Annotated in this window: 53 protein-coding genes and 2 tRNA genes (1 of these 55 cut by a window edge); 29 read left to right on the plus strand and 26 right to left on the minus strand. The window is 63.6% G+C overall.

The window, feature by feature from the left end; translation table 11 throughout:
• The 4 genes from AAGS40_RS10440 to AAGS40_RS10455 all read right to left on the minus strand — a co-directional run.
• Window positions 1–305, minus strand: the beginning of a protein-coding gene (locus AAGS40_RS10440) for a beta-ketoacyl-ACP synthase III (RefSeq protein ID WP_345811185.1). The gene continues 685 nt to the left of window position 1, outside the view; the window shows 305 of its 990 coding nt (coding positions 1–305); its start codon is at window positions 303–305; its stop codon lies beyond the left edge, outside the window.
• Window positions 305–1,411 (minus strand): phosphate acyltransferase PlsX, encoded by a 1,107-nt coding sequence (gene plsX, locus AAGS40_RS10445; RefSeq protein WP_345811186.1) that lies wholly within the window; start codon window positions 1,409–1,411, stop codon window positions 305–307. The genes AAGS40_RS10440 and plsX overlap by 1 nt, the downstream gene beginning before the upstream one ends.
• A gap of 171 nt (window positions 1,412–1,582) precedes the next feature.
• Window positions 1,583–1,762, minus strand: coding sequence for a 50S ribosomal protein L32 (gene rpmF / locus AAGS40_RS10450; protein WP_006025797.1), 180 nt, complete (start codon window positions 1,760–1,762; stop codon window positions 1,583–1,585).
• 101 nt (window positions 1,763–1,863) lie between these two features.
• Window positions 1,864–2,508: a DUF177 domain-containing protein gene (locus tag AAGS40_RS10455; protein WP_345811187.1), complete on the minus strand. Its 645-nt coding sequence runs from the start codon at window positions 2,506–2,508 to the stop codon at window positions 1,864–1,866.
• A 287-nt stretch (window positions 2,509–2,795) separates the two neighbouring features.
• Here AAGS40_RS10455 and AAGS40_RS10460 point away from each other — a divergent pair, with 287 nt between their 5' ends.
• Window positions 2,796–3,413 carry a Maf-like protein gene (locus tag AAGS40_RS10460; RefSeq protein WP_345811188.1) on the plus strand — a complete coding sequence of 206 codons (618 nt, stop codon included), beginning with the start codon at window positions 2,796–2,798 and terminating at the stop codon, window positions 3,411–3,413.
• On the plus strand, window positions 3,410–4,129 hold the full coding sequence (locus AAGS40_RS10465) for an SAM-dependent methyltransferase (RefSeq protein WP_345811189.1): 720 nt from the start codon (window positions 3,410–3,412) through the stop codon (window positions 4,127–4,129). Before AAGS40_RS10460 ends, AAGS40_RS10465 begins: the two co-directional genes overlap by 4 nt.
• A gap of 86 nt (window positions 4,130–4,215) precedes the next feature.
• On the opposite strand, the gene AAGS40_RS10470 is transcribed toward AAGS40_RS10465, so the two are convergent.
• Genes AAGS40_RS10470 through AAGS40_RS10485 form a run of 4 tightly spaced genes read right to left on the minus strand, consistent with a single transcriptional unit; the run spans window position 4,216 to window position 7,331 of the window.
• A complete protein-coding gene (locus AAGS40_RS10470; RefSeq protein WP_345811190.1) occupies window positions 4,216–5,220 on the minus strand; it encodes a S49 family peptidase in 1,005 nt (334 codons plus the stop codon).
• Between the two features lie 29 nt (window positions 5,221–5,249).
• Window positions 5,250–5,657 carry a Rieske 2Fe-2S domain-containing protein gene (locus tag AAGS40_RS10475; RefSeq protein ID WP_345811192.1) on the minus strand — a complete coding sequence of 136 codons (408 nt, stop codon included), beginning with the start codon at window positions 5,655–5,657 and terminating at the stop codon, window positions 5,250–5,252.
• The gene (locus tag AAGS40_RS10480; RefSeq protein ID WP_345811193.1) at window positions 5,654–6,313 is read right to left on the minus strand and encodes an HAD-IA family hydrolase; all 660 of its coding nucleotides are present in this window, start codon (window positions 6,311–6,313) and stop codon (window positions 5,654–5,656) included. Before AAGS40_RS10480 ends, AAGS40_RS10475 begins: the two co-directional genes overlap by 4 nt.
• Complete coding sequence (locus AAGS40_RS10485) at window positions 6,306–7,331, minus strand: RluA family pseudouridine synthase (protein WP_345811194.1); 1,026 nt, start codon at window positions 7,329–7,331, stop codon at window positions 6,306–6,308. The genes AAGS40_RS10480 and AAGS40_RS10485 overlap by 8 nt, the downstream gene beginning before the upstream one ends.
• 729 nt (window positions 7,332–8,060) lie before the next feature.
• On the opposite strand from AAGS40_RS10485, the gene AAGS40_RS10490 reads away from it, so the two are divergent.
• The 6 genes from AAGS40_RS10490 to AAGS40_RS10515 all read left to right on the plus strand — a co-directional run bounded on the left by AAGS40_RS10490 (window position 8,061) and on the right by AAGS40_RS10515 (window position 15,684).
• A complete protein-coding gene (locus AAGS40_RS10490) occupies window positions 8,061–11,507 on the plus strand; it encodes an Rne/Rng family ribonuclease (RefSeq protein ID WP_345811195.1) in 3,447 nt (1,148 codons plus the stop codon).
• Between the two features lie 209 nt (window positions 11,508–11,716).
• On the plus strand, window positions 11,717–12,826 hold the full coding sequence (gene moaA, locus AAGS40_RS10495) for a GTP 3',8-cyclase MoaA (RefSeq protein WP_345811196.1): 1,110 nt from the start codon (window positions 11,717–11,719) through the stop codon (window positions 12,824–12,826).
• Window positions 12,827–12,837: 11 nt separating this feature from the next.
• Window positions 12,838–13,452 (plus strand): molybdenum cofactor guanylyltransferase MobA, encoded by a 615-nt coding sequence (mobA, locus tag AAGS40_RS10500; RefSeq protein ID WP_345811197.1) that lies wholly within the window; start codon window positions 12,838–12,840, stop codon window positions 13,450–13,452.
• A gap of 83 nt (window positions 13,453–13,535) precedes the next feature.
• The gene (gene glp, locus AAGS40_RS10505; RefSeq protein WP_345814359.1) at window positions 13,536–14,843 is read left to right on the plus strand and encodes a gephyrin-like molybdotransferase Glp; all 1,308 of its coding nucleotides are present in this window, start codon (window positions 13,536–13,538) and stop codon (window positions 14,841–14,843) included.
• 77 nt (window positions 14,844–14,920) lie between these two features.
• Complete coding sequence (locus AAGS40_RS10510; protein WP_280995874.1) at window positions 14,921–15,196, plus strand: hypothetical protein; 276 nt, start codon at window positions 14,921–14,923, stop codon at window positions 15,194–15,196.
• Complete coding sequence (locus AAGS40_RS10515; protein ID WP_345811198.1) at window positions 15,196–15,684, plus strand: GNAT family N-acetyltransferase; 489 nt, start codon at window positions 15,196–15,198, stop codon at window positions 15,682–15,684. The genes AAGS40_RS10510 and AAGS40_RS10515 overlap by 1 nt, the downstream gene beginning before the upstream one ends.
• Window positions 15,685–15,805: 121 nt before the next feature.
• Here AAGS40_RS10515 and rmuC read toward each other — a convergent pair whose 3' ends face one another.
• From rmuC to pncB, 5 genes are all read right to left on the minus strand, one after another.
• On the minus strand, window positions 15,806–17,254 hold the full coding sequence (gene rmuC / locus AAGS40_RS10520; RefSeq protein WP_345811199.1) for a DNA recombination protein RmuC: 1,449 nt from the start codon (window positions 17,252–17,254) through the stop codon (window positions 15,806–15,808).
• Window positions 17,251–18,240, minus strand: coding sequence for a D-glycerate dehydrogenase (locus tag AAGS40_RS10525; RefSeq protein WP_345811200.1), 990 nt, complete (start codon window positions 18,238–18,240; stop codon window positions 17,251–17,253). Before AAGS40_RS10525 ends, rmuC begins: the two co-directional genes overlap by 4 nt.
• A 55-nt stretch (window positions 18,241–18,295) precedes the next feature.
• Window positions 18,296–19,726 carry a sodium:proton antiporter gene (locus AAGS40_RS10530; protein WP_345811201.1) on the minus strand — a complete coding sequence of 477 codons (1,431 nt, stop codon included), beginning with the start codon at window positions 19,724–19,726 and terminating at the stop codon, window positions 18,296–18,298.
• Window positions 19,727–19,815: 89 nt separating this feature from the next.
• Window positions 19,816–20,478: a lactate utilization protein C gene (locus tag AAGS40_RS10535; RefSeq protein WP_345811202.1), complete on the minus strand. Its 663-nt coding sequence runs from the start codon at window positions 20,476–20,478 to the stop codon at window positions 19,816–19,818.
• Window positions 20,479–20,616: 138 nt separating this feature from the next.
• Window positions 20,617–21,816, minus strand: coding sequence for a nicotinate phosphoribosyltransferase (gene pncB / locus AAGS40_RS10540; protein WP_345811203.1), 1,200 nt, complete (start codon window positions 21,814–21,816; stop codon window positions 20,617–20,619).
• 274 nt (window positions 21,817–22,090) lie between these two features.
• Here pncB and fdxA point away from each other — a divergent pair, with 274 nt between their 5' ends.
• From fdxA to AAGS40_RS10580, 8 genes are all read left to right on the plus strand, one after another.
• Window positions 22,091–22,414 (plus strand): ferredoxin FdxA, encoded by a 324-nt coding sequence (gene fdxA / locus AAGS40_RS10545; protein ID WP_230511223.1) that lies wholly within the window; start codon window positions 22,091–22,093, stop codon window positions 22,412–22,414.
• A 135-nt stretch (window positions 22,415–22,549) separates the two neighbouring features.
• Window positions 22,550–22,625: transfer RNA gene (locus tag AAGS40_RS10550), tRNA-Asn, on the plus strand.
• Window positions 22,626–22,687: 62 nt separating this feature from the next.
• Window positions 22,688–22,763 (plus strand) — tRNA-Asn (locus tag AAGS40_RS10555).
• A 268-nt stretch (window positions 22,764–23,031) separates the two neighbouring features.
• The gene (locus AAGS40_RS10560; protein ID WP_345811204.1) at window positions 23,032–23,508 is read left to right on the plus strand and encodes a CreA family protein; all 477 of its coding nucleotides are present in this window, start codon (window positions 23,032–23,034) and stop codon (window positions 23,506–23,508) included.
• A 101-nt stretch (window positions 23,509–23,609) separates the two neighbouring features.
• Window positions 23,610–24,437 (plus strand): AraC family transcriptional regulator, encoded by an 828-nt coding sequence (locus AAGS40_RS10565; RefSeq protein WP_345811205.1) that lies wholly within the window; start codon window positions 23,610–23,612, stop codon window positions 24,435–24,437.
• 313 nt (window positions 24,438–24,750) lie between these two features.
• Window positions 24,751–25,455, plus strand: a complete 705-nt coding sequence (locus AAGS40_RS10570) for an AzlC family ABC transporter permease (protein WP_345814361.1) — start codon at window positions 24,751–24,753, stop codon at window positions 25,453–25,455.
• Window positions 25,452–25,775 (plus strand): AzlD domain-containing protein, encoded by a 324-nt coding sequence (locus tag AAGS40_RS10575; protein ID WP_345811206.1) that lies wholly within the window; start codon window positions 25,452–25,454, stop codon window positions 25,773–25,775. Before AAGS40_RS10570 ends, AAGS40_RS10575 begins: the two co-directional genes overlap by 4 nt.
• Before the next feature lie 385 nt (window positions 25,776–26,160).
• On the plus strand, window positions 26,161–26,928 hold the full coding sequence (locus AAGS40_RS10580) for a DUF4088 family protein (protein ID WP_345811207.1): 768 nt from the start codon (window positions 26,161–26,163) through the stop codon (window positions 26,926–26,928).
• A 46-nt stretch (window positions 26,929–26,974) separates the two neighbouring features.
• On the opposite strand, the gene AAGS40_RS10585 is transcribed toward AAGS40_RS10580, so the two are convergent.
• The 3 genes from AAGS40_RS10585 to AAGS40_RS10595 form a co-directional block, all read right to left on the minus strand.
• Window positions 26,975–29,110: an ATP-dependent helicase gene (locus tag AAGS40_RS10585; protein WP_345811208.1), complete on the minus strand. Its 2,136-nt coding sequence runs from the start codon at window positions 29,108–29,110 to the stop codon at window positions 26,975–26,977.
• A gap of 268 nt (window positions 29,111–29,378) precedes the next feature.
• Window positions 29,379–29,645, minus strand: a complete 267-nt coding sequence (locus AAGS40_RS10590; RefSeq protein ID WP_345811209.1) for a hypothetical protein — start codon at window positions 29,643–29,645, stop codon at window positions 29,379–29,381.
• A gap of 165 nt (window positions 29,646–29,810) precedes the next feature.
• Window positions 29,811–30,251: a hypothetical protein gene (locus AAGS40_RS10595; protein WP_345811210.1), complete on the minus strand. Its 441-nt coding sequence runs from the start codon at window positions 30,249–30,251 to the stop codon at window positions 29,811–29,813.
• Between the two features lie 300 nt (window positions 30,252–30,551).
• Here AAGS40_RS10595 and AAGS40_RS10600 point away from each other — a divergent pair, with 300 nt between their 5' ends.
• The 5 genes from AAGS40_RS10600 to fumC all read left to right on the plus strand — a co-directional run bounded on the left by AAGS40_RS10600 (window position 30,552) and on the right by fumC (window position 36,447).
• The gene (locus tag AAGS40_RS10600; RefSeq protein ID WP_345811211.1) at window positions 30,552–30,770 is read left to right on the plus strand and encodes an RNA-binding S4 domain-containing protein; all 219 of its coding nucleotides are present in this window, start codon (window positions 30,552–30,554) and stop codon (window positions 30,768–30,770) included.
• Window positions 30,770–32,134, plus strand: a complete 1,365-nt coding sequence (locus tag AAGS40_RS10605) for an MATE family efflux transporter (protein WP_345811212.1) — start codon at window positions 30,770–30,772, stop codon at window positions 32,132–32,134. Before AAGS40_RS10600 ends, AAGS40_RS10605 begins: the two co-directional genes overlap by 1 nt.
• Before the next feature lie 119 nt (window positions 32,135–32,253).
• A complete protein-coding gene (locus AAGS40_RS10610) occupies window positions 32,254–33,213 on the plus strand; it encodes a bile acid:sodium symporter family protein (protein ID WP_345811213.1) in 960 nt (319 codons plus the stop codon).
• Window positions 33,214–33,411: 198 nt separating this feature from the next.
• Window positions 33,412–35,031, plus strand: a complete 1,620-nt coding sequence (locus AAGS40_RS10615; protein WP_345814364.1) for a phospholipase D family protein — start codon at window positions 33,412–33,414, stop codon at window positions 35,029–35,031.
• A gap of 15 nt (window positions 35,032–35,046) precedes the next feature.
• A complete protein-coding gene (fumC, locus tag AAGS40_RS10620) occupies window positions 35,047–36,447 on the plus strand; it encodes a class II fumarate hydratase (protein ID WP_345811214.1) in 1,401 nt (466 codons plus the stop codon).
• A gap of 69 nt (window positions 36,448–36,516) precedes the next feature.
• Here the strand turns inward: fumC and AAGS40_RS10625 are convergent, their stop codons facing one another.
• The 4 genes from AAGS40_RS10625 to AAGS40_RS10640 form a co-directional block, all read right to left on the minus strand.
• A complete protein-coding gene (locus tag AAGS40_RS10625; RefSeq protein WP_345811215.1) occupies window positions 36,517–37,023 on the minus strand; it encodes an acyl-CoA thioesterase in 507 nt (168 codons plus the stop codon).
• Between the two features lie 177 nt (window positions 37,024–37,200).
• A complete protein-coding gene (locus AAGS40_RS10630; RefSeq protein ID WP_345811216.1) occupies window positions 37,201–38,337 on the minus strand; it encodes a helix-turn-helix domain-containing protein in 1,137 nt (378 codons plus the stop codon).
• On the minus strand, window positions 38,337–39,563 hold the full coding sequence (locus AAGS40_RS10635; protein ID WP_345811217.1) for an MFS transporter: 1,227 nt from the start codon (window positions 39,561–39,563) through the stop codon (window positions 38,337–38,339). Before AAGS40_RS10635 ends, AAGS40_RS10630 begins: the two co-directional genes overlap by 1 nt.
• Window positions 39,564–39,799: 236 nt before the next feature.
• Complete coding sequence (locus AAGS40_RS10640) at window positions 39,800–39,940, minus strand: hypothetical protein (RefSeq protein WP_345811218.1); 141 nt, start codon at window positions 39,938–39,940, stop codon at window positions 39,800–39,802.
• A gap of 309 nt (window positions 39,941–40,249) precedes the next feature.
• Between AAGS40_RS10640 and AAGS40_RS10645 the strand changes: the two genes are divergently transcribed.
• Together AAGS40_RS10645 and AAGS40_RS10650 are read left to right on the plus strand one after the other, a co-directional pair.
• Entirely contained in the window at window positions 40,250–40,960 is a 711-nt protein-coding gene (locus AAGS40_RS10645) for a helix-turn-helix transcriptional regulator (RefSeq protein WP_345811220.1), read from the plus strand.
• 192 nt (window positions 40,961–41,152) lie between these two features.
• Window positions 41,153–43,621 (plus strand): DUF6600 domain-containing protein, encoded by a 2,469-nt coding sequence (locus tag AAGS40_RS10650; RefSeq protein WP_345811221.1) that lies wholly within the window; start codon window positions 41,153–41,155, stop codon window positions 43,619–43,621.
• Between the two features lie 119 nt (window positions 43,622–43,740).
• On the opposite strand, the gene AAGS40_RS10655 is transcribed toward AAGS40_RS10650, so the two are convergent.
• Both AAGS40_RS10655 and AAGS40_RS10660 read right to left on the minus strand, forming a co-directional pair.
• The gene (locus AAGS40_RS10655; RefSeq protein ID WP_345811222.1) at window positions 43,741–44,712 is read right to left on the minus strand and encodes a thymidylate synthase; all 972 of its coding nucleotides are present in this window, start codon (window positions 44,710–44,712) and stop codon (window positions 43,741–43,743) included.
• A 314-nt stretch (window positions 44,713–45,026) separates the two neighbouring features.
• Entirely contained in the window at window positions 45,027–46,421 is a 1,395-nt protein-coding gene (locus AAGS40_RS10660; protein WP_345811223.1) for a sigma-54 dependent transcriptional regulator, read from the minus strand.
• Between the two features lie 850 nt (window positions 46,422–47,271).
• On the opposite strand from AAGS40_RS10660, the gene AAGS40_RS10665 reads away from it, so the two are divergent.
• Window positions 47,272–47,772: a dihydrofolate reductase gene (locus AAGS40_RS10665; protein ID WP_345811224.1), complete on the plus strand. Its 501-nt coding sequence runs from the start codon at window positions 47,272–47,274 to the stop codon at window positions 47,770–47,772.
• 98 nt (window positions 47,773–47,870) lie between these two features.
• On the opposite strand, the gene pmbA is transcribed toward AAGS40_RS10665, so the two are convergent.
• Entirely contained in the window at window positions 47,871–49,241 is a 1,371-nt protein-coding gene (pmbA, locus tag AAGS40_RS10670; protein WP_345811225.1) for a metalloprotease PmbA, read from the minus strand.
• 341 nt (window positions 49,242–49,582) lie between these two features.
• Between pmbA and yjgA the strand changes: the two genes are divergently transcribed.
• Together yjgA and mog are read left to right on the plus strand one after the other, a co-directional pair.
• The gene (gene yjgA, locus AAGS40_RS10675; RefSeq protein ID WP_345811226.1) at window positions 49,583–50,194 is read left to right on the plus strand and encodes a ribosome biogenesis factor YjgA; all 612 of its coding nucleotides are present in this window, start codon (window positions 49,583–49,585) and stop codon (window positions 50,192–50,194) included.
• Window positions 50,175–50,828 (plus strand): molybdopterin adenylyltransferase, encoded by a 654-nt coding sequence (gene mog, locus AAGS40_RS10680; protein ID WP_345811227.1) that lies wholly within the window; start codon window positions 50,175–50,177, stop codon window positions 50,826–50,828. Before yjgA ends, mog begins: the two co-directional genes overlap by 20 nt.
• 38 nt (window positions 50,829–50,866) lie before the next feature.
• Here the strand turns inward: mog and orn are convergent, their stop codons facing one another.
• The gene (gene orn / locus AAGS40_RS10685; RefSeq protein ID WP_345814366.1) at window positions 50,867–51,475 is read right to left on the minus strand and encodes an oligoribonuclease; all 609 of its coding nucleotides are present in this window, start codon (window positions 51,473–51,475) and stop codon (window positions 50,867–50,869) included.
• 156 nt (window positions 51,476–51,631) lie between these two features.
• Between orn and AAGS40_RS10690 the strand changes: the two genes are divergently transcribed.
• Genes AAGS40_RS10690 through AAGS40_RS10700 form a run of 3 tightly spaced genes read left to right on the plus strand, consistent with a single transcriptional unit; the run spans window position 51,632 to window position 54,198 of the window.
• On the plus strand, window positions 51,632–52,891 hold the full coding sequence (locus AAGS40_RS10690) for a M48 family metallopeptidase (RefSeq protein ID WP_345811228.1): 1,260 nt from the start codon (window positions 51,632–51,634) through the stop codon (window positions 52,889–52,891).
• Window positions 52,888–53,847, plus strand: a complete 960-nt coding sequence (rsgA, locus tag AAGS40_RS10695; RefSeq protein ID WP_345811229.1) for a ribosome small subunit-dependent GTPase A — start codon at window positions 52,888–52,890, stop codon at window positions 53,845–53,847. The genes AAGS40_RS10690 and rsgA overlap by 4 nt, the downstream gene beginning before the upstream one ends.
• A gap of 30 nt (window positions 53,848–53,877) precedes the next feature.
• Window positions 53,878–54,198, plus strand: coding sequence for a DUF2007 domain-containing protein (locus tag AAGS40_RS10700; protein ID WP_345811230.1), 321 nt, complete (start codon window positions 53,878–53,880; stop codon window positions 54,196–54,198).
• A 104-nt stretch (window positions 54,199–54,302) separates the two neighbouring features.
• On the opposite strand, the gene AAGS40_RS10705 is transcribed toward AAGS40_RS10700, so the two are convergent.
• Together AAGS40_RS10705 and AAGS40_RS10710 are read right to left on the minus strand one after the other, a co-directional pair.
• Entirely contained in the window at window positions 54,303–55,241 is a 939-nt protein-coding gene (locus AAGS40_RS10705) for a CobD/CbiB family protein (RefSeq protein ID WP_345811231.1), read from the minus strand.
• Window positions 55,242–55,352: 111 nt separating this feature from the next.
• A complete protein-coding gene (locus AAGS40_RS10710) occupies window positions 55,353–56,069 on the minus strand; it encodes a CoA pyrophosphatase (RefSeq protein ID WP_345811232.1) in 717 nt (238 codons plus the stop codon).
• Window positions 56,070–56,130: the final 61 nt, after the last annotated feature.

Here is a 56,130-nt window from a genome sequence, read left to right on the forward strand (position 1 = left end):
CACGCGGTACTCGGAAACACAAAGTCCGGCGTGGAGGTTGCAACGATAATCAGGTCGATGGATTGCGGATCGATGTCGGCCGCTTCGATCGCGCGCTGCGACGCGATGAGCGCCAGATCGCTGGTCGCGACGTCAGGTTCGGCGAAATGGCGGGCATGAATGCCCGTTCGGGCCACGATCCATTCGTCGCTCGTCTCGACGCCTTGCCTGGCGAGACGCTCGGCCAGATCCTGATTGGTGACGCGTTGGGATGGCAGATAACTGCCGGTGCCCAGCACGCGGGAATAAATTGTCGATTGAGCCATTATGCCTTCGAGGATTGCGCAGCGTAGGGCTCGGCTGGCTGGCCTGCGATCGGGCTTGCGTGACCCGCACCGCTCGCGTCGCGCGCCGCCTGTTCGAGAGAACCGGCGTTCTCTTCCATTGCACGCGCAAGGCGCTCCAGCACGCCGTTTTTGACGGCATCATACCCGCGTTTGATAGCCCACTCAAACGCGTAGGCGTCCGCCGAACCGTGGCTTTTAATCACGAGCCCACGCAGGCCGAGGAGCGCAGCGCCATTGTATTGCCGGTGATCGACGCGCCGCTTGAAACGCATCAACACCGGCAACGCGAGCACCGCCATCACTTTGGTGAGCCACGAACGGCCGAACTCTTCCTTGATGATATTGGAGAGCATCTGCGCAAGGCCTTCCGACGTCTTCAGCGCGACGTTGCCGACAAAACCGTCGCAGACGATGACGTCGACCGTGCCTTTGAAGATATCGTTGCCTTCGACGTTGCCATGAAAGTTTAGTGTACTCGCGCGAAGTAATTCACCGGCGCGTTTAATCGTGTCATTGCCCTTGATGACTTCTTCGCCAATATTGAGCAAGCCGATGGTGGGCCGCTCACGACCCTCGAGCGCCGACACGAGCGCGTGCCCCATCTCCGCGAACTGCAGCAAATGCTGCGGCTCGCAATCGACGTTGGCGCCCAGGTCGAGCATCATCGTATAGCCATTGGGATTGGGCAATGCGGACGCGATAGCCGGACGTTCAATGCCCGACAGCGTTTTCAGCACATAGCGCGAGACGGCCATGAGCGCGCCGGTGTTGCCGGCGGAAATGCAGGCTTGCGCCTCGCCTTCCTTGACGCGGTTCAGCGCCACGCGCATGGACGAGTCTTTTTTCTTGCGCAGCGCTACTTCGACCGGATCGTCCATGGCGACGATCTCGGAAGCGGGTATGACGGTCAGCGCCGGCAGGTCCTGAACCTTCAACTTCTTCAATTGCGCACGAATGGCACTTTCAATGCCGACGAGCAGCAATTGCGCATCAGGATGCGAACGGACGAAGTTGACGGCGGCGGGAACGGTCACGGACGGGCCGTGGTCGCCCCCCATGCAATCTATCGTGAGCTTTACTGTCATGGAGTGCGACAAATTTCAGACGCCCTGCATGGGCTCGTAGCAAGCGCCGAAGCGCCAACTGCGATCGACACAAAAAAGCGGCAGTTGAATGCCGCCTTCTTGCCTAGCCAGGAAAATGTCAAGCGAGCCGATCGCCACGCGAAACGCCAGACGGCGCAACGCAATGAACGATTAGTCGTTCTTCGTCTTGACGACTTTCTTGCCGCGATAGTAGCCGTTCGGGCTAACGTGGTGACGCAGGTGCACTTCGCCGGTGCTCGGCTCGACGGCCAGCGGCGCTGTCGTCAGGAAATCGTGCGAACGGTGCATGCCGCGCTTGGACGGCGACTTCTTGTTTTGTTGAACTGCCATGACTTACTCCAAAAAATTTTCCGAATTCTAACACAGCCCGATCCGGTCTTTGCGACTGGCCAGATGGCCAATGCGCCCGTATCGCGCTCCCATGCAACTGTTCAGTGCTTCTTGTCGCCCGGCTCACCGCGCTTCAGACTTTCGAGCGCCGCGAATGGATTCGGCCGCTCGGGCTCGGCGCCCTCGTCAGCTTCGTCCAACCCGGCTTCGTCGCCCTCGCCTTCTGTTCCGGCCACACCAGAGACCAGACTCTCGTGCACTTCGGGACATTCCTCGTGCTTGGGCACGAGCGGCAAGGAAAGCAGCAACTCTTCTTCGATCAAGTCGACGAGATCGAAATTTCTGGAACCTACGATCACTTCGACTTCATCCTCGTCGAGCGGAAACTCTTCGGCTTCCGCCTCAGTGTTGACGATCCGATAAGTTGCATCGACGTTGAAGGCCTGCAGGTACGGCGTCAAGCATCGCTGACATTCGAGCCATGCGGAACCGTGAATCGCAAGCCTCAGATAAGGCTGCGGCCCCTCGGTGCCGTCGTCCTGCAATTCCGGCTGCGTCGTCCCTTCGGCTTGCCAGGTGAACGCGGTATCGCGGTCTGGCGCTTCCTCCGGGACTTCGTTTAACATGCGCGGCAGTTGCGAGACGCGCACGACACCCGCGGCCTGACGCCCACTCCGCGCAAATTCGAACAGGTCGATATCGTGCGGGTCGGACAGACCAGCAGGTTTGCCAGGATGTTCAGTCATGTGCGCTCCTGCGTCGGCATAGTTTTCGCCGGATGATCCACTGGTTAAACCGGTTTGCAAAGGACAGCCGCGCAACTTCTGTACGACTGCCTTGAGGACCCCTGTGGCCGCGGACCTTAGACCTGATGGCCTCTCAGTGCAGCCGCAAAAGCCGCCCGCGCGATAGCATACCGATGAAAAGCCCGAAATCATATCCGTTTTGTCTTTTCGAGTCAAACACTTAAGCCCGTACCCGTGCGAATTTCACGCAGCCCCGTACGCCCCGCCTCCCTAGCCGTTGTGTGACCATGCCCGATTCCCTCAATCACCCGCCGCGCCTGATTCTGGCGTCGAGTTCGCCATACCGCCGCGAGTTGCTCGCGCGCTTGCGCATTCCTTTCGATGTCGTCGTGCCCGCCATCGACGAAACGCCGCTCGCCGGAGAAACGCCCGACATCACCGCGATGCGCCTCGCCGAAGCCAAGGCCCGCAAAGTGGCGGACATGCTGCCCCCCGACGAAACGGCGCTGGTGATTGGCTCCGATCAGGTCGCGACTTACGACGGCCTGCAGATCGGCAAACCCGGTACGCACGACAAGGCCCTGGCGCAATTGCAGGCGATGCGCGGCCGCGAAGTGCTGTTTCATAGCGCGCTGTCACTATTCGATAGCCGCTGCGGCACAGCGCAAACGGCGGATGTCGTCACGCGCGTCAAATTCCGGAATTTGCCCGATCCGGCGCTGGAAGCCTATCTGCGTGCCGAAACACCTTACGACGTAACCGGCAGCGCCAAGTCGGAAGGCCTCGGCATTGCGCTACTCGACGCTATCCATTCCGACGATCCCACCGCGCTCGTCGGCCTGCCGTTGATCGCACTGTCGCAGATGCTGCTGGCAGTGGGCTATCCCTTGCTGGAGACACAATGAGCGGCACACTCTATCTGATCCCGAACACGCTCGGCGAAGGCGATGCCGACGCCCTCGACGCCGTCCTCCCCGCACCGGTCCGCTCGAAGGCGGCGTCGCTGACGTACTACATCGGCGAGAACGCAAAGACGACGCGCGCTTTCCTTAAAAAGGTCGGCACCGAGCGCCCTATCCAGGAAATCGAGATCCGCGAACTGAACGTGAATACGCCGAACAGTGAAATCGACAAGCTGCTCGCACCGCTTCTGGCCGGTACGGACGCGGGTCTCGTATCCGAAGCGGGCTGCCCGGCGGTCGCAGACCCCGGCGCTTTGCTCGTTCGGCGCGCGCATGAGCGCGGCGTGAAGGTTGTACCGTTCGTGGGGCCCAGCTCGATCCTGCTGGCCTTGATGGCGTCCGGGTTGAACGGCCAGAGTTTCGCGTTTCACGGCTATTTACCGGTCGACGCGAACGAGCGCGCCAAGCGCCTTCGCGACCTGGAACAGCAATCGCGAAAAGCGAAACAGACGCAGATTTTTATCGAGACGCCTTATCGCAACCGGGCTTTGCTCGACACCTTGCTTGCGACTTGCGCCCCGTCGACGCTTGTGTGTGTGGCAGTCGATTTGACACTGGGCACGGAGACGATCGCGAGCAGGTCAGTGGCCGACTGGAAGAAGAACCCGGCGCTCGATCTCCATAAACGACCGGCTATCTTTCTGATTCTGGCCATTTGAGTGGTCGACAAACGCCTGGCCGAAGCCGAGCGCCAAAGAAAAAGGACCGCACTGCAACGCAGCGCGGCCCTTTGCAATGCCACCAGTTAGTGGACGCTCAGTTTCCCGCCGAGTGCCATTGCCCGCACGGCGCCGACGCCGACCGCCGCCCCAAACTTGCGTGCGACGCGATCCGTGATGCTTTCTTTAACCGTGTAATCCACGATGTCCGGCGCCTTGAAGAGGTCGCGAGCTACGTAGTCGGCGTCGCCGAAACCATCGGCGAGACCGAGTTCGACACTCTTCTGACCGGTCCAGAAAAGGCCCGAGAACATGTCAGGCGTTTCGTGCAGGCGCTTGCCGCGCCCCTGGCGCACTGCGTCGATGAACTGAGCGTGGATCTGGTCGAGCATGTCCTGCGCGTGTTCGTCCATCTTCGGCGTTTCGGGCGAGAACGGATCGAAAAAGCCCTTGTTCTCGCCCGATGTGTGCAGACGACGCTGGATGCCCAGCTTATCCATCAAGCCAGTAAATCCGAAGCTGTCCATCAGCACGCCGATCGAGCCGACAATGCTCGCCTTGTCCACGTAGATCTTGTCGGCAGCGGAAACAGCGTAGTAACCACCCGACGCGCACATGTCGCCCACGACCGCGTAGAGCGGAATCGACGGATATTTGGCCCGCAACCGCCGGATCTCGCTATAGATGATTCCAGCCTGAACAGGGCTGCCGCCCGGACTGTTACAGCGCAGAATGACCCCGGCCGTGTCCGCATCCTCGAATGCACTTTGCAAAGCCGTATCGATATCTTCAGCGTTCGCGTTCGTATCTGCTGCGATTTCGCCGTCAAGCGTGACCATAGCGGTGTGCCGGCCCGTGGCTGCGACCTTGTCGCTAGTGAAGAAAAACGCGGCCCCGATAACGACAACAAGCAGGATAAGGAAGACGAAGCGGAAAAAGATCTTCCAGCGCCGCGCCGCACGTTGCTCGGAGATCGCGGCGAGTGCAATGCGCTCGAGCGCCGCTCGCTCCCAGCCCGGCTCGTCGGCAGGCGTGCGCGGACGGCCTGTCAGGGAAGGTTCCTTCGGCTCAGGCGTCAAATGGTCGGACATGCGGTGAAATTAAAAGAGAAGTAGAAAAATCAGACGGCCGGCCGTAACTGGTCATCAGGCAGCCAGAACACTGCGCGACCTTCCGGCGTGTCGCGCTCCTCTACCTGGACAGGACGCAACTTGCCGCCACGACAAGGACCGCCGACACATTTGCCGGTATCGGGCGCATAGATTGCCCCGTGGGTCGCGCACATCAAGTATAAACCGGACGATTCGAAGAACTGCCCTTCGGCCCAGTCAAGCTCCATGGGCACGTGCGCGCAGCGGTTCAGGTAGCCGTACGCACGACCGTCGTACCGCACGAAAAACACCACCACGTCGTCGCCACCCAGCCTGGCGGCGTGGCGAACACCCGCACCGCCATCCACCAGTTCCGCCGACGCGCAGACGCGCACGCCCGCGGCGGACAGGTCTGCCGTTTCATCGGCCGCGCTCATGCGTTCTCTCTCAGCCAGCCGGCCAGCGCGCTCACGCTGTTAGCCACGAATCTGGGCGACAACGCGGCGAGCGAATTCGCAGGGTGCGCGCCGTACGTGACGCCGATGCCCGCAACGCCCGCGTTGATCGCCATCTGCAGATCATGTGTGGTGTCGCCGACCATCACCGTGCGCGCGTTATCCTGCCCCAATTCACGCGTGAGTTCGTGAAGCATGGCGGGATGCGGCTTGGAGAAGGTCTCGTCCGCGCATCGCGTGCCGTCGAACAGGCTGGTCAGGCGCACCTGGTCGAGCGCACGGTTCAGGCCGACGCGGCTTTTGCCAGTGGCCACCGCCAGCAGATAACCTTGGTCGCGCAGGTCCTGAAGCATCTCGCGCACGCCGGCGAACAGTTCCGTGGTCTGGTCCTTGACGAGATAATGGAAACGATAACGCTCGGCGAGGCGCGGATAATCGGACGGGTCGAGCGTAGGCGCGGCAATCTGGAGCGCGTCGCGCAGACCGAGGCCGATAACGTAACTCGCGGCCTCGTCGGCGGGCACCGGCAGGCCGAGATCGCGACAGGCCGCCTGAATGCTGCGCGTGATGTGCGCGGTCGAATCCATCAGCGTGCCGTCCCAGTCGAAGACAATCAGGTCAAATTGCTCTCTAGCCATGCGTGGACGTCTCCGGGTGTGACCCATTTCGTAGTTCGTTGAGCTGCGCGACGAAGCTGCGGCACTCGGCCGGCAGCGGCGCTTCGAACTGCAGCGTCGCGCCGGTTGCCGGGTGCGCCAGCTTGAGCCGGTACGCGTGCAAAAACATGCGTTTGAGGCCCGGCTTTGCATTCGCGCGCGCCAGTTCCTTGTTCAGCGCGAAGTCGCCGTATTTGGCGTCGCCGACAATCGGCAATTCCAGATGCTGCAAATGGACCCGGATCTGATGCGTGCGACCGGTCTTCAGTTCCGCCTCGAGCAGCGCATAGCCGGGCCACCTGTCGATCAGATTGAAGATCGTGTGCGACGCGAGACCGTCCGCCTGCACGCGCACGCGGCGCTCGCCGTCGGCGGTGAGGTACTTGTGCAGCGGCTCCTTGACCGCGCGGCGGCGGCCCCAATCGCTCGCCCATTCACCGTGGACGCAAGCATAGTAGCGCTTATCCATCTTGTTCTCGCGAATCTGCTCGTGCAGGTCGACGAGCGCCGAGCGTTTTTTCGCAAGCATCAGAATGCCGGACGTTTCGCGGTCCAGCCGGTGAACGAGCTCAAGAAATTTCGCCTGGGGACGCGCCTCGCGCATCTGCTCGATCACGCCGAATGCTACGCCGCTGCCGCCGTGCACCGCCACGCCGGCAGGTTTGTCGATCACGAGCAGATGCTCGTCTTCGAAAATGATCCTGAAATTTGCGCTGGGAATGGCCGTCTGGGCAATCTGCTCGTTTGGCTGCGCGACGCGGATGGGCGGCACGCGCACGAGATCGCCAAGTTCGAGCCGGTATTGCGCATCGATCCGGCCCTTGTTCACCCGCACCTCACCGCTGCGCAGGATGCGATAGATATGGCTCTTTGGCACCCCTTTACACACGCGCAACAGGAAGTTGTCGATGCGCTGTCCGGCCGCGCTGTCGTCGATCTCGATCAATGACACCTGGTCGCTTGCGACCGATTTCTGGGATATTTTGCCTAACTCTTTCATTCTGAATATAATTTGCCCAGCAGTCTGCGGCGGCCGGCGCAGTGACCGGAATTCGGGCGGACTGCGCGGGTGCAAGCGTAAATCGTTATTTTACTTGCGCCGGGGTCTGGTTGCTCGCCCTGAAAATGAGATGCAACAAGTTGCACGCACGAGGTCAGTGCCCGGCAGGGACGGCGCCCACAGGCGCGTTCGGTCAAGGTCGGCTTCGACGGTAACGGATTTTTGGTAAAAAAGAATTTAACTTTCAGCTTCGGTATCGGGCGGCGTTACGCCCTGTTGTTCGAAGCTGCTGGTTGCGAAAATACGGCGTGCGCCCGAGGCGTCTTGTAGAAAGTACAAGACATGGCGACGTCAAAATGACGCGAGACACCCCCAGCTGGAAAAGACGCGCCGCCTGCGCGAACTTCCCGTTGCGGCATGACCGCTGCCCTCGACCCTCCGGTCACGCGCCCAGTTGGCGCACCGGCGAGAGTGGACGAAGGCTTGTGAGGTCTGCCGGCAGAACCCGCGGCGTGTCGGGTCGTAATTTGAAGCCGTGTTCGCATGTGCCCTGCGGCACCGTGCCCCTTTGTTGATGGGCCGGGCCCTCCCCAGGCAATTCTCCCGCCATTTTTCCCGCTCCAGCGTGCTCGTGAAAACACAATAAGGCGCGGCATGCCGCTGCCCTTTTGCTCCTGCGACTGACAATCGCTCGGCGAAAGGTAGGCCAAGCCGCTCTGGAGCCGTTCAATGAAACGAATGTTGTTCAACGCGACGCAGCAGGAAGAGCTGCGCGTTGCCATCGTCGATGGGCAAAAACTCATCGATATCGACATCGAAACCGCCGGGCGCGAACAGCGCAAAGGCAATATTTACAAGGGCATCATTACCCGCATCGAGCCGTCGCTCGAAGCGTGTTTCGTCAATTACGGCGAAGACCGCCACGGCTTCCTGCCGTTCAAGGAAGTCGCCCGCCAGTATTTCCGTGACGGCGTCGACATGCGCTCCGCACGCATCCAGGACGCCCTCAAGGAAGGCCAGGAACTGATCGTTCAGGTCGAAAAGGAAGAGCGCGGCAACAAGGGCGCGGCGCTCACCACCTTCATTTCGCTCGCCGGCCGGTATCTCGTTCTGATGCCGAACAATCCGCGCGGCGGCGGCGTGTCGCGCAGGATCGAAGGCGACGACCGCCAGGAACTGCGCGAAACCATGGCGCAGCTGCAACTGCCGGAAGGCATGAGCATCATCGCGCGTACGGCCGGTATCGGCCGCTCCGCCGAAGAACTGCAGTGGGACCTGAACTACCTGATGCAGCTGTGGCGCGCGATCGAAGCCGCGTCGCAAAGCGGCTCGTCCGGTCAGCCCATGCTGATCTATCTCGAATCGAGCCTCGTCATCCGCGCGATTCGCGACTATTTCCAGCCGGACATCGGCGAAATCCTGATCGACACCACCGAAATCCATGACCAGGCACGCGCCTTCATGGATATCGTGATGCCGGACAATGTCAGCAAGGTGAAGCGGTATCACGACGACGTACCGCTCTTCTCGCGTTTCCAGATCGAACACCAGATCGAAACCGCATACTCGCGCACGGTGCCGCTGCCCTCGGGCGGCGCCATCGTGATCGACCACACGGAAGCGCTGGTCGCAATCGACGTGAACTCGGCGCGCGCCACCAAGGGCGCCGACATCGAGGAAACGGCCGCGCGCACCAACCTCGAAGCCGCCGATGAAGTCGCCCGCCAGTTGCGCTTGCGCGACCTGGGCGGCCTGATCGTGATCGACTTCATCGACATGGAATCGGCCAAGAGTCAGCGCGAAGTCGAGCAACGCCTGAAAGACGCGCTCAAGCACGACCGCGCGCGCGTCCAGATGGGCAAGATCTCGCGCTTCGGCCTGATGGAGCTGTCGCGTCAGCGTCTGCGTCCGGCGCTGTCGGAAGGCAGCCACGTGACATGCCCGCGTTGTAACGGCACGGGTCATATCCGCGACACCGAATCGTCCGCGTTGCAAGTGCTGCGGATCATTCAGGAAGAAGCGATGAAGGAAAACACCGCGGCGATCCATTGCCAGGTGCCGGTCGAAGTGACCGCCTTCCTTCTGAACGAAAAGCGTTCGGAAATCAACAAGATCGAATCGCGTTTCAAGGTCAACGTCGTGCTGGTGCCGAACAAGCACCTGGACACGCCGCATTACAAGCTGGAGCGTCTGCGTCATGACGACGCCCGCCTCGACGACCCGCGCGCGTCCTGGAAAATGGCCGAAGAAGCGGCCCGCGAACTGGAATCGGAAACCGGTTACAGCAAGCGCACCGAAGAAGTGAAACCGAAACAGGAAGCAGCGGTCAAGGGCATCACGCCGGAAAAGCCGGCGCCCAGCGCACCGGTTCGTCCGGTGGCAACGCCCGCTCCGGTGGCGGTCACGCCTGCAAGCGGCGGATTCATCGGCTGGCTGAAAAATCTGTTCGGCATGCAGCCGGCCGCCCCTGCACCGGTCGTGCCGGCCGCGCCCGAGAAGCAGGTACGTCCGCAGCGTGCCGAGCGCACGGAGCGCGGTGAGCGCACCGGCGAGCGTGGCGGTGAGCGTGGCGGTGATCGCAACCGCAACCGCCGTAACGGCGCGGGCGGACGCGATGCCGCCGGTCGCGCGGAAGGCACGGGCGCCGGCCGTCAGGCTCAGGGTCAGGGCCAGCAGCCGTCCCAGCGTCGCGAGGAACGCGAGCCGCGTGAGGGCCGCGAGGGTCGTGAAGCACGTGAAGGTCGCGAACCGCGCGAGGCACGTGAGCCGCGTCAGAACCGTGAGCAGCGCGAACCGCGTGAGGCCCGCGAAGGGCGCGAACCGCGTGAGGCCCGCGAAGGGCGCGAACCGCGTGAGGCTCGTGAGCCACGCGAGGGTCGTGACACCCGTGGCGAGCGTACCGAAGCGGTCGAAGGTGCACCGCGCGCCGAGCGTGGCGAGCGCCCGGAACGCGGCGAGCGCCGTGAACGCGGCGAGCGTGGCGAGCGCCGCAAGCAGCCGGCCGACGCAACGGATGCGCTGACGCAAGGCGACGCACAAGCCGCGGACGAACTGGCGCAAAACCAGACCGCACTCGGCGAGAACGAGGTACCCGGCGATCAGGAAGCCGTGGCGCGTGAAGGCGAAGAGCGTCGTCGTCGCCGTCGCGGCCGTCGTGGCGGTCGTCGCGAGCGTGAAGAAGACGTGAACGGCAATCTGGCCGCGGATGTCGCAGAAGCCGAAGGCGACAGCGTGAATGTGACGGACGACGTCCCGGTTCGCACGGTCCATCAGCCGGTCGAGCGCCAGCCGGAAACCACTGAAGCGACTGAAGCGCTTGACGTGAAGCCGGTCGAAGTGGTGGTCGCCGCTGTCGCAACCGAGACCGCCGTGGTCACCGAACTGCACGCCGCAACTGAAACGCCGGCACTGGCCGTCGAAAAGGCCGCGAAGGCTGAGGCGATCGTGCCGGTCGAGCACACGGAGCAGGCACACGCGGCTCCGGCTGGCGTCGAACCCGTCGAGCAGGCACCGGTTGCGCAAGTCCCGGCCACGCCGTTCGATGCGGCACAGGCCGCGCCGGCGGCAAGCGAGACGGTTTCGCTGGTCGAGCCGGTCGCCCGGGTTGACGAAGCTGCGCAAGCTGCGGTGCATGCACCGGTGGAAACGCCGGTCGCGCCTGCTGCCCCGGTCGCCGACGCGCCGGCTGCCCCGGCACCCGCACCGGTCGAAGCCCCGGCTCCGTCCGCTGCGGTGGAAGTAACGGCTGCCGAGACCGCACCGCAAGCTGAGATCGTCGAACCGGAACCGGTCGTCACCACTGCCGCGCCTGAAGTGGAGCCGGCAATCGAGTCGGCGGCTCCGCTGGCAGCGACGCGTGTAGCGACGCCTGCCGCGACGCCTGCAGCAGCGCCCGCCGAAGGGGCTGCCGCTGCACCGGCAGCCAGCGAACCGGCACCGGCCGCAATCGCCTCGCAAACGTCGCGTCATGGCGGCGTATCGGCGGAGGCACTGAAGCCAGTGCTGGAACAGGCGGGTCTTGTCTGGGTCAACACGGACGCTGACAAGCTCCGCGCCGCGCAGGAAGCGGCAGCACAGACGGTCAAGCCGGCTCGTGTGGTTCGCGAACGCAAGCCGCTGCCGCCAGTCGACGCCGCACCGATGCAACAGGTCGAAACCGGCAAGCACCCTCAGTAAGCGGGGTGGCACCATCAGAAAGCCCGCCCTTACCGGCGGGCTTTTTGTCTTTATGGCGAAGGAACAAAAACTGCGCCGAAGCGGGCGCGGCATCCGCTTCCCTTGTACGCCGGCATTGCCGGGGTTGCATCTGCTGTAACAGGCATTTCCGATAGAATGAATGACTGGCTTGCTCGCCAAGCTTTACCGAAGGCCTACGAAGCGCCCCCATGTCCCGACGCATCATTCCTGTTGCCGATCTCACCGCGGTGCCGGTCATCGCCGGCCCAATGCAGGCGCCTAATGGCGCGCTGCACGATACGCTTGCGCGTCCGCTGCGCGATTTGCGTATTTCGGTCACGGATCGGTGCAATTTTCGCTGCGTCTATTGCATGCCGCGCGCAGTGTTCGACAAGGACTACGCGTTCCTGCCGCACAGCGCGCTCCTCAGTTTCGAGGAAATCGAGCGACTCGCGCGACTCTTCGTCGCACATGGCGTCGAAAAGATTCGCCTGACGGGCGGCGAACCGCTGCTGCGCAAGAATCTCGAATTCCTGATCGAGCGGCTGGCGCAATTGACAACGCCTGACGGACGCCCGCTCGACCTCACGCTGACCACGAATGGCTCGCTGCTCCAGCGCAAGGCGCGCAGCCTGAGGGACGCTGGCCTGTCGCGCGTCACCGTCAGTCTCGATGCGCTTGATGACACCCTCTTTCGTCGCATGAATGACGCCGACTTTGCGGTCGCGGACGTGCTCGCGGGCATCGAGGCGGCGCACGCAGTGGGTCTTGCGCCCGTCAAGGTGAACATGGTCGTCAAACATGGGACGAACGACAGCGAAATCCTGCCGATGGCGCGTCACTTCAAAGGCTCGGGCGCAGTTTTGCGCTTTATCGAATACATGGACGTGGGCACCTCGAACGGCTGGAACATGACCGAAGTGCTGCCGTCGGCCGACGTCGTGTCGCGCATCGCCGAAGACTTTCCGCTCGTGCCCCTTGAGCCGCATAGCGCCGCCGAAACCGCGCAGCGCTGGGGTTATGTGGACGGCAGCGGTGAGATCGGCGTGATTTCGAGCGTCACGCGTGCGTTTTGCAATACCTGCACGCGCGCGCGTCTTTCCACCGAGGGCAAGCTGTATTTATGCCTGTTCGCGTCGTCCGGACATGATCTGCGCGCGCTCGTGCGCAGCGGCGCGAGCGATGCCGACATTGCCACCGCCGTCGCCGAAATCTGGCAAGCGCGCACCGACCGCTACTCGCAACTGCGTGGCAGCCATACCGCCGAGTCGCTCGCACTCGAAGGGCGCCGCGTCGAAATGTCGTACATCGGCGGCTAAGCGGCACGCGCATGACGCCGACTCGCGAACACATCACAGGTTTGCTGCTCGCAGGCGGCCGCGGCACGCGCATGGGCGGCGTCGACAAGGGTTTGCAGACACTGCGCGGCAGGCCGCTCGCGTCGCATATGCTCGAACGACTCGCGCCGCAAACCGGCGCGCTGCTCGTGAGCGCCAACCGTCACGTGGACATTTACACGCGTCTCGGCGCGCCTTTCGGCGCCCGCGTGGTGGCCGACACGCTGCCTGATTTCCCCGGTCCGCTGGCCGGGCTGCTCGCCGGCCTGAACAACGCTGAAACCGACTACCTGCTCAGTACGCCATGTGACACGCCGCGCTTCCCGTCTGATCTGGCTGCGCGCCTCGCCGAGGCGCTTGAATTGAACGCGGCGGACATTGCCACCGCGGCAACCGTCGACACCGACGGCCAGATTTCACCGCATCCGGTTTTTGCGCTCCTTCGCACCTCGCTCGCGGACGACCTGGCGACCTTTCTGCACGCCGGCGAGCGCAAAGTGCGCGCGTGGTACGCACGCCACAAGACGGTGGAAGTGATCTTTACCGACCAGCGCGCGTTTTACAATGCCAACTCGTTACAAGAACTCGCCGACCTCGAGCGTGACTGAGGTCCCGGCGCAAATCCCGCTCCGGCCACGTGGCAACTTCGGCAACGGCTGCCCGCGCCGCCGGCCGCGACGTCCCGCTCTTCATGACCACGCTTAACGAATTTTCCCGCTGCGTCTCGCAGTACGACCCACACGCGCTACCCGTTTCGGCCGCTCAGGCGATTGTTCGCCAGTGGGCTGCGCCGGTCACGGCCGTCGAGCGCGTCGCGCTACGCGATGCGCTCGACCGCGTGCTTGCCGCCGACATCGTTTCGCCGATCAACGTCCCTTCGCACGACAATTCGGCCATGGACGGCTACGCGTTCAAACGCGAAGTGCTGACAGAATCGGGCAACGCGTCCACGGTGGAGTTGAGCATAGTCGGCAAGGCGCTGGCCGGGCATCCGTACACCGGGCAGGTCGACGCTACGCAATGTGTGCGCGTCATGACCGGTGCGTGCATGCCTTTGCATTGCGACACCGTCGTGCCGCAGGAACTGGCCGAGCGCCACGCCGATTCCACGACCATCCGCTTTGCCGCCAACGCCGTCGCGCCCGGCGCGAACCGCCGGCTGGCGGGCGAAGATCTCGCCTGCGGACAGGTCGCGCTGCGTGCCGGCCGAATCGTGCGCGCGTCGGACCTTGGCTTGCTGGCGTCGCTCGGCATCGGCGAGGTCAGTGTGCGACGCCGCTTGCGCGTCGCCTTCTTTTCCACCGGCGATGAGCTGCGCTCACTCGGCGAGCCGCTCGAACCCGGCTGCGTGTACGACAGCAATCGCTACACGCTGTTTGCAATGCTGCGGCGGCTGAACGTCGACGCGCTCGACCTCGGCGTGGTGCGCGACGAGCCCGCCGCGCTCGAAGCGGCATTGCGCAGCGCCGCAGCCAGCGCCGACGTGGTGCTGACTTCGGGCGGCGTATCGGTCGGCGAGGCGGATTTCACCAAACAGTTGTTGCAGACGTTCGGCGACGTCGCCTTCTGGAGTCTCGCGATGCGCCCCGGCCGGCCGCTGGCGTTTGGCCGCGTATGGTCCGGCGAGCGGCCGGGTCTCGGCTCGCCCGCACTGTTTTTCGGCTTGCCGGGCAATCCGGTCGCCGTGATGGTGACGTTCTATCAACTGGTGCGCGAAGCGCTGCTGCTGATGTCCGGTGCGACATCTCAGCCGCTGCCGTTGATTCATGCGGCAAGCCGCCAGGCCATCCGCAAACGCGCCGGCCGCACGGAGTTCCAGCGCGGCGTAGCCACCCAGGACGCGCAAGGGCAGTGGCATGTTGCGCCGACCGGCTCGCAAAGCTCAGGCGTGCTGAGTTCGATGAGCGAAGCCAATTGCTTTATCGTGCTCGGGCATGACCAAGGCGAAATCGACGAAGGAGAACGCGTCGATATCATGCTGTTCGACAGCATCATCTGAAACCGGCGCAGCCCGCGCCTTTGCTGCCGGTGACTACCGCTTTACCCATTACTACTACGACTCACGGGTTTGACTACATGAAAAAACAGATTTCGTTCATTGCACCGGGACAGACGGCCAAAGCACTGATCCTCGTGTATCTGACGTTCTCGGTGCCAATCGTGTTGCTGGGTGTGCTGGTCGCCTTCATTCGCTATGGTTCGGTCGAATTGAGCACGGTGTTCAGCGCGCTGCTGCTGAATGCAATTCTGGGCTTCATCCTGTTGTGGATCGCGTGTCACGCATACAACTGGGTTGCTTCGCGATTCGGCGGCATTGAAATCCAGTTGTCCGACGCGCCGGAGGAAGCCTGATGTCCGCCGTGATCCGCGCCGCCACGCCCGCTGACGTCGGCGCCATCTTTGCGCTGATTTACGAGCTTGCAGAGTTCGAAAAGCTCACGCATGTTTTCGTCGCCACGCAAGAAGGTCTCGGCGACGCATTGTTCGGCGCGCGTCCTTCGATTGAAGCCCTCGTCGCGCAGAACAACGGACTCATCGTCGGGTACGCGTTGTTCTTTCACAATTATTCGAGCTTTGTCGGCAAGCGCGGCTTATACCTCGAAGACGTGTACGTTCAACCGGCACAACGCGGCAGCGGTCTAGGCACCGCGCTGTTGCAGCGTCTTGCGGCGCTCGCGGTGGAACGGCAATGCGGCCGCTTCGAATGGACCGTGCTGGACTGGAACAGGACGGCCATCAGCTTCTACGAGAAGATGGGCGCGACCGTGTTGCCGGACTGGCGCGTGGTGCGTTTGTCGGGAGAACCCCTCGAACGGCTGGCAGCCACTGCGAAGCACTGAGCACTGAGCACTGAAACGCTGAAACGCTGAAACGCGAGGGCACTGAAGCACGCAGGCGCTCAACCCACACGCCAACTCTACGGGCGCCGCTTCGAGTCACGCGCTGCACGTCATTCCACGATCAAGTCTCGTCGGGCTCCACGCCCGCAAGCGCGTCGCCGAGCAATCCGCTCGCTTCGTCACCCGGCAAAGCTTCGACGTCGCGCAGTCTGCGGTTCATTACGCGTGTGCGTGTTTCCGCGGCTTCAATCGAACGGGTCACGGTTTCGAGCTGTGCCTTGGTCTTCGCGAGCACGTCGCCGAACTTGCCGAACTCGGTTTTGACCGCGCCGAGCACCTGCCACACTTCGCTCGAACGCTTCTCGATAGCGAGCGTGCGGAAACCCATTTGCAGACTATTGAGCAAGGCCGTCAACGTGGTGGGACCGGCAATCGTCACGCGATAGTCGCGCTGCAGCAGATCCGTCAAACCGGGACGCCGCAGCACTTCGGCATATAGACCTTCGGTGGGCAAAAACAGCAGCGCGAAGTCGGTGGTATGCGGCGGCGACACATACTTCTCGGCAATAGTGCGCGCCTCGGCGCGAATACGCGCTTCGAGCGCGCGCGACGCCTCTTCCACCGCAACCGGATCGGCGCGTTCCTGCGCGTCGATCAACCGCTCGTAATCTTCACGCGGAAATTTCGCGTCGACGGGAAGCCAAACGGGCGTGGCGGCGCTCCCCTGCTCGGCTCGCCCCGGCAGTCTGATCGCGAACTCGACGCGCTCGGCGCTCTTCGGCACCGTCGCCACGTTCTTCGCGTACTGATCCGCAGTCAGTATCTGTTCGAGCAGCGCTTCGAGTTGCACTTCGCCCCACGTGCCGCGCGTCTTCACGTTGGTCAAAACCTTTTTCAGATCGCCGACACCCGCCGCCAATGTCTGCATTTCGCCGAGTCCCCGGTGCACCTGTTCGAGCCGGTCGGACACGAGCTTGAACGACTCGCCAAGCCGCTGTTCGAGCGTGGCATGCAGCTTCTCGTCGACCGTACGACGCATTTCCTCGAGTTTGGTCGAGTTATTCGCCTCGATGTCCTTCAGACGTTGCTCGATGGTTGCGCGCACTTCGGCAAAGCGGCGATCGTTCGCCTCCGTAAGCTGACCGAGTTGCAGCGTGAGCGTGTCGCCGAAATGCCTGAGCGAGCGGCCCTGTTCATCGCGCGCCTGCAGCGCCTGCGCGTGCAGGCTATCGCGTACCGCGTCGAGTTGCTGCGCGAAAGCGTCGATCTTGCCGTTCTGCACCGTGGTCATGCTGGTGAACTGCGCGGCGAGCGTCTGCTGAAAATGCGCAAAACCGCCGCTCTGCTCGCTGCGCGACACGCGCGCCGTCTCCGCAATGTCATTGCGCAGTTGCCGCTCGAGCCGCTCGTGAGCATGCAATTGCGCATCCGTCGCCGAGTCGAGACGTTCCGCGAGTAGTTCGAATGGCTCGTGCTCTTCAGCGCGACTATGGCCGCGCATCAGCAGCGCCAGCGTAATAGCCAGAGCAACCGCCAGCACCGCGACGGCCGCCGCCAGAATCATCGTCATGTACGTGCCTTGCCGATGACGTCCGGATTGATCGGGTTCGGCGGCCGTCCCGCGCGCAGACCCTCGCCCAGACCCGCGATCAGGTTGTCCGCGGCGAGATTGGCCATTGCGCGACGCGTGGCTTCGGTCGCGCTGGCAATGTGCGGCGTCAGCACGACATTCGGCACGGTCAGGAAATCGCGGTTGAAATCCGGCTCGCCTTCGAACACGTCCAGCCCGGCCGCGGCAATCTGCTTCGAGCGAAGCGCCTCGATCAGCGCGGTATCGTCGACAATGCCGCCGCGCGCTATGTTGGTCAGGGTGGCCGTAGGCTTCATCAGTGCAAGTTCGGCCGCGCCGATCGTGTGATGGTTCTCTTTCGTGTACGGCAACACCAGCACGACGTGATCGGCGCGGCGCAACAGGTCCTGCTTCGACACATACTCCGCGTTCAGCTCGGCTTCGATCTCCGGCGCGACGCGCGAGCGGTTGTGATAGATCACCTGCATGTTAAAGCCCTTTGCGCGGCGCGCCAGCGCCTGACCGATACGGCCCATGCCGATCACGCCGAGCGTCGAGCCATACAGGTCGCCGCCGAGGAAACCGTCATACGACCATTTCTGCCAATGCCCCGCGCGCAACCAGTGCTCCGATTCGGCAAGCCGGCGCGCGGCCGCCATCATCAGCGCCCAGCCGAAATCCGCTGTGGTTTCGTTCAGCACGTCCGGCGTATTGGTGCCGAGCACATTGGCGGCGTTGAACGCGGCCATGTCGAAATTGTTGTAGCCGACGGCCATGTTCGACACCACCCGCAAGCGCGGCGCGGCAGCGAATATCGCTGCGTTGATTGGCTCGCCGGCGGTGAGCGCGCCGTCTTTATCCGCGAGACGGCGGGTGAGTTCGTCGACGGGCAGAATGTCGCCTTCGTTCGCGTCGACGTCGAAATACTGTCTGAGCCGTTCGATCACATCGGGAAAGATCGGACGGGCGACGAGGATCTTCTGCATTGCAATTCTCCGAATAGCGCGTCGGGCCAGATAGCCTGGACGTCAGTTGTCAGTATCAAAAAAACAGCCAGCCGGTGACGACGAAAAGCGGCAACAGAACCGCACTGGACCAGCCGAGATAAGCGAAAAAGCTCGGCATGCGAACGCCGCGCGACTCCGCAATTGCCTTCACCATGAAGTTCGGCGCGTTGCCGATATACGAGTTGGCGCCCATGAACACCGCGCCGGCGGAGATCGCGGCAAGCGTCGTGGCGCCGGTGGTCATGAGCTTTTGCGCTTCGCCGCCAGCAAGGTTGAAGAACACCAGATACGTTGGCGCGTTGTCGAGGAAAGACGATAGCAAGCCTGTCGCCCAGAAATACATTGCATCATGCGGCTCGCCCGACGGCGTGTTGACCAGATGGACGATACCCGCAAACGCGCCCCCTTCACCGGCACGCAAAATCACGATCACGGGTGCGATCGTCACGAAGATGCCGGCGAACAGTTTGGCGACCTCCTCGATCGGCGCCCAGTTGAAGTCGTTGCCCGCGCGCGCCGCGCGCGGCGTCAGCACGAGCGAGAGCAAGGTGACCGCGATCAGCGCGACGTCGCGCACGACGTTTTGCAACGCCACGTGGGTGCCGAACACGTCGAACTCGACGCCCGGCTTCCACAGGCCGCTCATCAGCACCAGCGCGATCACGGCGGCGAGCAGCACGAAATTGACCGTGCCGTCGATTCCGAACGATGCCGAATCCGGCGTGGATTCGACAAAGCGCGACCGCGCTTCTTCCCGCCGATAGAAGTAGTACGAATCCAGCGCATAAAAACCGCCGAGCAGTACGACGCAGACGAACAGCATCGGCAGTGCAAGATGAACGGTAGTCCAGAAGAAGCTCACGCCTTGCAGGAAGCCGAGAAAAAGCGGCGGGTCGCCAAGCGGTGACAGCGAGCCGCCCGCATTGGCGACCAGAAAGATAAAGAACACCACCACATGCACGACGTGCTGGCGATTGCCGTTTGCACGCAGCAGCGGGCGGATCAGCAGCATCGCGGCGCCGGTCGTGCCCATGATGCTGGCGATCAACGTGCCCAGCGCGAGAATGCCGGTGTTCAGACGGGGCGTGCCTTGCAGATTGCCGCGCACGCAAATGCCGCCCGCGACGGTGTAAAGCGCGGTCAGCAGAACGATGAACGGAACGTATTCTTCGAGCAGCGCATGCACGAGCGTGCCGAACGCGACATTTGCGCCAAAGAAGAATGCGAATGGCACGAGAAAGGCCAATGCCCACGCCGCCGCGACTTTGCCGAAATGGTGATGCCAGAACGCCGGCGCAATCAGCGGGAACACGGCGATTGAGAGCAGCACGCCCGCAAACGGCAGGCCCCATAGCGCTGACAGAGCCGCGCCGTCGGGTGTGGCGGCCGACGCGCATTGCGGCCAGCCCGTGAGTGTGAGAAAGAATGCGAGCATCGCGCCCGCAGGCACCGCGTGCCGTTTCATATTGGAATCCTATTGATGACGAACGGCCGTGCACGGCGTAAGACACGGCCCGCATGACGACGAATAACGTAAGGGAAGAAACGTTGCGCTCACGCGCCACGCACGACGATCACATGCACGCGATACGGGCCATGCGCGCCGAGCACGATGGTCTGTTCGATATCGCCCGTGCGCGACGGTCCCGAAACGAAGTTGACCGCGCGCGGCAACTCGCCCCGCTCGCTGCGAATGAGGGCGAATGCGTCTTCGTGTCCCGCGACGATGCGAGACGCCGGCACGATCGCAATATGGGTTTCCGGAAGCAGTCCAGCCGACGCATACGTTTCGGGCCCGGACAGCAGCACGAGCGTGCCCGTCTCGGCGGTCGCGCAGAAGCAGCCGGTGAGACCGACCACGTCGCCATCTTTTGGCTTGCGGAATTCGACCGTGAGGCCGGCTTCCGCCCACGACAGATCCTGCAGTGTTTGCCACGCGATCGCCTGAAGCGGCAAGCCATGCTGAGTGAGATAGCGATGCGCGGCGGCCGGCGCCTCGCCGAGCGATTCGACGGTGTCGACCGTGGTCGCCATTTTCTGCGCTTCCTCGATGAAGCGCGCGGTGAGATCGGCCGGCATCTCGGGACGCGGCCCTGGCGGGTGACGCGCCAGGTAGTCCGCCGCGGCCTCGCGTTCCGAAGCGGATGGCTCGGGCTCGCGACCTTGCGCCGCGCGGATGCGCGCCAGGATGTTGCGGCGGGCAAGCGATGTGTCCATGTGCGAAATCCTCGTGTCGACAGCCGTGCGATATGTCGAGAATTATACCGGCCACCTCCGCGGCGGACACCTTGGCCGAACGGCCAGCCTGCGTGGCGTCGCCTGAAGGTTCGCGCCGCGGGTCGTCTGACTTTTCCGCTACTTTCCGCTACTCTCTTCTTCCGGCTGCGCGATGCCGAACACCTGGCGCAGATACGCGAGATACGCCTTGTCATCGCACATGTTCTTGCCCGGCGAGTCCGACAGCTTGGCCACCGGCTGGCCGTTGCAGCGAACCATCTTGATCACGATCTGCAGCGGGCTGTAGCCGAGGTCGTTCGTCAGATTGGTGCCCACGCCGAATGCGAGCTTGCAGCGTCCGCGGAAACGTTCGTAGAGTTGCAGCACCTTCGGGATGTCCAGCGCATCCGAGAACACGAGGATCTTGGTGCGAGGATCGCAACGGTTCGCTTCGTAGTGTTTGAGCAGCCGCTCGCCCCAGTCGAACGGATCGCCGGAATCGTGGCGCGCGCCGTCGAACAGCTTGCAGAAATACATATCGAAGTCGCGCAGAAACGCCTGCATGCCGTAGACGTCCGATAGCGCGATGCCCAGGTCGCCGCGATATTCTTTCGCCCACATTTCGAAGCCGAAAATCTGCGAGTCGCGCAGCCGCGGACCGAGCGCCTGGCACGCCTGCAGGTATTCATGCGCCATGGTGCCGAGCGGCGTGAGCCCGTGCTTCATCGCGTAGAACACGTTGCTCGTGCCGGCGAACTGTTCGCCCAGACCGTCTTTGAGCGTGAGGATCACTTCCTCGTGCCATTGCTTCGAAAAGCGGCGGCGCGTGCCGTAGTCGGCGATCTTGCAGTCGGCGAACTCGGGTCGCGCGCCGAGCAGCGTGATCTTCTCGACGAGGCGTCCGCGCCCTTCGCGATAGTCGGGCGTCTGCTGCGTGTTGCGGAAATACACCTCGTTGACGATGGCGAGCATCGGAATCTCGAACAGGATCGTGTGCAGCCACGGCCCTTTGATTTCGATGTCGACTTCGCCATTACCCTTGGGCGACGGCTCGATCGAAATGTATTTCTCGTTCAGATGAAAGAGCGCGAGGAACTCGATGAAGTCGCCCTTGATGAAGCGCATGCGGCGCAGGTAGTCGAGTTCTTCGTCGGTGAAGCGCAACTCGCACAGCTTGCGCACCTCGTCGCGAATCTCGGCGATGTACGGCACAAGGTCCACGTTCGGCGTGCGGCAGCGGAAGCGGTACTCCACGTTCGCCGCGGGAAAGTGATGCAACACCACTTGCATCATCGTGAACTTGTACAGATCGGTGTCGAGCAGCGAAGTAATAATCATGATGGTGCGAACAGGACTGCGGAAAATGCGGAGGCCCGACAGGTAAGGCCCGACCCACCCCTACGCGAAAGCGCGCCCCGTGCGCGCCGGCTTGTCGCATGTTACCCGAATGCGTCCGAAGTCCGCGTGCCGCCGCCCCCGTCCAGCCCTATAAACTAATCACGAAAACATATAAGAGCGCCGCCGCGATGCGTCATGCGGCTCTTGACGTTGCGATACAATAGCGCTTTTGGCGTTTGCGCCTCCCCAGATACCGCATGCAGGAGCTGCCTGAATGACTCACGTTGTGACCGAAAGCTGCATCAAGTGCCGCTATACCGACTGTGTCGATGTGTGCCCGGTGGACTGCTTTCGCGAAGGTCCCAACTTCCTCGCGATCGACCCCGACGAATGCATCGACTGCGCAGTCTGCGTGGCCGAGTGCCCGGTGAACGCCATCTATGCCGAAGAAGACGTGCCGGGCGACCAGCAGAACTTCATCGAGCTGAATGCCGAACTCGCAAAGAACTGGCCGAGCATCACCAAGACCAAGGCACCGCTGCCGGAAGCCGACGAGTTCAAGGACGTGAAGGAAAAGCTGGCACTGCTCGCCCGCTGACCGTCCGGGGGTGACTGACAAGGCGCCGACGTGGTTGCGCGCTCTGCGGCTTCAGCGCTTTCGAGATGAGCGCGGGGTATTGACAGCCTCCTAAGCTCCTCCTACAATTCCGTCTCTCTGCTGTTGTTGTTCTGTTCCTCGATAGCTCAGTCGGTAGAGCGCCGGACTGTTAATCCGTAGGTCCCTGGTTCGAGCCCAGGTCGAGGAGCCAAGAATTGCAAAAGCCCGTTAACCAAGACGGGCTTTTTTATGTAGACCATGTCGTACTGCTGTTCCTCGATAGCTCAGTCGGTAGAGCGCCGGACTGTTAATCCGTAGGTCCCTGGTTCGAGCCCAGGTCGAGGAGCCAAAAATTTTGAAAGGCCCGCATCCGTGCGGGCCTTTTTGTTTTGCTCGTGCGTTTTGCTCGAGCCTTTCGCTCAGATGTCCTCCTGCGGCGTTCTGCGACCCCGTCTCCGCAAAGCAGGCCGCTCCCCCACGCCCGGCAGCGGCATAGTGCATCGTCCGCACCGTCCACTTCATCCGCACGCGCCATGGGGCGCCGCTGCCGTTATACGATGGCGGTTCCCCCGGCGCGTCCACGCGCGTCAAAACCGAATGCTCACTGCCGGCACCTTATGAAATCGACCTTGTTGCGCACCGCCTTTTCCATGGCCGCCGGCCTGCTTCTGACCTCCGCGCATGCCGAGGAAGTCGGCAGCGTCAATACCAACTTTCGCATTACCGGCTCGGACCGCGTGGTCGTCGAGGCCTACGACGATCCTCAGGTGCAAGGCGTCACCTGTTATGTGTCGCGGGCGCGCACCGGCGGTGTCAAGGGCACGCTTGGCATTGCCGAAGATCCGACCGAGGCGTCCATCGCCTGCCGTCAGGTCGCCGACATCCATTTCACCGGTCCAGTGAAGAAGCAGGCCGACGTGTTCTCGGTCAGCATGTCGCTGATCTTCAAGTCGCTGCACGTGGTTCGTGTGGTGGACGCGAAACGCAACACGCTCGTCTATCTCACCTACAGCGACCGCGTGGTGAGCGGCAGCGCGAAGAACAGCGTGAGCGCCGTGCCGATGCCGGCCGGCACGACGATCCCGGTCAAGTAAGCCGTCCGCCGCGCTACGGCAAAACGTATCGGGCGCGCAGACAGGAGCGCCCTGACGTCTTCCGCGCGCGCTAAACTGAGCGGTCCTGCCGGACTCTCGCCATGACCGCCCATCGCTTCCAGGATTCTGCCCGCTACTGGCGCACGCCGCTTCTGCCGGGCGCGGACCTGCTCACCGCCGAATATCACCACCACGAGTTCGCGCCGCATTGGCACGACGCGTACACGATTCCCGTAATCGTCGCGGGCGCCGAGGGCTACCGGTATCGCGGTTCGGACTATGTCGCGGAAGCCGGCGGCGTGCCGATCATCAATCCAGGCGAACTGCATACCGGCTCGAAAGCGGTCGAAGCCGGCTGGCGGTATCGCGTGATGTATGCGCCAGTCGAGTTTATTCACGAACTGGCCAACGAGGTGGCCGGCAAGCCGCAGGCGTTGCCGTGGTTTGCGCCCGGCGTGATCCGCGATCCTGACCTGGCCCGGCGTCTCACGCAGGCGCACTGCCTGATGGAAAGCGGCGACGACCCGCTCGCCGCCGAAGCGGCAATGCTCGATGCGCTGTCCACGCTGCTCGTGCGCTATTCGCGGACACAGCCTGAAGCGTCGGGCGTGGCGCGCGACTACGCTCGCGTGTCGAGCATGAAAGAGCGTCTGACCGGCAATCTCGAGGAATCCGTCACACTCGCCGACATGGCGCTCGCTGCGGGGCTTTCGCCCTTTCATGCCGCGCGGCTTTTCACGCGGACAACCGGCTTGTCGCCGCACGCGTGGCGCAATCAGGTGCGCCTGCAACGCGCGCTTGCGCCGCTGCGTGCGGGCGTTCCCGTCACGGAGGTCGCCGCGGCCAGCGGCTTCACGGACCAAAGCCATTTCACACGCCACTTCCGGCGCATGTTCGGCGTACCGCCGGGACGCTGGCAAGGCGCCTGATTGCGCGGCCTGATTGGGCGGCCTGATTGTGCGCTGTGACGGTGAGGCGCGCAGCAGCGTTGGCCGCCCGCTCACGCACCGCACCGCACCGCACCGCAAGAACATACAAGCCGCACCGTGGCCGGCCCGCTATGCTTCCCGGACCAAGGAGGCAAGATTGACCCACCCATCCCCAACCCGCACAGGCGAGACCCGGTCAGGAGAGACCCGGTCAGGAGTGACCCGGTCAGGCACGACCCGGTCAGGCGAGACCCAGCCCCGCCACACCGGCCATCTGAAAGAACTCACGGCCGGCGCACGCGACATCATCCCGATGATGGTCGGCGCAGCGCCGTTCGGCGTCATCTTCGGCACGCTCGTCGCGTCCGGCCCGCTGCATCTGTGGCACGGCCAGCTGATGTCGCTCGTCGTATTCGCCGGCTCCGCCCAGTTCATCGCGCTAGGGCTGATCGCCGGTCATGCCAGTTTCGCGGTGATCTGGGCGACGACCCTCGTCGTCAATCTGCGCCATGTGCTGTATAGCGCGACGCTTGCGCCCCACGTCGCGCATTTGCCCGCCCGCTGGCGCTGGGCGCTCGGCGCGCTGCTCACCGACGAAGTCTTCGCCGTCGCGTGGGAACATTATCGGCACCGCGAGCCAGGCACGGTCGGCCCGCACTACTTTTTCGGCGCGGGCCTCGCCATGTATCTGAACTGGCAACTCTGGACCGTCGCCGGCCTGCTCTTCGGCGCTGCGTTCCCGGGTTTGCAGTCGCTCGGCCTCGATTTCGCCATGGTCGCGACCTTCATTGCGATCGTCGTGCCGCAACTCGTTGCGCTGCGCTTCATCGCGGCGGCAGTCACGGCAGGTACGCTGGCATTTTTCTGGCAAGCCTGGCCGTACAAGCTCGGATTGCTGGGCGCGGTGTTCGCGGGCGTGGCAGTGGGCGTTCTGCTGTCGACGTCGCGCTTCATGCCGGACGCCCAGCGTAAGAATGCGCCGCGCGGCGCGCGCAAGACCGTGGAGGCATCGCAATGAACTATGTGATCCTCATTCTCGGCATGGCGGCGATCACGTGGGTGATTCGCTCGGCCGTTTTCGTGCTGGGCGACCGGCTGGTGTTTCCGCCGCTCGTGCGCACCGCGCTCGGCTTCGTGCCCGTGACGGTGCTGACGGCGATCATCGTGCCGATGGCCGTGTCGCCGCACGGCGCGAACGCCGAGCTGACCTGGCGCAACCCGCAACTGGTCGGCGCGCTCGCCGCGATCGTGATCAGCGCGACGACGCGTCGCCCGCTGCTGACCATCGCCGTTGGCCTCGTGGTCTTTTTCGTCTGGCAGGGCGTCGTGCTCAGATAATCGGGCGAGGCGCACGCGGCCCGTCAAAATGGTCTGCCCGCAACCTGCGGCGCGCCTTTTACCAGCCGTTAACCCAATAATGAGCATGCCCGCTCGTCCGCTCGCTGCCCCCGCCGTGTCGGCCACCCGGTGCGTGCGCGCGCCGACGCGGGACCTCCTTTCCATTCCCGCATCGCCTCTGCCCTTCCCTTAAGTTTCCCGCCGGATCCGCCGTTAATCAGGCGAGGTCCGCGCATCGGGACATGTTCCGCTGGCGCGCGCCAGAAGATTTACACGCACACGCAGCACCTATACCGCGCCGGCATCTGGCGTCGTGTCGTTACAGCGTCCAGCAGAGACCGGATGACACGACGAAGCCGCGCGGCAGGACCAAACGGGATATGAAATGGGTCAAATCACCCTCACACTCAAGCAAGAGACCATTGCGACGCTGCGCAAGGATTTCGACGCTTTTCTGCGCGTTTCGCTGAAGCTCGATCCTCAGTTCGCAACGCCGTCGTTCGAGGACTTTCTGCGCGCCAAACTGCTGGACAACATGATGCCGCTCACCGAACACGCGGTTCAGCGGATGTTGCAGGGCGGCCAGTACGCATGGGCCAAGCGCACGCTCGACAAGGAGTTTCCGGACGTGGTCGCGATCCTGATGCGTCAGGCGGGCGAATTTGGCTTCGGTTTTGCGTCGCGCTCGGAATGGACGCCGGAGGAACTCGCCAAACAATGTCACGACTGGGCCGCAGCGATCGTCAAGGAAGCGGAAGGCGACGCGGCGCTGATCGACCCGCTCGCGGCGCAGATCAAAAGCGCCGCCCAGGACATTCAGGCACTCGAAGAGATCATGCAGACACCCGCGTGGCGCCTCGTGGAATCGCTGCGCCAGCGCGTGTACGAAGCCAAGGTGGCATGCGAAACCAGCGTGGGCAGCACCGCGCGTGAAAAGCTCGGCGAACTGCGCGGCCTGCTGCGTCTTGGCATATCGCACGGCTCGTTCCAGAAGCAGGAAGCGCAGCAGATCATGGAATATCTGCGCCTGCTGAAGCCGGAAATTTTTGTCGAAGAACCCTACGACGTGTTTTCGCGCCTCGCCGCGTGGCTGCGTAATTTCTTCGTGCCGCCGCGTCCTGTGCCGCAACAGCAGCAACGCCAGTCGCGCTAAAGCGGTCCGGTTAAGACTCGCAGATGGCCGCCGCCTGCCGGTGGTCTCAGTCCCACATTTTCCTCAGCTTCGCCGCGATCTCGATCTTGGCCTGTGCGGCCGCAGCCAGCCCCGACGCCGTCGGCGCGCACGACACCGGCACACGCGGCCACGCATAAGCATCGAAGAGCGGCATCAGATGTGCCGGAATGAAGCGCGTGCGCGATGCCCACACGTGACGGTCGCCCATATGCGTCTGGTTGTGCACGTAAAAGCGTTGCGGCACGACGATGTGCAGATCTTCTTTAGCGCGCGTCATGGCCACGTACAAAAGGCGGCGCTCCTCGTCGATTTCCTCCTCGCTGCCGGTGCCCAGATCGGATGGAATACAGCCGTCGACGCCGTTCAGCACGAACACGTTGCGCCACTCCTGCCCTTTCGCCGAATGGATCGTCGACAGGATCAGATAATCCTCGTCGATCAGCGGTACACCGGATTCGTCGCTGGTGGCGTCAGGCGGGTCGAGCGTCAGTTCGGTGAGAAAACGTTCGCGCGACGCATAGGTGCCCGCAATGCTTTCCATTTGCAGCACGTCCGCGTGACGGACCGCCGCGTCCTCGTGATTGCGCTCGAGGTGCGGCTCGTACCACCGCCGCACCATTTCGAATTCCGCGGGCCACGGCGTCTGCCGTCCATACACGCTCGACATCAGCTTGACGAACGGGTGCCAGTCTTCCTGCGCGCGTGGCGGCGGAGCAAACGCGGCAAGCACGTTGCCGGCGGTTTCGACGGGATTGCCCGCGCCCGCGCCCGCGCGCGCGGCGATCTCGTCGAGCACCTTCGCGGCCGTGGCCGGCCCGACACCCGGCAGCAATTGCACGACCCGAAACCCGGCGACGCGGTCGCGTGGATTCTCCGCCCAGCGCAACACCGCGAGCACGTCTTTCACATGCACGGAATCGAGGAATTTCAGGCCGCCGAATTTGACGAACGGGATGTTGCGGCGGGTCAGTTCGACTTCGAGCGCGGCGCTGTGATGCGCAGCCCGGAACAGCACTGCCTGCGACTTCAGTTTCATACCCTGTTCGCGCGCCTCCAGCACCTGCTCGACGATGTAGCGCGCCTGATCCGCTTCATCGGCGACCGTGACGATGCGCGGACGCTGCGCCGATGTCTTGTCGGTCCACAGGTTCTTGGTGTAGCGCTCGCTGGCCAGCTCGATTACTGCATTCGATGCCGCGAGAATCGGGCTGGTCGAGCGGTAGTTGCGCTCCAGCGTGATCTGTCTCGCAGGCGGGTCGAAGTGCGCGGGAAAGTCGAGAATGTTGCGCACGGTCGCGCCGCGAAACGAATAGATGGACTGCGCGTCGTCGCCGACCACCGTCAGGCCGCGGCCGTCCGGCTTCAGCGCGAGCAGGATGGACGCCTGCAGGCGGTTGGTGTCCTGATACTCGTCGACCAGCACGTGATCGAAACGGCCCGACAGGTCGGCGGCGATGGCAGGCTCCGCGGCCATGTGCGACCAGTAGAGCAGCAGGTCGTCGTAATCGAGCACGCTTTGCTTCTGCTTGGCCTCGACATAGGCCGCGAACAGCATGCGCAGATCGGCTTCCCACTCGCGGCACCATGGGAATGCGGTGTTGAGCACGTGTGACAACGCCGCGCCCGTGTTCACCACCCGCGAATAGATCGCGAAACACGTGCCTTTCGCCGGAAAGCGCCGCTCCTTCGCCGACAAACCGAGTTCGTGGCGCACGAGGTTCATCAGGTCGGCCGAGTCTTCGCGGTCATTGATCGTAAAAGCGGGGGCAAGGCCGATCAGGTCGGCGTATTCGCGCAACAGCCGCGCGCCGACGCTATGAAACGTGCCCGACCAGGTGAGTCCTTGCGCGAGCGCAGCCCTTGAGCCAAGCGCGGCGCCGGCAATACGCGTCACGCGCCGCGTCATTTCGAGCGCCGCACGGCGCGAAAAGGTGAGCAGCAGGATACGGCGCGGATCAGCGCCCTTCACGACCAGGTTGGCGACGCGATGAGCCAGCGTATTGGTCTTGCCGGAACCCGCGCCCGCAATTACGAGCAACGCGCCCGGCGGCGTATGAGGCGAGTCCGCACCATATTCGACGGCTTCGCGCTGCGCGTCGTTGAGCTTGGCCAGCCAGCTGGCGGTGTCGGATGGCGGCGGCGATTCGGCGACAGAGAGCACGTTGGATTCGGGCGTTCAATGGATTCAGGATGGCGACGCATACTGTATATCCATACAACCTCACTTCACAAGCGACCCTTTTTTCTGGCGGCACGATCGGAGCGCGCACGCCGGCTACGCGGCCCGTGTTTGCTCAGGCGGATTGCTTGTTGACCGAAACCGCGCACCGCCGGTTCAGGCAAAGCAATGGCCCGTGCGCGCAGTCGCAGACGGGCCATTGGACGATGAAAACGAGCGCAATTTACACAATTAAGCGCGAACCCTATCGTCAGTCCTGCTTCTTTGCGTCCTTCACCGCGGCGTCGGCGTTCGCCTTGTCGGCGTCGGCCTGCGCATCGGTCTTTTTCTTGTCAGCCTTGGCTTGTGCGACAGCCGCCTTCTTGTCGGCCTTGGCCTGTTCCTTGGCCGCTTTCTTGTCAGCGTGGGTTGCCGGCGCAGCGGTCGGATCGCTCGCCTGAGCGAACGCAACCGACGACACGCAGCCGGCAAGCAGCGCGGCAACAATCTGATGCTTCGTAGCTCGAGTGATAGTCATGCGATACCTCCTTGCACCGTAACAGCAACGTTGAGCTCGCAACGTTAAACAGTTTCAACTCGCGCGGCGGCATGGCGGCAGCACGATCAGCCGCCACGCTGGAATTTCACCGGCGCATTCGTCAGCGGGCCTGACGCCCGCTGTTCGATGCCTGCCGTTGTGGTGTTAGTGCTTCGCGTCCGTGCCGTCCGTCGGGTCAGCGGGTTGGCCCTGCATGTTCATTTTCATTTCGTTGTTGGCAGTCTGCTTATCCGCCTTCTGGTTGATCTTGGCGTCGCGCACCTGCTCCTTGTATTGCGCCTTGGCGGCCTTCTGCTGTTCCTTCAGTTCAGCCTTGGACGCCTTCTTTGACGCGCGATACTCGGCGTTCGCCTGCGCATTGGCGTTGCGCTTCTGAACCAGCGGGTCGGTCGAGCCCGGCGCCGTCAGACGCATCGGCGGCGGGGTGACGGGCTGCGCGCCCGGCGCTGCAGGCGCGACGTCCGCACCTTGGGTCTGAGCCTGCATTTGTCCGTCGGCGCCCGGCTGCGCAGTTTGCGCGACAGCAGCGGTAGCGGCAAAGGCGCTCAGGGCGGTACCAATCAGAAGCGTGCGAATCTGGGTCATGTTAAGTCCTCTCTAGAGTTGTTATGACGCGGGCGTCATAGCGGCGGTCCGTCAATATGAAAAGCGTTCATGCGCTTTGCCCGGTCTGACTTTCACTTGAATACAGCGAACTTTACTACTGGTCTTCACTTTACGAGTGGAAAACTCGGACTGCGACTACTGTTACGCAAGGTTTCACTTTCCGACAAATGGATAACAACTGCTTGCAACTGCTTGCGCCATCCGGAAACTCACGGCGCGGTTTATCCAGGGCAAGCTTCTGGCTTATCATGCGAACCCCCGCCTGAAGGTGCAAACGACATGCCCAACCTGGATTTCACGCTGACCGGCGACTACGTCGAACTGCATAATCTCCTGAAGATAACGGGACTTGCGGACAGCGGCGGCTCCGCCAAGATGATGGTGGCGGACGGTGTAGTAACCGTCGACGGCCGCGTCGAAACACGTAAAACCTGCAAAATCCGCGCGGGACAGGTCGTGCTGCTAGGCGACACGCGAATCGCAGTGCACGAGGCCTGATGCGCCGCCTCGACCCGCGGCCGCCCACTCTCACCCGCCACGCCGCCGACACCGCGCGCCTCGCCGCGCCGCTCGCCATCGCGCAGCTGTCGCAAATGGCGATGGGCGTCACCGACACGATCCTGCTCGGCTCGCTCGGCCCGGATGCGCTCGCCGCCGGCGGCCTCGGCGCAAATCTGTTTTTCGTCGTGGTCACGCTGCTACAGGGCGTGCTGACGTCCGTGAGCGTAAGCGTCTCGCATGCACGCGGCGCCCGCGACGAGGAGCGCGTGCCGCACATCTACTGGACGGCGCTTGTGATGTCGGTGCTGCTCGCGCTGCCCGCGTTCATCCTGCTTTCGTTCGCCACACCCGTGCTGCTCGCGTTCGGCGAACCTGCGCTGCTTGCGCACAATGTCGGCGAATACGCGTCCGTGCTGCGCTGGGGCGCGCCCGGCAGCCTGATCGGCGTGGGACTGATGCGTTCGTTCCTGCCCGCAATCGGCGCGGCCAAACGGCTGCTGTGGGTGTCGCTCGTGAGCGTCGGCGTGAACGGCGTTCTGAACTATGGGCTGATCCACGGGGCGTATGGCCTGCCGCGCCTCGGCTTCGTCGGCTCGGCGGCCGCCACGTCGATCACCGTCTGGGCAAGCGCGCTCGTGTTGATGGCGCTGCTGCATCTGCGCCCGCGTTTCCGGCACTTCGTCGTCGCCACGCGGCCGAACGTGCCGTTAATGGGCGAACTGTTCGGCATCGGCTGGCCGGTTGCGATCACCTACGGCGTCGAGTCGACGCTTTTTCTCGCCACCGGCCTGATGGTCGGCCTGCTCGGCGAGTCGCAACTGGCCGCGCATCAGATCGCATTGAACGTGGCGTCGGTGGCCTTCATGGTGCCGCTCGCGATCGGTCAGGCCGCCAATGTGCGGGTGAGCTTCTGGTCCGGCGCCGGGCAGCCGCTCGCCGCGCGGCATGCCGGCTTCGTTGCGCTGGCACTGGGCGTCGCGTTCATGACGCTGTCGGGAATCGTACTGATCGCCGCGCCGCGCTGGATCGTCGGCCTGTATCTGCATCTCGACGACCCCGCCAACGCCGCGACAGTGAAGCTGGCGAGTTCGCTGCTTGGCGTCGCAGCAATTTTCCAGATCGTCGACGGCATGCAAACGGTCGGCTCGGGGTGTCTGCGCGGCCTCAAAGACACGCGCGTGCCGATGATCGTCGCGGCGTTCGGTTACTGGGCGATCGGTTTTCCGACCGGCTACACGCTGGCGTTTCACTTCGGACTCGGCGCGCGCGGTTTGTGGTGGGGACTGGCGGCCGGCCTCGCGAGCGTGGCGCTTCTGATGACCTGGCGTTTTCATCGGCTCTCGAGGACCCCCAAACCGTAGGCCTCGCTGCGCAATTACGGCGCAATATTTTCGCGCTCACGCCTCGCTGAGACCACCGGTCGGCGAGCCATCCGACCGGGTTCGACTCACGCAATAAAACATATCAGGAGATTCACGTCATGCTTGCCCGCGTCACCCGCTTATTCCCGCTCTGGGCGGTGCTCGTTTCGATCGCCGCCTACTGCTCGCCCGTTTCGTTCGCGGGCGTGGCGCCGCACGTCACCACGCTGTTGACGATCATCATGCTCGCAATGGGCGTCACGCTATCCGTGGCCGATTTTCAGCGGGTGTTCACGCGCCCTGCGCCGGTCATCGCCGGAATCGTGCTGCACTACCTCGTGATGCCGCTCGCCGCGTGCGCGATCGCCAAAGCGCTGCGCATGCCGCCCGATCTCACCGCCGGCATGGTACTGGTCGGCAGCGTGGCGAGCGGCACGGCGTCGAACGTGATGATCTATCTGGCGCGCGGCGACGTTGCGTTGTCGGTGACGATCAGCGCGCTCTCGACGCTCGTCGGCGTGTTCGCGACTCCGCTGCTCACGCGTCTTTACGTGGACGCGTCGATTGCCGTCGACGTGCACGGCATGCTGATGAGCATCCTGCAGATCGTCGCGCTGCCGATCGTGGTCGGGCTCGTGATCAACCATCTGTTCGGCCGGGCCGTGCGCAGGATCGAACCGGTTCTGCCGCTGGTTTCGATGGTGGCGATCCTGCTGATCATCGGCGCGGTGGTGGGCGGCACGCAGAAGAGCATTGCGTCGGTGGGTCTCGTGGTGATGCTGGGCGTGGTGCTGCACAACGGCATCGGCCTCCTTGGCGGCTATTGGGGCGGCCGTCTGCTCGGTTTCGACGAAGCCGTCTGCCGCACGCTCGCCATTGAAGTCGGCATGCAGAACTCGGGGCTCGCCGCCACGCTCGGCAAACTCTATTTCACGCCGATCGCCGCGTTGCCCGGCGCGCTGTTCTCGGTGTGGCACAACCTTTCGGGTTCGCTGCTCGCGGGATATTGGGCCGGACGTCCGGCAAAAGGCTCGACACAGCGGGATGAAGTGCGCGAGCCGAATATCAGCCGAAGCTAGGGCTTGACCTGAATGGGCGTGCCCTGTTCGCCAGCGCACGCCCGTGCCCCGACTCGATGCGAAGAACAGCGCCCGCTCGCCTGATTCCCCTTAGAATGCTTTGCACAACAGCGTGCGTGATTGCGCGGCGTTGTCATGAGAATTCGCGAATAACGGAGAACCAGCGTGTCGGGGCATCACAGTCAGAACAACAGCGCACTGCAACGCACGTGCGCATTCAGCACTACTGCTAGACATTTCTTCCTCTTGTGTTTTGCGACGGCATTTTTGACTGCCTGCGCGACGAAGCCGCCCGCCACCGCGTATGACAGGCACATCAGTCATGCACTGCCTGTCACCGAAAGCACGCCGCTGCGCAGCGCGCTCGCGCCGCTCGAAGCCGCGCATCCTGACGAGTCCGGCTTCCGCGTGCTGTCGAGCGGCACCGACGCGTTGCAGATGCGCATCGCTCTGGCCCGCGCGGCGACGAGGACGCTCGACATGCAGTACTACATTGCGAACGAGGACACCACCGGCAAGCTGCTGCTCGGCGCGGCGCTCTATGCAGCCGATCATGGTGTCCATGTGCGCATGCTGGTCGACGACCTGAACTTCAAGGACATCGACCGCGTGATGGCGGGACTGAATGCGCACCAGAACATCGAGATTCGCGTGTTCAATCCGTTTGGCAGTGCGCAGGAAGGCGTATTCGAACGCACGACGAACGTATTCACGCAGATCGGCCATTTCACGCGGCGCATGCATAACAAGGCGATGATCGCGGACAACCAGATCGCCATCGTGGGCGGCCGCAATCTCGGCGACGAATATTTCAACGCAAGCGAAACGCTGCAATTCCGCGACCTCGACGTGCTGGCCGCCGGCCCCATCACCGCCGACATCTCCGCGAGTTTCGACGATTACTGGAACAGCAGCATCTCGTATCCGCTCAGCGTGTTGAACAAGCAGAAGTTCGACGCGAAGGAACTGGACCAGACGCGCGACGACTTGCGCCAGCACTGGCGCACCCATGCCGACCCGTACAACGCGAAGCCGTTGAATGCCACGCCGCTCGCGTCGCAGATCAGCGGCGAGCAGCTTGGGCTGACGTGGGCGCGCGCCGAGTTCAAAGCGGACGAACCGGAGAAAATCGAGCACCCGTCGCCGGATTACGTAAGCCCGCCGATGAAGCGCCTCGCCGAGCTCATGCACGACGCGCAGAAAGATTTCCTCATCGTGTCACCCTACTTCGTGCCACACGAAGCGGGAGTGAAGTCGATCGGCGGCTTGACGCAGCGGGGCGTGCGCGTCGCGATCCTGACCAATTCGCTCGCCGCGACGGACGCCGTCGCCGTGCAGGCCGGCTACAGCCCGTTCCGGGTGCCGCTGCTGGAACAGGGCGCGGAGCTCTACGAATTCAAGCCGCAACAGCCCACGCCACTTGCAGGCATTGCCGGTTCGCGGTCGCGGGCGAGCCTGCATGCGAAAACTTACGTGATCGATCGCAAGATTCTCGTGATCGGCTCGATGAATCTCGATCCGCGCTCGGCTAACCTGAACACGGAACTGGCGCTCGTCATCCACAGCCCGGTACTGGCGGGCCAGGTCGCGGGCATTTTCGACCGCGCCACCGCGCCCGAAGCGAGCTATCGCGTCACGCTCGCCGACGGGGCGCAACTCGCCTATCTGCGCTCAATCGGCGCGCCGCTTTCGCCGCTCGTGTGGACGGATGTGGAAAACGGCGAGCGCCGCACGTACATCTTCGATCCGCAGGCGGGTTTGTACCGGAATGCGCTAACCGGGCTATTCTCCTTATTGCCTGTCAACGCAGAACTTTGAACCGCGGAGAGAACCATGACTGATGATGTACGAATGGAGCGCGACACGTTCGGTGAAATCGGCGTGCCGAACGCTCGTCTCTGGGGCGCGCAAACCCAGCGCTCGCTGCAGAATTTCCGGATTTCAACCGAGAAGCAGTCGCCCGAACTGATCACCGCGCTCGCCATCATCAAGCGCGCCGCCGCCGAAGTGAACCATGACCTCGGCGTACTCGACGAAGCCAAGGCCAAAGCCATCATTCAGGCGGCCGATGAGATCATCGAAGGCAAGCATCCGGAAGAGTTTCCGCTTGCCGTGTGGCAGACCGGCTCCGGCACGCAGACCAACATGAACCTCAACGAGGTGATTGCGAATCGCGCGAGCGAACTGCTCGGCGGCGAACGCGGCGAAGCGCGCAAGGTGCATCCGAACGACGACGTGAATCGCGGCCAGTCATCCAACGATGTCTTTCCCACCGCCATGCATGTGGCCGCCGCCTACGCGATCGTCAAGCATCTGCTGCCCGCGCTGAAGACGCTGCGCGACACGCTCGACGGCAAGGCGAAAGCGTTCGCCGGCATCGTCAAGATTGGCCGCACGCACTTGCAGGACGCCACGCCGCTCACGCTCGGCCAGGAGTTTTCGGGCTACGTGGCGCAACTCGATCACGGCATTCATCACGTGGAAGCGACGTTGCCGCATCTCTATGAACTCGCGCAGGGCGGCACGGCTGTCGGCACGGGTCTGAATGCGCATCCTCAATTCGCGGACAAGGTTGCGGCGGCCATCGGCAAGCTCACCGGTCTGCCGTTCGTGTCGGCACCGAACAAATTCGAGGTTATGGCAGCGGCCGACGCGCTGGTGTTCGCGCACGGCGCATTGAAGACGGTGGCGGCCAGCCTGAACAAGATCGCCAACGACATTCGTTGGCTCGCGAGCGGCCCGCGCTGCGGTCTCGGCGAACTGTCGATTCCCGAGAACGAACCGGGCAGCTCGATCATGCCCGGCAAGGTCAATCCGACACAGTCCGAAGCGCTGACCATGCTGTGCGCGCAGGTGTTCGGCAACGACGTCGCGGTGAATATCGGCGGCGCGAGCGGCAACTTCGAGCTGAACGTTTTCCGGCCGATGATCGCGCACAACGTGCTGCAGTCGGTGCGCCTGCTCGCCGACGGCGCGCACAGCTTCAACGACAATTGCGCGGTCGGTATCGAGCCGAATCGTCAGCGGATCAACTCGCTGCTCAATGAATCGCTGATGCTGGTCACGGCGCTCAATCCGCACATCGGCTACGACAAGGCCGCGCAGATCGCGAAGAAGGCGCACAAGGAAGGCACCACGCTGAAGGCGTCGGCGCTCGCGCTCGGCTATGTGACCGAGCAGCAGTTCGACGAATGGGTCAAGCCGGAAGACATGGTCGGCAATCCGGCGCCTTGAGTCGCTGACTGAATGACCAGCGCGCGCCGCGGTGAAAACGCGGTTCGCGCGCTGGTTCGCACGCGCTACTCAAACCTTGCCCTGCGCCACTTCCTCGGGCTTCAGTTCGACGATTGCATCGAGCGCTTCTTTCACGTCCATTGCGTACCTCGCGAGGCGCTTCTGTTCTTCCGTTTCCGGCACGAACGCGGGCACCGGCACCGGATGCCCGTTTTCATTGACCGCGACCATTACCACCAGGCAATCCGTGGTTTGCAGCAGTTCCCCGCCCTTGGGGTCGCCCGCGTGCACCGACACGTGGATGTGCATACTGGTGCGGCCCGTCGCCACGATGCGCGCGCGCAATTCGACGAGGTTGCCCACGAGAATCGGGCGGCGAAAGCGGATGTTGCCCACGCTGACCGTGACACAGTAGCGACTCGACCACACGGCCGAACAGGCGTAAGCGGTTTCGTCGATCCACTTCATCAACGCGCCGCCGTGCACCTTCCCGCCAAAGTTGACCGAGCTCGGCTCGGCCAGAAAACGGAAGGTGGTTTCCGAACGGTCCAGCGGCGCTGCGGGCTGAGTGCTCATGTTGACTCCGGTCAATCGGATGCATTGAAAGGAGGCGATTATACGAGCGCAATAATGACCGCGTCGCGGGTTAGACCCGGCTGGCGGAGCAGTTTTTTACCGGCGTCGCGCGGGCAACGCGGTTTGCATTTGATTTATCCGGCCCCACGCGCATCCACAAGCGCTTCAGCAAGCGCTTTAACCGCTCTGTCGCGGTGCGGACGCGGACATGAAGCGCTCACGATACTCAAGCGGCAACACGCCGAAACGCCGCACGAACGCACGCCGCAGGTTCTGCTCGCTGCCGAAGCCGCAGTCGGTCGCAATGCGCTTGAGCGGCTTGCGCGACTCGGCGAGCGCACGCGAAGCCGCCTCCAGACGCAGCGCCGACACGGTCCTCGCGGGCGTGCGGCCTACCTCGTCGACGTACCGGCGCGCGAAGGTGCGCGGACTCATCTGCGCACGCTCGGCGAGCCGCTCGACCGAGAGGTCGTCGCGTAGATGCGTGGCCATCCAGCTATGCAGCGCCTCGAACGGACCTTGCGCCGACGCCTGCGCGGCCAGCGCCGCGCTGAATTGCGACTGTCCGCCAGGCCGCTTCATGAACACGACCAGCCGCCGCGCCACCTGCATGGCGACCGGATGGCCGAAGTCTTCCTCGATCAGCGCAAGCGCAAGGTCGATGCCGGCCGTCACGCCGGCGGACGTCCAGATCACGCCGTTGGCGTTGTTGGCGTCGAGGTCGCTGGGCCCGTTGCCGCGCTCACCGTTGCGGCCTGTGCGCTGCCCGGCACGCCGATCATCGCCACCGCCCGCGTCACGGATGAAAATCGGGTCCGCGTCCACGCGCACGTTCGGGAAACGCCGCGCGAGATGCGGCGCGTCGCGCCAGTGCGTGGTCACACGTCGGCCGTCGAGCAGACCAGCGGCCGCCAGATAGAACGCGCCCGTGCAAACCGAACACACGCGCCGCGCCCTGCGCGCATTGGCGCTGATCCACGCGACGAGTTCCGGCTGCAACGTGCAGCCGGCATCGACCGGCACACCGGGGACGATGAGCGTGTCGATCGGCTGATTGTCGAGCGAGTCGAGCCGTTCAGTGACAACCGGCAAGCCGGGGAAGGTTTGCAGCACGCCCCCGTCGATCGATGCCACCGTGGTGCGATATGCGACAGCTCCAGCGGCGCTGCCGTTCGTCGCGCCGGCCGCGTCCGGTGCTGCGCCGCTTGCCGCCGCCACGGTCAACTCCGCGCGCCAGAACGCTTCGAGCGGTCCGCACGCGTCGAGCAGCACGAGATCCGGCGCAACTGCGAAAACAATATGCCGTGCAGCCATCAGGACGCGACCTCCGTTATCTGCCGCTTGCGCGACCATGCGTAGGCGAGCGTCGCGAGCGCAGCCACGCCGAGCAGTGGAAAAATCGCCGCGTTGATGGTCGCCCAGCCGAAGCGCGCGAGCAATTGCCCGGCAAACAGCGAACCGAGCGCCGAAAACGCGAACGTCGTGAACTCGCTGGCCGCCTGCGTCCTGGCGCGCTCGGAGGGCCGGTAAGACTGCGCGAGCAGGGTCGATCCGCCGACGAACATGAAATTCCAGCCGACGCCGAGACAGGCGAGCGCCGCGTAAAAGTGCGGCAGATCGGTCGAGCGCAAGGCGAGCACGCCGCACAGCGCGGACAGCCCGATGCCCGCGCCGATCACCTTGAGCACGCCGTAACGCGCAATCAGCCGCGCTGAGAACAGCGACGGCGCGAACATGCCGACCAGATGCCACTGGATGATCGCCGCGCCGTCGCCGATCGTATGGCCGCACGCGACGGCGGCGATCGGTGTCGCGGTCATCACGAACATCATCACGGCATAACCGAGGGCGTTGTTCGCGAGCGCCGCGGCAAAGATTGGCTGCCGCACGATGGCGCCGAGCGGCCGCGCAGGTTCCCGCGCGGCGCTCGCATTGACGACGGGCGCGGCGTCGCGATAGAGCAGCGTGAGCAGGCCGATGGTCAGGAGCGCGAACGCCGTCACTAGTGCATAGGAACCCGCGAACGCAACCGGCGCCAGCCAGTCCTTGCTCCACGCGGCAAGCAGCGGGCCGCAGACGGCGGCCACCACGCCGCCCGTCAGGACCGTCGAGATCGCGCGGCCTTTGGCCTCGACGCCGACCATGTCCGCGGCCGCAAGACGGTAATACTGCGCAAACGCCTGGAACACCCCGACCGTCGACGTGCCCGCGCAAAATGCCCAGAAACTATGGTGGAAGATCGCCCACACGGACACCGCGCCGCCGAGCGCGCCGACGCTGGCACCGAGCACGAAACCACCACGCCGGCCAATGCGCGCCATCAGGAACGACGCGAAGATCGTCGTCAATGCGGCGGCGAGCGTGATCAGCGAAAACGGGAGCGTCGCGTAGGCTTTGTCGTCGGCGAGCGTGTAGCCGACCAGACCGGTCAGCGTGAGATCGATCGATACGGACGACGTATAGAGCGCCTGGCACACCGCGAGCACACGGGCGGCGCGGCGGCCGTGCGGGTCCGGTCCGGGCGGGGTGGTCGCAGCCATGGAACCCGCGCGTCCAAAGCGATCACGCGTTGTGGCTGCAAGGTCGCCCGAAGCGGCAGTGGGAACAGTCAGGACGGAGGGAGCGCGGGTCGGCATGGGGGCGAAACCGGGACGGCGAAGGTGGCAATGCCCAGATCGTCACATGGTCACGAATGGCAGTCGTGACAATCATGTATCAATTTCTGCCAGTCGTGTCGCCAGTTCCGCTGAACGCGCGCCCTCGGCCGAATCGCGCATTACTTATGGAACGTGATGCCTTCATCGATAGTGCCGTACATCGTGATGCTGCCGGTGCCTGCGCCTGAATCCGACGCGCCGCCTTGCGCGCACGCGCTGACCAGCATGACGACAGCCGCGATGGCGAAAAGAGTTTTCATGACAGCGCATTCCCGCTAGGACAGAAGCCGATTCTAGCCTGGCGGCTCCGGCATCCGTCGCAATGGGCGACGGTGTTCCTGAGGCTACGACGGTTACGGCGGTTTTTGCCGAGCAATACGAAATGGCTGCTGACCCGCACGATTCCCGGCGGCGGGCAGACGAGCTTACAGGCCGTCCGGGATCTCCTGGCCGTTACGTTCGATGCTTCACGCGATCCTGAAACATCGAATACCGCAGCCGGATACAGTGGCTGAATGGGCGCTCAACCGCGCCGCCCGCAGCTGGACATGAAAGAACCGGAGACATGTATGGCAGCCTCGCTGACAGACGAGAACAACCACTTCCCTGGTCTCACCCGGATCGCCGCATTACTCGCCGATCCCGGTCGCGCCGCGATGCTCTGGGCGCTGATGGACGGCAGCGCCCGGCCAGCCGGTGAATTGACGATGATCGCGGGGCTGTCGCCGTCGGCGGCGAGCGCCCACCTCGCGCGCCTGACCGACGGCGGTCTGCTCGCGCTCGACGTGCGCGGGCGACATCGCTACTTCCGGATCGCGTCGCCGGATATCGCGGCAACGATCGAAGCGCTCGCCAATGTCGCGCAAGTCAGCGCGCCGCAACGAACGGCGCCCCAGCCACGCACGGTGCCGCTCGATATGCGCTACGCCCGCACATGCTATGACCACATGGCCGGCGAACTGTCGGTGCAAATTTTCGAGCGGATGGTGGAGCGCGGGCTGCTGACGCCCGACGGCACGTCCCTCGACGCCACGCCCGCCGGCGCCGCACGCTTCGCCGACTGGGGCATCGACATGGCGCTGCAGAAAAGCCGCCGTCGCCGTTTCGCCTGCACCTGCCCGGACTGGAGCGAGCGCCGGCCGCATCTGGGTGGCGCACTCGGCGCGGCGCTGCTCGATTCGTGGTACGCGCAAGGTTGGGTCGAGCGCACGGCGCGTCCGCGAATCTTGCGGATCACGCCGTTGGGGCATCGCCATTTCGACGCATTTCTCGCCGCGTAAGACGCGTCGCATTCCGTCGTTACGCGCCGCCGCCATTACAAGAAATCTTCAATACGCTTACGAATTCCGTCATCGAGACCTTTTGTTACACGCTGATGCGACGGCCTTACAAAACTGGGCGCCTTGAAACAAACGCTCCGGGTAGAGTGGTTTCCGGGATGCTGCCATTGCAGCACCGGCTGGAGATAAATCATGAAAAAAGCGACCACACACACTCGTCCAACACGCCGCGCGCTCGGCTACACGCTGATCGCCACCGCCGCATTGCTCCTTGCCTCGCAGGCCGGCATGGCGCAGGAAGCGCCTCCGGGACCGGGGCAAATACCGGAAAGCGCCACGCAGAACACCGATCCACCCTCACGTGTCGCACGTTTGAACTACACGGCGGGCACCGTCACGACGGAGCCGGCCGGCGCGACCGACTGGTCATATGCGCAGATCAACCGCCCGCTCACCACCGGCGACCAGTTGTGGAACGACCAGAATGCACGCTCGGAACTGCATATCGGCTCGACCGCGGTACGGCTGGGCCCATCCACCAGTCTCGATCTGCTCAACCTCGATGACAACAGCGCGCAACTCAAAGTCGCGCAAGGCACGCTGTCGGCGCGCGTGCGGGAAATGCCGCCCGGCTCCAGCTATGAAGTCGATACACCGAATCTTGCGCTCGGCCTGAACGGGCCGGGCGACTATCGCGTCGACGTCGCACCGGACGGCAGCAGCACGACCGTCACCGTGCGCAGCGGCAGTGCGACCGTCTATGGCGACAACGGCCAGGTGCCGATCGCGGCCGGCCAGCAGATCCGCTTTGCCGGCACGAGCCTGCAACAACTCGCCAACAGCGGCGCGCCCGGACTCGACGGCTTCGACCAGTGGGCCGCGAGCCGCGACGCCGCCGAAGACCGGTCGGTCTCGGCTCGCTATGTGTCGCGCGACATCCCAGGTTACGAAGATCTCGACGCGAACGGCACGTGGCGCGAGAGCCCGCAATACGGTGAGGTGTGGGTGCCGCGCGCGACGCCCGCGGGCTGGGCGCCCTATCACGACGGCCACTGGGTGTGGCAGGCGCCGTGGGGCTGGACCTGGGTGGACGACGCGCCGTGGGGCTTCGCGCCGTATCACTACGGCCGCTGGGCCTACGTCGACGATTCGTGGGCGTGGGTGCCGGGACCGCTCGTCGCCACCGCGCCGCCGGTCTATGCGCCGGCGCTGGTCGCCTTCGTCGGCGGCGGCGGAGGCGGAGTCGACTGGGGCGTGGATCTGGCGATCGGCGGTGCGGTGGCGGCCGGTGTCGCCTGGTTCCCGCTGGGTCCGGGCGAGCCGTGGCATCCGCATTGGGGCGGCCAGGATCACTGGAGCCCGCGTTACTACGAACGCGTGAACCAGACGACCATCGTCAACAACTACAACCGCAACGTGAATGTGACCAACATTCACAACACGTACATCAACTACCGCGCGCCGGGCGGCGTGACGGCGGTGCCGGCGACAGCGTTCGTCCACGGTCAGCCGGTCGGGCGTTTCGCGCAGAAGGTCGATCCGCAGCAATGGCATAACGCCCGGATCAATCCGGGCGGGCCGGGGATCGCGCCGGTGCGCGAGAGTTTCGGGCCGGGTGCGCGCAATGCCAGCTACCGTCCGCCTGTAGCCGTGATGTCGCGTGCGGTGGTCGCGACGCGTAATCCGGCGACGCCGGCCGCCTATCACGACAGCCTCGCGCAACGCTTTGCGCAGTCCGGCGGACGTGTGCCGGGCGCGGGGCAGCCGATCGTGCGGACGTCCGTTCCCGCGCATATGGCCAGTGGGCCAGGCGCATTGCCGGTGCAGAACGTGCGCGTCGTGCAGTCGCATATGGCGGGTCGCATGCCGGGTGCGGCGCCAGGCGCGCCGGTCGGGCCGAACGGCACGATCGTGCAGCAGGCAGGCCAGCGGCCCGCAGTGGCGCAGGGCGCGGAACGCGGCGGCGAGCCACAGGCGCGACCCGGGACGCCGCCGCAGATGGCGAATCAGCGTGAGCAGCCGGGCGAAGGAGCGCATCCGTCGAATGGCGTGCCGCGTCCGCCGCAGGCGAATGCGAATGCTGGCAATCGCGCAAATTTCGCGCAGCAGCAACAGCAGCGTGGCCTGCCGCAGCAGCCGGGTCAGCCAGAAGCGCAGAACGACCGCCACGAGCCGGCATGGACGCAGCCGCATGCGCCCATGGCGCAGCAACGCCGACCGCAGGAAGAGGCGGCACGTCCGGGCGGCGCGCCGCGGGCCGAGCAGAATCCGGCGGCGCAGCAGCAGGCGCGCCAGGAGGAAGCTCGCCCGCAACAGCCGGTTCAGGCTCCGCACCCGCCCGAAGCGACAGAGCCGCGTCAGGCGCAAGTGCATGCCGAGCAGCCGCAGCGACAGGAGTACCACCCCCAACCCGCCGCGCAACCGCGACCGGAGCCGCGTCAGGAATCGCGTCCTGAACCGCATCAGCAGCAAGGCCAGCAGCAGCGGCAGGAATTCCATCCGCAGCAGCAGGCGCGTCCTGAGCCGCGTCCGCAGCAGGCGCAGCAGCCGCGCCCACAGCCGCAGCCTCAGCCGCAACATGCCGAGCAGGCCCGTCCGCAGCCGCAGCACGCCGAGCAGCACTCCGGCGGTGGCGGCCACGACGAGCATCACCGAGGCTAGGCAGGTCCGTCTCGCGCGTCAAAGCGCGGGTCAATGGGAGCGGCAAAAAAATCCCCGCGATTCACATCGCGGGGATTTTTTCTACATGCGCTCAGTGCGCAAGTGCGGCTTGAAAACCGTCAAACGGCCATGGGCGCGGTCAACGGCTCATGATGCTGGTAACCCACCAGCGAAAAATCCGATGGCTCAATTTTTTCGAGCCACTGCGGCTCGTACACGCCGGTTTTCGCATACTCGGGTACGCGTTCCGAGATTGCCAGCGTGGGACTGGCGTAAGGCTCACGCGTGAGCTGCTGTTGCAGCATGTCGAGCTGGTTCTCGTATATATGCGCGTCGCCGATGAAGTACGTGAACCAGCGCGGCGTATAACCCGTGAGCCGCCCGACCAGATGCAACAGCGCCGCGCCTTCGGTCAGATTGAACGGCGTGCCGAGGCCGACGTCATTGCTGCGGATATACAGGCACAGCGAGATTTCCTTGCGCGCGACGTTCGGCAGGAACTGATACAGCAGATGGCACGCCGGCAGCGCGATCTGATCCAGGACAGCCGGATTCCACGCATGAAACAGAATGCGCCGGTCGGCCGGGTTCTGCATGATGGTGTCGAGGCACTGGCGCAACTGATCGATGGCCTTGTAGAGCAGCACCTTGCGGCCGCCCTCTTCGTCGAACTCCGTCACGACCTGGAAACCGCGTGACGCTGCGTCGGCGAGCTGTGCGCTCGCGCTTGCGTCCAGCACCTTGTAAGCCGGCCACTGACGCCACTGCACGCCGTACACGGCGCCGAGATCATCCGGGCCTTCACGGTAAGGATTGGCAAGCCATTGCGGATTCTGGTTCGCATTGGCGTCCCACACCTTGCAGCCGAGGTCGCGAAAATCCGCGGCGCTGCGCGACGCACGCAGAAAGCCGACGAGTTCGCCAATGGCCGACTTGAACGCCAGCTTTTTCGTGGTGACCGCGGGAAAGCCCTGCTGCAGGTCGAAGCGCAACATCGCGCCGGGCATGCCGATCGTGCGGATGCCGGTGCGGTTTTCCTGCCACGTGCCGGTGTCGAGAATCGTGCGGACGAGGTCGAGGTATTGGTTCATGCGGGGTTTCCTTCGACGACGCGCGGATCAGTTGGCCGATTGCGCGACGGGGGATTGAGCGAAAGCCCGATTTTAACAAGCGCAGCGGGACACCGCGTGCCGAAGCAAGCGGCAACGCCACAAGAAAGGTGGGAACACTGCGGTAACGGTTGATGTGCTGCAATCCACCGGCCGCTCAACGCGCGGTGGGTGGAATACGCGCGTGGAGCGATCATCGTTTGCGCGGACGCCACAAGAATCGGCGCGTGCGCTATCGCGACATCCATCAAAGCCACGATGCCGGCGCACCCGACCTGCAAGCGCGAACCGACGCTTCAAAGATGCGGCACCGATGCCGGCAACTCGCCATGCGGTGCGGCGAGCGGCTCGCCTTCCATGTGGCGCATGCCATGTGAACACAGCAGACGGTAAAGCGTCACGCGCGAGATGCCGAGTTCCTGCGCGGCATCGCCAAGCCGACCACGATGACGCAGCAGCGCGAGTTCGATTGCCTGACGCTCGGCCGCTTCACGCGCCTGCGCGAGCGACACCGGCACGATTTCAACGTATTCGGCCAGCTCCAGATCGCGGGCAGTGATCGCCCGCCCTTCGGACATGACGATCGCGCGCCGAACCCGGTTGATCAGTTCGCGCACGTTGCCTGGCCAGCCGTAGTTATGCAACGCGGCGATGGCATCCGGCGCGAAACCCCGCAGACGCCGGCTTGCATCTTTCTTGAAGCGCTCGAGCATGTGCCGCGCGAGCAGTTCGATGTCCTTGCCACGCGCGCGCAGCGGCGGCTCGTCGATCTGCAGCACGCAAAGACGGTGATACAGGTCCGAACGGAAACGCCCTTCGATCATCGCGGCGGTCATGTCCACGTGAGTGGCCGAAATGATCCGCACGTCGACGTCGATCGCGGCGTGGCCGCCGAGACGCTCCACTTTGCGCTCCTGCAGGAAACGCAGCAGGCTCGCCTGACTTTCGAGCGGCAGGTCGCCGATTTCGTCGAGAAACAGCGTGCCGCCGTTGGCCGCTTCGACGCGACCGATCTTGCGCTGGTTCGCACCGGTGAACGCGCCGCGTTCATAGCCAAAGAGTTCGGACTGCAGCAGATGCGGCGGAATGGCGCCGCAATTGATCGGCACGAAGGGCGCTTCGCGGCGCCCGGAACGCGCATGAATGGCGACCGCCGTCAATTCCTTGCCCGTGCCCGACTCGCCGGAAATGAACACGGGAGCGTCGGTCATGGCCACTTTGCGGATGGAGCGGAACAGCGCAAGCATAGCGTCGCACGAGCCGACCATTTCGCCTTCGGCACCTTGCGACCCGTCGTTCGACGCGGGTTCGCCCAGCGAGATCATGCCGTACGCATGACCGACCGAATCGACGATGCGTTCGCCCGAATACGGGACCGTCACATAATCAAAACAATAGTCGCGCACGAGGCGGCGCAGCGCGGCGTCCTGGAGTTGACCCGGTGTGGTTGCCGCGACCCAGCCGACGTTCGGCATAGTCAGGCAGGATTCGAATGCGGCGATTTCATGCGGCTGAAAGTCGCTCGACAGATCAAGCAGGCCGCCCGCTGCCGTTCCGGCGCGAACTGCCCGGCGCACGTCGCGCGCCGACCCGACGACTTCGACATGCCAGCCGCGTTGATGAAAGCGTGTGTTGAGTTCCGCGCTTGGATCGCGCGAAACGTAAATCAGTTGCCGCGTTGCGGGTTCCATTATTCAGATCCTCTCGTCAACGAACGTTAAGGATGATGCACGCACCTGAACCGAAATTCAGACACGCTGACTCGTTCGGGATTCGCGAATCGCAAAAACCGAACGGCCATTCCATTCCGTGCGGACAGCTGATCCCCAATAAAGCGGCGTGTGTGTTTTTGAACGGCCCGTTAGCGGGCTTTTTTAAATCTGATGCTGTTTTTCGAGAGCTTACTATACACCCGCCAACTGGAAAACCTTTATGCGAATTTAATGCGCTACTCCTTGTCCAACAAGGCTCGCCGTTTCCCAAGCGTTCTTCAGCTGACGAATAAAAACCCGGTGGAAGCGCTTTCTTCAAGTTAACGCTTAGGTATATCGTACCGTATGATTAAACCCTTCGGTATTTTATGCTGCGACCCGGTATTGAAACGCTTTATCCACTTTCAGTGCATGCGACAAATGCAAAACGAATGGGACATTCGTTGTGGGACCAGGCTTTTGCACCGTCATCAAGCTTTGATGCAATCCACCAGTCGCCCATGCAAGTCTGCATCCCGTCGGGCGCCGCCGCTGCAGTGATACGCGCGGCGACAACCTATTTCGCGACGCTGCTTGCCGCCCCACTGAGCGTAACCACACATGGCCATTCATCGAAGAAATTAGCGCGAACAAATTCGCGGTGCAAACAGCACCTGTGGCGTACCCAACACACCGCGTTCAAAAGACAAAACATGTGCTGTCCCGGATCAACACCAATGGCGCGCGAGCGTCGCGCACTACGAGCCGATCCCGGCGACAGCGTTTCCGATTCGCTGCGGCCGTATGCGGCTCATGTAGAATCAGTGAGTTACGTTCCCCTTTCCATTCGATGACGACGCTCACCCTGATCGTCGCTCGCGCCAATAACGGCGTGATCGGCCGCGACAACCAGTTGCCCTGGCGACTGCCCGAAGACCTCGCGTTCTTCAAGCGCACTACCATGGGCGCGCCCATCATCATGGGTCGCAAGACGCACGAATCGATCGGCCGGCCGTTGCCGGGTCGCCGCAACATCGTCGTGACGCGCGACGCCACGCGCCGCTTCCAGGGCTGTGACGCCGCCACCACGCTCGAAGAGGCGCTCACGCTCGCCGCGCAGGATCAGGCACCGGAGGCTTTTCTGATCGGCGGTGCGCAGTTATATACGGAAGGTTTGCGCCAGGCGGACAAACTCATCGTGACGGAGATTTCCGCCGACTTCGAAGGCGACGCGACCTTCCCGGAACTCGACGCAAACGAATGGGAAGAAGTTGCACACGAAACGCATCGCGCGGACGCACCGAATGATTTCGACTACGCGTTCGTCACGTATAAGCGCAAGGGCGCCTGAGCGCGCTGAGAGATTTCAGCCGTAAAAAAACGCCACGCACTTCAAATGCGTGGCGTTTCTGTTGATGGGTATCGATGGGGTATTCGCAAAGACAGCGCTTACTGCCCGGCAATCGTCATGCGTTCGATCAGTACCGAACCGGTCTGCTTGGTGCCGCGGGTAATCGTATCCGCACCGATTGCGACGATATGGTGGAACATCTCCTGCAACGTGCTCGCCACGGTGATTTCTTCGACCGGGTACTGGATCTTGCCGTTCTCCACCCAGAAGCCCGACGCGCCGCGCGAGTAGTCGCCCGTCACATAGTTCACGCCCTGCCCCATCAGTTCGGTGAGCAGCAGCCCGGTGCCGAGCTTGCGCAGCATCTCCTCGAAGTCGTCCTCGGGACGCGTGCTGGAACTGCGCAGCGACAGGTTATGCGAGCCGCCCGCATTGCCGGTGGTCTGCATGCCGAGCTTGCGCGCCGAGTAGGTGGACAGGAAGTACCCCTCCACCACGCCGTCTTTCACCACCGAACGGTTTTTCGTGCGCACGCCCTCTTCGTCGAACGGCGCGCTGCCCATCGCGCGCTTGACGTGCGGGTCCTCGACCACCTGCACATGCGGCGCGAACACCGGCTTGCCGAGACTGTCGACGAGGAACGAGGTCTTGCGATATAGCGCGCCGCCGCTCGTTGCCTGCACGAATGCGCCGAGCAGACCCGCGGCGAGCGGCGCTTCGAACAGCACCGGCACCTTGCGCGTATCCAGACCGCGCGCCCCGATGCGGGCGAGCGCGCGTTGCGCCGCGTAACGGCCCACCGCTTCCGGATCGGCCAGCTGATCGGCGCTGCGGGTAGACGTGTACCAGTCGTCGCGCTGCATGTTGCGCCCACTGCCGGCAATGGGCGCGCACGCAATGTAGTGGCGCGAATACGGATAGCCCGCCAGAAAGCCGCGCGACGTTGCCAGAACGAATTGCGAATGCTGCGCCGAAACGCTCGCGCCTTCCGAGTTTTTGATCTGCGGATCGGTGGCGAACGCCGCGTCTTCCGCGCGACGGGCAATGTCCACCGCCTCGTCCGCAGACAGATTCCACGGGTGATACAGGTCGAGGTCGAGCGGATGCTTCTCCAGCAGATCCGCTTCGGCGAGGCCTGCGCAATCGTCTTCCGCGGTGAAGCGCGCGATGTTGTAGGCCGCCGCGACCGTGTCCTTCAACGCCTGTGACGAAAAGTCCGACGTGCTCGCGTTGCCGCGCTTGTTGCCGATGAAAACCGTGACGCCGACCATCTTGTCGCGGTTGTGCTCGATCGTCTCGACTTCGCCGCGCCGTACGGAGACGGACAGCCCGTCGCCTTCGGAAATTTCAGTTGCCGCATCGGTGCCGCCCAGCGACTTCGCGTGACGAAGGATGTCCGAGGCGATTTCCTTCAGTTCATCCTGGGTGTGCGGAAAAAAGCGCTGCTTGACGTCCATGTCTGCTGCCATTGTGGTTGCCATCCTGTTCGGGCCGAGCGGCCCTGTGTTCGCCTGTTTGCCTGTGTGTTCGACTGTGTGTTCGCCCGTCACGCAACCGCTCGACCAGCTTGCGCGCTCATCTGCGTGCCGATGGCATCCCGCGATCATAGCAAGGTAAGCGATGCCGTACCTGGCATTCGCGACGCGGTTCAGGCAGCGCCGCGAGGGCCGCGCGTTTTCACGATGTCACGCGCCCGGACATCTGCGCGTCGCACGCCGCCGCACAGGTGCGCTGTGAAACGCCACGAACGCCCGCGCGGCGGTACGGCAGCACGGCGGGTTTCGCAGGCTCGGCACGCTACAATATCGGCATGACACGCAAAACCCGCATTCAACCCATCGAGACCGCCGAGCCGGAAATCGACGAGAACGGTTACGACCGTCCCAGCAAGTCCCAGCTCAAGCGTGAAATGCATGAGCTGCAGGAACTGGGCGCCGCATTGATCGCGCTGCCCAAAGACGCGCTCAAGCGCATGCCCATGCCCGAAAAGCTCGACGACGCGGTGCGCGAAGCGCGCCGCATCACCGACCACGAAGGCAAGCGCCGCCAGCTGCAATACGTCGGGCGCGTAATGCGCTCGCTGCTGGACGAGGAAACCGCCGCCTTGCGCACCGCGCTCGACACCCACAACGGCGTCAACAAAGCGGAAACGGCCAGGCTGCACTGGATTGAACGCACGCGCGAAAAGCTGCTCGCCGACGACGCCGCGCTGACCGAGTTCATTCGCCAGCACCCGCACGCCGATCCGCAGCAGGGCCGCACGCTGATCCGCAATGCGCGCAAGGAGGCGCAGCAAAGCAAGCCGCCGCGCTACTTCCGCGAACTGTTCCAGTGGATCAAGAACGCCGACGGGCCGTCTGCCGCGGCTGATTCCGAAGTCGATGAAAGTCTGGAAGACGACGATGACGACCGCGACGACTGACGCTGCGCCAACGCCGGCGCGGCGGGACCCCGACGAAATCGTCATCGGCCTCGTGTCGATCAGCGACCGGGCGTCGGCGGGCGTCTACGAGGACAAGGGCATTCCCGCGCTGCAGGAATGGCTCGGCGCGGCGTTGTCCTCGCCGTTCCAGGTAATCACGCGTTTGATACACGATGATGCGGCCGTTATCTCGGCCACGCTGGTCGACCTCGTGGACGAAGTGGGCTGCGATCTCGTGCTGACCACCGGCGGCACCGGTCCGTCGCGGCGCGACGTGACGCCGGAGGCGACGCTCGCGGTTGCCACAAAGGAAATGCCCGGTTTTGGCGAGCAGATGCGCCAGATCAGCCTGAATTTCGTGCCGACGGCCATTCTGTCGCGCCAGGTCGCGGTCATCCGTGAAACGCCTACGCACGCGGCGCTCATCATCAATCTGCCGGGACAGCCGAAGTCCATCAGGGAAACGCTGGAAGGTCTGCGCGACGGCGAAAGCGGCGCGGTCAAGGTGCCGGGCATTTTCGCCGCGGTGCCGTACTGCATCGACCTGATCGGCGGCCCGTATGTCGAAACTCGCGCCGACGTGGTGAAAGCCTTCCGGCCGAAGAACGCGGTGCGCGCACCCCGGCCGGTTTGAAGACTTGCCGCCTGACTTAACGGTTCGGGTATGACGTGTTACGCGCCGCTCGCGCCATCAGGTGTCGACTGAATCAGGAAATGCTGGCGGTAGTACTTGAGTTCGTCGATCGACTCGTGAATGTCGGCGAGCGCCGTGTGCATCGCGCGCTTCTGGAAGCCCTTGTAGATTGCCGGCTGCCAGCGGCGGCACAGTTCCTTCAGCGTGCTCACGTCGAGATTGCGGTAATGGAAGAAGCGCTCCAGATCCGGCATCCAGCGCGCCATGAAGCGGCGGTCCTGGCAGATCGAATTGCCGCACATCGGCGACTTGCCGGGCGGCACGTATTGCGCGAGGAAGTCGCGAATCTGCTCGGTGGCATCGGCCTCGCTCACCGTCGACGCTTTGACCCGGTCGATCAGCCCCGAGCGACCGTGCGTGTTCTGATTCCACTCATCCATCGTGGCGAGCGTTTCGTCGGTCTGATGAATCGCCAGCACCGGGCCTTCCACCATCCTGTCGAGCGTGGAGTTCGTCACCACCACCGCGATTTCGATGATGCGGTCGGAATCGGGCTCGAGCCCGGTCATTTCCATGTCCAGCCAGACGAGATTCATGTCGCTGCGCACGAGCGGCGGCTGGTCGGTGGAGGCGAGGATGTCGGTCATGAAGGCAATCCCGTAGCCAGGCAGACGGCTTGCTGTCATTCCTTGCTGCAAGTCCGTATGCCGAGGCGAAGTTCGTATGAAAGCGGTTTAAGGGCGTTCCCGCCGGCAGGCAGGAAGGAACATATAATTCTCGCATAGTTAACACGGAATCCCCGGATGCCTACCCTGTACTTCACCGTTCTGTTCGTCATTGCCGTGGTGGCGATGGTCGGCACCAAGTTGTGGCTCGCGTCGCGGCAGATCCGCTTCGTCGCCGCGCACCGTGAACAGGTGCCGAGCCAGTTTGCCGGCACCATTGCGCTGAGCGCGCACCAGCGCGCCGCGGACTACACCGTCGAACGCACCCGCCTCACCATGGCCGAAATCGTCGTCAGCGCGGCGGTATTGATCGGGCTCACGCTGCTTGGCGGCGTGCAGGCGCTCGACATGGCAATCTCCGACTGGATCGGACGCGGCTACCTCGGCCAGATCGCGCTGGTTGCCGCGGTGATTGCGATCACGAGCGTGATCGATCTGCCGTTCGACTATTACCGGCAGTTCGGCATCGAGCAACGCTTCGGCTTTAACCGGATGAGCAAGCGGATTTTCTTCCTCGACCGCATCAAGGGAGTGCTGCTCGGCGCGGCATTCGGTCTGCCGCTGCTATTCGTCGTGCTGTGGCTGATGAACCAGGCAGGCAGCCTGTGGTGGCTGTGGACGTGGGTCGTATGGGTCGCATTCCAGATGCTCGTGCTGGTGCTGTATCCGTCGTTCATTGCGCCGCTCTTCAACAAGTTCGAACCGCTCAAGGACGAAGCGCTGAAAAACCGTATTGAAGCGCTGATGCAGCGCTGCGGCTTCGCTGCGAAAGGTCTGTTCGTGATGGACGGCAGCCGCCGTTCAGCGCACGGCAATGCGTATTTCACTGGCTTCGGCGCCGCCAAGCGGATCGTGTTCTTCGACACACTGCTCGCGCGGCTGTCGGGCAGCGAGATCGAAGCGGTACTCGCGCACGAACTCGGCCATTTCAAGCGCCGTCATGTCATCAAGCGAATGCTCGTGACGTTCGCCATCAGTCTCGTCATGCTCGCGCTGCTTGGCTGGCTGACACAGTGCGTGTGGTTCTACGAAGGACTCGGCGTGCGGCCCTCGCTGGTTGGCGGCAACAGTGGACTGGCGCTGGTGCTGTTCTTCCTTGCGTTGCCCGTCTTCCTGTTCTTCGTGACGCCGCTTGGCAGCCTGAGTTCGCGCAAGCACGAGTTCGAGGCGGACGCGTTCGCCGCCACGCAAACCGATGCGCAAGACCTCGTGAACGCGCTCGTCAAACTGTACGAGGACAATGCATCCACGTTGACACCGGATCCGCTGTACACCGCGTTCTACTATTCGCACCCACCAGCGTCGCAGCGGATCGACCGCCTGCTGCGACACGCATGAGCGGCCGGTCCCCCAAAGCGGCGCGCGCGTTATCCACTACGCGCGTGGTCGGCCTCGTGATTGCCGCGCACGGCCGCCACTATCTCGTCGCCCCCGACGACGGCGCGCCGATGCTCCAATGCTTTCCGCGCGGCAAGCGCAGCGAAGTGGCGGTCGGCGATCGCGTGATTTACGAGCCGACGTCGGCGGACCAGGGTGTGATCGTCGAAATCGGCGAACGGCGCAATCTGCTGTATCGCTCGGACCAGTACAAGTCGAAGCTTTTCGCGGCGAATCTCGATCAATTGCTGATCGTGCTCGCTACCGAGCCGCATTTCAGCGAAGATCTGCTCGGGCGCGCGCTGGTCGCGGCCGAGGCGCACGAGTTGAAGCCATTGATCGTGCTGAACAAGATCGACGTGACCGGTGCGCTCGACGGTGCGCGCAAACGGCTCGAGCCGTACCGCGCGCTTGGCTACACAGTGCTGGAAGTGTCGATCAAGACCCAACCGGAAGCGGCGCGCGCGATATTGACCGAGCATCTGTACGGACACTCCACACTGCTGCTCGGCCAGTCCGGCATGGGTAAATCGACGCTGGTGAACCTGCTGATCCCGGATGCGGAAGTCGCAACCCGCGAAATATCCACTGCGCTAAACAGCGGACGGCACACCACCACGTTCACCCGCCTGTATCCGTTGCCTGCTTTGCCGGACGGCCCCCACGCTCAAAGCGGATCGCTGATCGATTCTCCGGGCTTTCAGGAATTCGGTCTGCACCATCTGACCGAAGGCCGTCTTGAGCGGGCATTCCCGGAATTCCGACCGCTCCTCGCGAACTGCCGCTTTTATAACTGCCATCATTTGCACGAGCCAGGCTGCGCGATTCTGGAAGCGGTTGCCGACGGTCGGATTCGTCGCGAACGGCATGCGCTGTATGCGCAACTCGTCCACGAAGCCAGTCAGATCGTGCGCTAACGCGCGCCGCAATCAAACTACGGGTTCACAATGAAATTGATGCGCGCGCCCAATCTGATCATCGGCCAGCATTGGGTCAACGTGCTTCAGACTGCGGGCATTTCGTGTGAATTGCATAACCGTTACCTGAACGGCGCGCTCGGCGACATCCCGGCGGACCAATGCGCGCCCGAGCTGTGGCTCGTTGACGAGCGCGACGAAGCGATGGCGCGTCGTTTGATCAACGCAGCTGCGCAGGGCCCCGCCGCGGGCACGCCTTGCTGGCGTTGCCGGGAATGCGGCGAAACGCTCGAGCCGCAGTTCACGGTCTGCTGGCAATGTGGAACGGCCCGCAATCCGCTGGACGGCTAGAGATGAAATGATCGTGCAATGACAGAGGCCGGGGTCACGAGCTGCACCCCGGCCTTTCTGAATGCTTGACCGTTCAGGATCACGCGTGCCGCGTCATTGAAGCTTCAGGCGAGCCATACCGCGATGGTCAGCATGAGCAACAGGATCATCCACAGCACGACCGCACGCCATACGAGACCTACCGCCGATTGCAACGTGCGCGGCGTGCAGTCGTCACCCACCTGCATCGGACCGCCGTCGCCAGTGGCGAGCGCGTCGAGACTCGACGGTTCCGCCAGCGGCCCGCTCAGGCGTGCGCCCAACGCACCGCTGCCGGCGGCGAGCAACACGCCGTCGTTTGCATCCGGCCATTGCCGCGTATGGTTTCGCCACGCGTAGATTGCGTCTTCGAAATTGCCGACGATCGCAAAGCCTAGCGACGTGAGGCGCGCCGGCACCCAGTCGATCACGAAAAACGCTTGTTGCGCGAAACTGGAGAATGCGACCGTGCGGTCGTCCACCGGTCGCGCCCATGCGCGCGCAAGATATTCGGCGATCCGGTAGAGCACCGCGCCTGCCGGCCCGACCGGAATCAGAAACCAGAAGAACACTCCGAATACATGCCGGTGCGACGCGACCACTGCGTGGATCAGCGTGTGACGCACGATCTCGCTCACCGGCATGTCCACGGTGTCGAGTCCGGTCCATTCGTGCAGGATTTCACGCGCGCGCGGCACGTCGTCGTTATTCAACGCGAGATGGATGTCGGTGAAATAGTGGCTGAACTGGCGGAAGCCCAGCGTGAAATACAGCACCGCGACGTTCCACAGGAACGCGAGTGCGAAGTGAATGTGGTACAGCACGTAATAGACGAGCGCCACGGCCAGCGTCCAGGGCACCACTACCACGAGCCATGCGAGCAACCCGTGTCTGGGTTTGCCGGCATCGAATCCGTGCGCCGCCGACTCCGCATGGTACTGAAGCAACGCAGACACCGGATTGTTCGGCGACAGCGCGCGTACCTGTTCAATGATCAGGGCCAGCAATACGGAGAAAAAAGTCATGCGATGCGCCGTGCTTTTCGAGTTATTACGATTGTTTGTAACGATAGCACAGGGTCGGATGCCACTGAGCGCAGACATTGCCAAACAGCGGACCCGTGCACAGCGGCGGCGTCACGCCGCCAGGAACCGATAGAAGTTACGCAGCATCGCCGCTGTGGCGCCCCAGATAAAGTAGTGGCCGCCGGTTCGACTGCCAGCCTCTCCGTCTTGCACCGATGCATCGCGCGGATAAGGCATCGCGAAAAAGCGGCGCTCGCCGCCTTCATAGCGAAACACCCGCACCTCGTGATGCACGGGGTTCATCAGGAACGCGAGCGGCACTTCGAAGGCTTCGGCGACTTCGACGGTGTCCACGGTCAACGTGAACGGCGGGTGAACGAGACCGATCACGGGCGTGACGCGGAAACCGGTGCCCGTCAGATAGTCGGGCAAAGTGCCGAGAATTTCGACGCGCGATGGGTCGAGGCCAACCTCTTCATGCGCTTCACGCAAGGCGGTGGCCGTGGCGTCGGCGTCAAACGGTTCATGGCGGCCGCCAGGGAAGCTCACCTGGCCGGCGTGGTCGTTCAGATGGTCCGCGCGCTGGGTCAGCAGGACCGTCAGCCCGTGTTCCCGAACCACCAGCGGCACCAGAACGGCGGCTACGCGCGGGTCGACATGCTTGTCGCGCCACGGCGCTTCGATGATCGGCTCGGCCTCCCACGGAAGGCGCTGCTCGAAGCGTGCACGCAGGCCGTCTGGCGTGAGACGCTGCGGCACCACAGGCGGCAGATCAGCGCCTGTTTCTTCGACAGGCAAAATTTCGGGCTCAAAGACAGGGCGGATCAACGGGTCTCCCGAACGAGCGGATAGGGACGCCACTATTTTGACCTGGCAAACAAAAAAGCAC

Origin of the sequence: Paraburkholderia sp. PREW-6R, from assembly GCF_039621805.1 — a bacterium.
In the GTDB taxonomy this organism is placed as follows: domain Bacteria; phylum Pseudomonadota; class Gammaproteobacteria; order Burkholderiales; family Burkholderiaceae; genus Paraburkholderia.

Coding starts and splice junctions, on each gene's coding strand:
- plsX (WP_345811186.1), bottom strand. CDS start 1,411: ATGACAGTAAAGCTCACGATAGATTGCATGGGGGGCGACCACGGCCCG.
- rpmF (WP_006025797.1), bottom strand. CDS start 1,762: ATGGCAGTTCAACAAAACAAGAAGTCGCCGTCCAAGCGCGGCATGCAC.
- AAGS40_RS10455 (WP_345811187.1), bottom strand. CDS start 2,508: ATGACTGAACATCCTGGCAAACCTGCTGGTCTGTCCGACCCGCACGAT.
- AAGS40_RS10460 (WP_345811188.1), top strand. CDS start 2,796: ATGCCCGATTCCCTCAATCACCCGCCGCGCCTGATTCTGGCGTCGAGT.
- AAGS40_RS10465 (WP_345811189.1), top strand. CDS start 3,410: ATGAGCGGCACACTCTATCTGATCCCGAACACGCTCGGCGAAGGCGAT.
- AAGS40_RS10470 (WP_345811190.1), bottom strand. CDS start 5,220: ATGTCCGACCATTTGACGCCTGAGCCGAAGGAACCTTCCCTGACAGGC.
- AAGS40_RS10475 (WP_345811192.1), bottom strand. CDS start 5,657: ATGAGCGCGGCCGATGAAACGGCAGACCTGTCCGCCGCGGGCGTGCGC.
- AAGS40_RS10480 (WP_345811193.1), bottom strand. CDS start 6,313: ATGGCTAGAGAGCAATTTGACCTGATTGTCTTCGACTGGGACGGCACG.
- AAGS40_RS10485 (WP_345811194.1), bottom strand. CDS start 7,331: ATGAAAGAGTTAGGCAAAATATCCCAGAAATCGGTCGCAAGCGACCAG.
- AAGS40_RS10490 (WP_345811195.1), top strand. CDS start 8,061: ATGAAACGAATGTTGTTCAACGCGACGCAGCAGGAAGAGCTGCGCGTT.
- moaA (WP_345811196.1), top strand. CDS start 11,717: ATGTCCCGACGCATCATTCCTGTTGCCGATCTCACCGCGGTGCCGGTC.
- mobA (WP_345811197.1), top strand. CDS start 12,838: ATGACGCCGACTCGCGAACACATCACAGGTTTGCTGCTCGCAGGCGGC.
- glp (WP_345814359.1), top strand. CDS start 13,536: ATGACCACGCTTAACGAATTTTCCCGCTGCGTCTCGCAGTACGACCCA.
- AAGS40_RS10510 (WP_280995874.1), top strand. CDS start 14,921: ATGAAAAAACAGATTTCGTTCATTGCACCGGGACAGACGGCCAAAGCA.
- AAGS40_RS10515 (WP_345811198.1), top strand. CDS start 15,196: ATGTCCGCCGTGATCCGCGCCGCCACGCCCGCTGACGTCGGCGCCATC.
- rmuC (WP_345811199.1), bottom strand. CDS start 17,254: ATGACGATGATTCTGGCGGCGGCCGTCGCGGTGCTGGCGGTTGCTCTG.
- AAGS40_RS10525 (WP_345811200.1), bottom strand. CDS start 18,240: ATGCAGAAGATCCTCGTCGCCCGTCCGATCTTTCCCGATGTGATCGAA.
- AAGS40_RS10530 (WP_345811201.1), bottom strand. CDS start 19,726: ATGAAACGGCACGCGGTGCCTGCGGGCGCGATGCTCGCATTCTTTCTC.
- AAGS40_RS10535 (WP_345811202.1), bottom strand. CDS start 20,478: ATGGACACATCGCTTGCCCGCCGCAACATCCTGGCGCGCATCCGCGCG.
- pncB (WP_345811203.1), bottom strand. CDS start 21,816: ATGATTATTACTTCGCTGCTCGACACCGATCTGTACAAGTTCACGATG.
- fdxA (WP_230511223.1), top strand. CDS start 22,091: ATGACTCACGTTGTGACCGAAAGCTGCATCAAGTGCCGCTATACCGAC.
- AAGS40_RS10560 (WP_345811204.1), top strand. CDS start 23,032: ATGAAATCGACCTTGTTGCGCACCGCCTTTTCCATGGCCGCCGGCCTG.
- AAGS40_RS10565 (WP_345811205.1), top strand. CDS start 23,610: ATGACCGCCCATCGCTTCCAGGATTCTGCCCGCTACTGGCGCACGCCG.
- AAGS40_RS10570 (WP_345814361.1), top strand. CDS start 24,751: ATGATGGTCGGCGCAGCGCCGTTCGGCGTCATCTTCGGCACGCTCGTC.
- AAGS40_RS10575 (WP_345811206.1), top strand. CDS start 25,452: ATGAACTATGTGATCCTCATTCTCGGCATGGCGGCGATCACGTGGGTG.
- AAGS40_RS10580 (WP_345811207.1), top strand. CDS start 26,161: ATGGGTCAAATCACCCTCACACTCAAGCAAGAGACCATTGCGACGCTG.
- AAGS40_RS10590 (WP_345811209.1), bottom strand. CDS start 29,645: ATGACTATCACTCGAGCTACGAAGCATCAGATTGTTGCCGCGCTGCTT.
- AAGS40_RS10595 (WP_345811210.1), bottom strand. CDS start 30,251: ATGACCCAGATTCGCACGCTTCTGATTGGTACCGCCCTGAGCGCCTTT.
- AAGS40_RS10600 (WP_345811211.1), top strand. CDS start 30,552: ATGCCCAACCTGGATTTCACGCTGACCGGCGACTACGTCGAACTGCAT.
- AAGS40_RS10605 (WP_345811212.1), top strand. CDS start 30,770: ATGCGCCGCCTCGACCCGCGGCCGCCCACTCTCACCCGCCACGCCGCC.
- AAGS40_RS10610 (WP_345811213.1), top strand. CDS start 32,254: ATGCTTGCCCGCGTCACCCGCTTATTCCCGCTCTGGGCGGTGCTCGTT.
- fumC (WP_345811214.1), top strand. CDS start 35,047: ATGACTGATGATGTACGAATGGAGCGCGACACGTTCGGTGAAATCGGC.
- AAGS40_RS10625 (WP_345811215.1), bottom strand. CDS start 37,023: ATGAGCACTCAGCCCGCAGCGCCGCTGGACCGTTCGGAAACCACCTTC.
- AAGS40_RS10630 (WP_345811216.1), bottom strand. CDS start 38,337: ATGGCTGCACGGCATATTGTTTTCGCAGTTGCGCCGGATCTCGTGCTG.
- AAGS40_RS10635 (WP_345811217.1), bottom strand. CDS start 39,563: ATGGCTGCGACCACCCCGCCCGGACCGGACCCGCACGGCCGCCGCGCC.
- AAGS40_RS10640 (WP_345811218.1), bottom strand. CDS start 39,940: ATGAAAACTCTTTTCGCCATCGCGGCTGTCGTCATGCTGGTCAGCGCG.
- AAGS40_RS10645 (WP_345811220.1), top strand. CDS start 40,250: ATGGCAGCCTCGCTGACAGACGAGAACAACCACTTCCCTGGTCTCACC.
- AAGS40_RS10650 (WP_345811221.1), top strand. CDS start 41,153: ATGAAAAAAGCGACCACACACACTCGTCCAACACGCCGCGCGCTCGGC.
- AAGS40_RS10655 (WP_345811222.1), bottom strand. CDS start 44,712: ATGAACCAATACCTCGACCTCGTCCGCACGATTCTCGACACCGGCACG.
- AAGS40_RS10660 (WP_345811223.1), bottom strand. CDS start 46,421: ATGGAACCCGCAACGCGGCAACTGATTTACGTTTCGCGCGATCCAAGC.
- AAGS40_RS10665 (WP_345811224.1), top strand. CDS start 47,272: ATGACGACGCTCACCCTGATCGTCGCTCGCGCCAATAACGGCGTGATC.
- pmbA (WP_345811225.1), bottom strand. CDS start 49,241: ATGGCAGCAGACATGGACGTCAAGCAGCGCTTTTTTCCGCACACCCAG.
- yjgA (WP_345811226.1), top strand. CDS start 49,583: ATGACACGCAAAACCCGCATTCAACCCATCGAGACCGCCGAGCCGGAA.
- mog (WP_345811227.1), top strand. CDS start 50,175: ATGACGACCGCGACGACTGACGCTGCGCCAACGCCGGCGCGGCGGGAC.
- orn (WP_345814366.1), bottom strand. CDS start 51,475: ATGACCGACATCCTCGCCTCCACCGACCAGCCGCCGCTCGTGCGCAGC.
- AAGS40_RS10690 (WP_345811228.1), top strand. CDS start 51,632: ATGCCTACCCTGTACTTCACCGTTCTGTTCGTCATTGCCGTGGTGGCG.
- rsgA (WP_345811229.1), top strand. CDS start 52,888: ATGAGCGGCCGGTCCCCCAAAGCGGCGCGCGCGTTATCCACTACGCGC.
- AAGS40_RS10700 (WP_345811230.1), top strand. CDS start 53,878: ATGAAATTGATGCGCGCGCCCAATCTGATCATCGGCCAGCATTGGGTC.
- AAGS40_RS10705 (WP_345811231.1), bottom strand. CDS start 55,241: ATGACTTTTTTCTCCGTATTGCTGGCCCTGATCATTGAACAGGTACGC.